At 71.1% G+C, this 55,788-nt stretch carries 57 protein-coding genes and 1 tRNA gene (1 of these 58 only partly in view); 22 read left to right on the top strand and 36 right to left on the bottom strand.

Annotated features, from left to right (window positions below; genetic code table 11):
* The 3 genes from pstA to EPD65_RS07790 form a co-directional block, all read right to left on the bottom strand.
* Positions 1-829, bottom strand: the 5' portion of a protein-coding gene (pstA, locus tag EPD65_RS07800) for a phosphate ABC transporter permease PstA (protein ID WP_131582878.1). Its footprint begins 398 nt before the window's first position; 829 of the gene's 1,227 nt are visible here — the first part of the coding sequence; the start codon lies at positions 827-829; the stop codon falls past the left edge of the window.
* Complete coding sequence (gene pstC / locus EPD65_RS07795) at positions 829-1,881, bottom strand: phosphate ABC transporter permease subunit PstC (protein WP_131582877.1); 1,053 nt, start codon at positions 1,879-1,881, stop codon at positions 829-831. The genes pstA and pstC overlap by 1 nt, the downstream gene beginning before the upstream one ends.
* Before the next feature lie 257 nt (positions 1,882-2,138).
* Positions 2,139-2,933, bottom strand: a complete 795-nt coding sequence (locus EPD65_RS07790) for a 3'(2'),5'-bisphosphate nucleotidase CysQ (RefSeq protein ID WP_131582875.1) — start codon at positions 2,931-2,933, stop codon at positions 2,139-2,141.
* Between the two features lie 82 nt (positions 2,934-3,015).
* Between EPD65_RS07790 and EPD65_RS07785 the strand changes: the two genes are divergently transcribed.
* On the top strand, positions 3,016-3,525 hold the full coding sequence (locus tag EPD65_RS07785) for an AMIN-like domain-containing (lipo)protein (protein WP_131582874.1): 510 nt from the start codon (positions 3,016-3,018) through the stop codon (positions 3,523-3,525).
* A 61-nt stretch (positions 3,526-3,586) separates the two neighbouring features.
* Here the strand turns inward: EPD65_RS07785 and pth are convergent, their stop codons facing one another.
* The 5 genes from pth to glmU form a co-directional block, all read right to left on the bottom strand.
* Positions 3,587-4,168 carry an aminoacyl-tRNA hydrolase gene (pth, locus tag EPD65_RS07780; protein ID WP_131582872.1) on the bottom strand — a complete coding sequence of 194 codons (582 nt, stop codon included), beginning with the start codon at positions 4,166-4,168 and terminating at the stop codon, positions 3,587-3,589.
* Between the two features lie 83 nt (positions 4,169-4,251).
* Positions 4,252-4,896, bottom strand: coding sequence for a 50S ribosomal protein L25/general stress protein Ctc (locus tag EPD65_RS07775; protein ID WP_131582871.1), 645 nt, complete (start codon positions 4,894-4,896; stop codon positions 4,252-4,254).
* A gap of 238 nt (positions 4,897-5,134) precedes the next feature.
* A complete protein-coding gene (locus EPD65_RS07770; RefSeq protein ID WP_131582869.1) occupies positions 5,135-5,569 on the bottom strand; it encodes a 50S ribosomal protein L25 in 435 nt (144 codons plus the stop codon).
* A 191-nt stretch (positions 5,570-5,760) separates the two neighbouring features.
* Positions 5,761-6,741 carry a ribose-phosphate diphosphokinase gene (locus EPD65_RS07765; RefSeq protein ID WP_131582868.1) on the bottom strand — a complete coding sequence of 327 codons (981 nt, stop codon included), beginning with the start codon at positions 6,739-6,741 and terminating at the stop codon, positions 5,761-5,763.
* A 161-nt stretch (positions 6,742-6,902) separates the two neighbouring features.
* The gene (gene glmU, locus EPD65_RS07760; protein ID WP_131582867.1) at positions 6,903-8,288 is read right to left on the bottom strand and encodes a bifunctional UDP-N-acetylglucosamine diphosphorylase/glucosamine-1-phosphate N-acetyltransferase GlmU; all 1,386 of its coding nucleotides are present in this window, start codon (positions 8,286-8,288) and stop codon (positions 6,903-6,905) included.
* Positions 8,289-8,376: 88 nt separating this feature from the next.
* On the opposite strand from glmU, the gene EPD65_RS07755 reads away from it, so the two are divergent.
* Positions 8,377-9,201: a COG4705 family protein gene (locus EPD65_RS07755; protein WP_131582865.1), complete on the top strand. Its 825-nt coding sequence runs from the start codon at positions 8,377-8,379 to the stop codon at positions 9,199-9,201.
* Here the strand turns inward: EPD65_RS07755 and EPD65_RS07750 are convergent.
* Both EPD65_RS07750 and EPD65_RS07745 read right to left on the bottom strand, forming a co-directional pair.
* Positions 9,139-9,846 (bottom strand): sensor histidine kinase, encoded by a 708-nt coding sequence (locus EPD65_RS07750; RefSeq protein WP_165872930.1) that lies wholly within the window; start codon positions 9,844-9,846, stop codon positions 9,139-9,141. The genes EPD65_RS07755 and EPD65_RS07750 overlap by 63 nt on opposite strands.
* Before the next feature lie 5 nt (positions 9,847-9,851).
* Entirely contained in the window at positions 9,852-10,517 is a 666-nt protein-coding gene (locus tag EPD65_RS07745; RefSeq protein ID WP_131582862.1) for a response regulator transcription factor, read from the bottom strand.
* Between the two features lie 152 nt (positions 10,518-10,669).
* Here EPD65_RS07745 and EPD65_RS07740 point away from each other — a divergent pair, with 152 nt between their 5' ends.
* From EPD65_RS07740 to EPD65_RS07720, 5 genes are read left to right on the top strand one after another with little or no spacing between them, the layout of a single operon-like run.
* Positions 10,670-10,993 carry a hypothetical protein gene (locus EPD65_RS07740; RefSeq protein ID WP_131582861.1) on the top strand — a complete coding sequence of 108 codons (324 nt, stop codon included), beginning with the start codon at positions 10,670-10,672 and terminating at the stop codon, positions 10,991-10,993.
* Between the two features lie 43 nt (positions 10,994-11,036).
* Positions 11,037-12,164: an alcohol dehydrogenase catalytic domain-containing protein gene (locus EPD65_RS07735; protein ID WP_131582860.1), complete on the top strand. Its 1,128-nt coding sequence runs from the start codon at positions 11,037-11,039 to the stop codon at positions 12,162-12,164.
* A complete protein-coding gene (locus tag EPD65_RS07730) occupies positions 12,161-12,613 on the top strand; it encodes an acyl-CoA thioesterase (RefSeq protein ID WP_131582858.1) in 453 nt (150 codons plus the stop codon). Before EPD65_RS07735 ends, EPD65_RS07730 begins: the two co-directional genes overlap by 4 nt.
* A complete protein-coding gene (locus EPD65_RS07725; RefSeq protein WP_165872929.1) occupies positions 12,610-13,539 on the top strand; it encodes an alpha/beta fold hydrolase in 930 nt (309 codons plus the stop codon). Before EPD65_RS07730 ends, EPD65_RS07725 begins: the two co-directional genes overlap by 4 nt.
* A 56-nt stretch (positions 13,540-13,595) precedes the next feature.
* Positions 13,596-14,648: an ABC transporter permease gene (locus EPD65_RS07720; protein WP_131582856.1), complete on the top strand. Its 1,053-nt coding sequence runs from the start codon at positions 13,596-13,598 to the stop codon at positions 14,646-14,648.
* An 83-nt stretch (positions 14,649-14,731) separates the two neighbouring features.
* Here the strand turns inward: EPD65_RS07720 and EPD65_RS07715 are convergent.
* The 5 genes from EPD65_RS07715 to EPD65_RS07695 all read right to left on the bottom strand — a co-directional run bounded on the left by EPD65_RS07715 (position 14,732) and on the right by EPD65_RS07695 (position 17,573).
* Positions 14,732-14,810 (bottom strand) — tRNA-Gln (locus tag EPD65_RS07715).
* A 42-nt stretch (positions 14,811-14,852) separates the two neighbouring features.
* Entirely contained in the window at positions 14,853-15,293 is a 441-nt protein-coding gene (locus EPD65_RS07710) for an SRPBCC family protein (protein ID WP_131582854.1), read from the bottom strand.
* Positions 15,294-15,317: 24 nt separating this feature from the next.
* Positions 15,318-15,578 carry a DUF6752 domain-containing protein gene (locus EPD65_RS07705; RefSeq protein WP_131582853.1) on the bottom strand — a complete coding sequence of 87 codons (261 nt, stop codon included), beginning with the start codon at positions 15,576-15,578 and terminating at the stop codon, positions 15,318-15,320.
* Positions 15,562-17,145 (bottom strand): methyltransferase domain-containing protein, encoded by a 1,584-nt coding sequence (locus tag EPD65_RS07700; protein WP_131582851.1) that lies wholly within the window; start codon positions 17,143-17,145, stop codon positions 15,562-15,564. Before EPD65_RS07700 ends, EPD65_RS07705 begins: the two co-directional genes overlap by 17 nt.
* Positions 17,142-17,573 carry an FAD synthase family protein gene (locus tag EPD65_RS07695; RefSeq protein ID WP_131582849.1) on the bottom strand — a complete coding sequence of 144 codons (432 nt, stop codon included), beginning with the start codon at positions 17,571-17,573 and terminating at the stop codon, positions 17,142-17,144. Before EPD65_RS07695 ends, EPD65_RS07700 begins: the two co-directional genes overlap by 4 nt.
* A gap of 105 nt (positions 17,574-17,678) precedes the next feature.
* Here EPD65_RS07695 and EPD65_RS07690 point away from each other — a divergent pair, with 105 nt between their 5' ends.
* Both EPD65_RS07690 and EPD65_RS07685 read left to right on the top strand, forming a co-directional pair.
* The gene (locus EPD65_RS07690; RefSeq protein WP_131582847.1) at positions 17,679-18,812 is read left to right on the top strand and encodes an ATP-dependent DNA ligase; all 1,134 of its coding nucleotides are present in this window, start codon (positions 17,679-17,681) and stop codon (positions 18,810-18,812) included.
* 62 nt (positions 18,813-18,874) lie between these two features.
* Positions 18,875-19,432 (top strand): hypothetical protein, encoded by a 558-nt coding sequence (locus tag EPD65_RS07685; protein WP_131582845.1) that lies wholly within the window; start codon positions 18,875-18,877, stop codon positions 19,430-19,432.
* An 18-nt stretch (positions 19,433-19,450) separates the two neighbouring features.
* On the opposite strand, the gene EPD65_RS07680 is transcribed toward EPD65_RS07685, so the two are convergent.
* Positions 19,451-20,770, bottom strand: coding sequence for a lipase family protein (locus tag EPD65_RS07680; RefSeq protein WP_131582843.1), 1,320 nt, complete (start codon positions 20,768-20,770; stop codon positions 19,451-19,453).
* A gap of 99 nt (positions 20,771-20,869) precedes the next feature.
* Between EPD65_RS07680 and EPD65_RS16215 the strand changes: the two genes are divergently transcribed.
* Positions 20,870-21,496 carry a TetR/AcrR family transcriptional regulator gene (locus EPD65_RS16215; protein WP_165872928.1) on the top strand — a complete coding sequence of 209 codons (627 nt, stop codon included), beginning with the start codon at positions 20,870-20,872 and terminating at the stop codon, positions 21,494-21,496.
* On the opposite strand, the gene EPD65_RS07670 is transcribed toward EPD65_RS16215, so the two are convergent.
* A complete protein-coding gene (locus EPD65_RS07670; RefSeq protein ID WP_131582841.1) occupies positions 21,485-22,570 on the bottom strand; it encodes a DNA polymerase domain-containing protein in 1,086 nt (361 codons plus the stop codon). The two genes, EPD65_RS16215 and EPD65_RS07670, sit on opposite strands and share 12 nt — an antisense overlap.
* Positions 22,571-22,648: 78 nt before the next feature.
* Between EPD65_RS07670 and EPD65_RS07665 the strand changes: the two genes are divergently transcribed.
* The 3 genes from EPD65_RS07665 (at position 22,649) to EPD65_RS07655 (ending at position 24,407) form a co-directional block, all read left to right on the top strand.
* Positions 22,649-23,683, top strand: a complete 1,035-nt coding sequence (locus EPD65_RS07665; protein ID WP_131582839.1) for a winged helix DNA-binding domain-containing protein — start codon at positions 22,649-22,651, stop codon at positions 23,681-23,683.
* Positions 23,684-23,721: 38 nt separating this feature from the next.
* Positions 23,722-24,123 (top strand): peptide-methionine (R)-S-oxide reductase MsrB, encoded by a 402-nt coding sequence (msrB, locus tag EPD65_RS07660; protein WP_131582837.1) that lies wholly within the window; start codon positions 23,722-23,724, stop codon positions 24,121-24,123.
* A 71-nt stretch (positions 24,124-24,194) separates the two neighbouring features.
* On the top strand, positions 24,195-24,407 hold the full coding sequence (locus tag EPD65_RS07655) for an Rv1893 family protein (protein WP_131582835.1): 213 nt from the start codon (positions 24,195-24,197) through the stop codon (positions 24,405-24,407).
* 50 nt (positions 24,408-24,457) lie between these two features.
* On the opposite strand, the gene EPD65_RS07650 is transcribed toward EPD65_RS07655, so the two are convergent.
* From EPD65_RS07650 to EPD65_RS07595, 12 genes are all read right to left on the bottom strand, one after another.
* Positions 24,458-24,973 carry a cysteine dioxygenase gene (locus tag EPD65_RS07650; protein ID WP_131582833.1) on the bottom strand — a complete coding sequence of 172 codons (516 nt, stop codon included), beginning with the start codon at positions 24,971-24,973 and terminating at the stop codon, positions 24,458-24,460.
* A 251-nt stretch (positions 24,974-25,224) separates the two neighbouring features.
* Entirely contained in the window at positions 25,225-25,980 is a 756-nt protein-coding gene (gene hemQ, locus EPD65_RS07645; protein WP_131582830.1) for a hydrogen peroxide-dependent heme synthase, read from the bottom strand.
* A gap of 5 nt (positions 25,981-25,985) precedes the next feature.
* A complete protein-coding gene (locus EPD65_RS07640) occupies positions 25,986-27,347 on the bottom strand; it encodes a protoporphyrinogen/coproporphyrinogen oxidase (protein WP_243640499.1) in 1,362 nt (453 codons plus the stop codon).
* 25 nt (positions 27,348-27,372) lie between these two features.
* Entirely contained in the window at positions 27,373-27,942 is a 570-nt protein-coding gene (locus EPD65_RS07635) for a flavin reductase family protein (protein WP_131582824.1), read from the bottom strand.
* Positions 27,943-27,991: 49 nt separating this feature from the next.
* Entirely contained in the window at positions 27,992-29,200 is a 1,209-nt protein-coding gene (locus EPD65_RS07630; RefSeq protein ID WP_131582822.1) for an LLM class flavin-dependent oxidoreductase, read from the bottom strand.
* Positions 29,201-29,224: 24 nt separating this feature from the next.
* Complete coding sequence (locus tag EPD65_RS07625; protein ID WP_131582819.1) at positions 29,225-30,439, bottom strand: SfnB family sulfur acquisition oxidoreductase; 1,215 nt, start codon at positions 30,437-30,439, stop codon at positions 29,225-29,227.
* The gene (sfnG, locus tag EPD65_RS07620; protein WP_131582816.1) at positions 30,436-31,575 is read right to left on the bottom strand and encodes a dimethylsulfone monooxygenase SfnG; all 1,140 of its coding nucleotides are present in this window, start codon (positions 31,573-31,575) and stop codon (positions 30,436-30,438) included. The genes EPD65_RS07625 and sfnG overlap by 4 nt, the downstream gene beginning before the upstream one ends.
* Positions 31,576-31,705: 130 nt before the next feature.
* Positions 31,706-32,956 (bottom strand): acyl-CoA dehydrogenase family protein, encoded by a 1,251-nt coding sequence (locus tag EPD65_RS07615; RefSeq protein ID WP_131582813.1) that lies wholly within the window; start codon positions 32,954-32,956, stop codon positions 31,706-31,708.
* 40 nt (positions 32,957-32,996) lie between these two features.
* Entirely contained in the window at positions 32,997-34,217 is a 1,221-nt protein-coding gene (locus EPD65_RS07610; RefSeq protein WP_131582810.1) for an acyl-CoA dehydrogenase family protein, read from the bottom strand.
* Positions 34,218-34,230: 13 nt separating this feature from the next.
* Positions 34,231-35,157, bottom strand: a complete 927-nt coding sequence (locus EPD65_RS07605; protein ID WP_131582807.1) for a MetQ/NlpA family ABC transporter substrate-binding protein — start codon at positions 35,155-35,157, stop codon at positions 34,231-34,233.
* A gap of 57 nt (positions 35,158-35,214) precedes the next feature.
* Positions 35,215-35,886, bottom strand: coding sequence for a methionine ABC transporter permease (locus EPD65_RS07600; RefSeq protein ID WP_131582805.1), 672 nt, complete (start codon positions 35,884-35,886; stop codon positions 35,215-35,217).
* Positions 35,883-36,911 (bottom strand): methionine ABC transporter ATP-binding protein, encoded by a 1,029-nt coding sequence (locus EPD65_RS07595; protein WP_131582803.1) that lies wholly within the window; start codon positions 36,909-36,911, stop codon positions 35,883-35,885. The genes EPD65_RS07600 and EPD65_RS07595 overlap by 4 nt, the downstream gene beginning before the upstream one ends.
* A 316-nt stretch (positions 36,912-37,227) precedes the next feature.
* Here EPD65_RS07595 and EPD65_RS07590 point away from each other — a divergent pair, with 316 nt between their 5' ends.
* Positions 37,228-38,133, top strand: coding sequence for a LysR family transcriptional regulator (locus EPD65_RS07590; RefSeq protein WP_131582801.1), 906 nt, complete (start codon positions 37,228-37,230; stop codon positions 38,131-38,133).
* Positions 38,134-38,150: 17 nt separating this feature from the next.
* On the opposite strand, the gene hemE is transcribed toward EPD65_RS07590, so the two are convergent.
* Positions 38,151-39,212: a uroporphyrinogen decarboxylase gene (gene hemE / locus EPD65_RS07585; RefSeq protein WP_207891458.1), complete on the bottom strand. Its 1,062-nt coding sequence runs from the start codon at positions 39,210-39,212 to the stop codon at positions 38,151-38,153.
* A gap of 71 nt (positions 39,213-39,283) precedes the next feature.
* Here hemE and EPD65_RS07580 point away from each other — a divergent pair, with 71 nt between their 5' ends.
* Entirely contained in the window at positions 39,284-39,883 is a 600-nt protein-coding gene (locus tag EPD65_RS07580; protein WP_131582797.1) for a DUF3000 domain-containing protein, read from the top strand.
* Between the two features lie 2 nt (positions 39,884-39,885).
* Positions 39,886-41,163 carry an HRDC domain-containing protein gene (locus tag EPD65_RS07575; protein WP_131582796.1) on the top strand — a complete coding sequence of 426 codons (1,278 nt, stop codon included), beginning with the start codon at positions 39,886-39,888 and terminating at the stop codon, positions 41,161-41,163.
* 110 nt (positions 41,164-41,273) lie between these two features.
* Here EPD65_RS07575 and EPD65_RS07570 read toward each other — a convergent pair whose 3' ends face one another.
* The 5 genes from EPD65_RS07570 to hrpA all read right to left on the bottom strand — a co-directional run bounded on the left by EPD65_RS07570 (position 41,274) and on the right by hrpA (position 48,428).
* Positions 41,274-42,629 (bottom strand): ABC transporter substrate-binding protein, encoded by a 1,356-nt coding sequence (locus EPD65_RS07570; protein WP_131582794.1) that lies wholly within the window; start codon positions 42,627-42,629, stop codon positions 41,274-41,276.
* Between the two features lie 63 nt (positions 42,630-42,692).
* A complete protein-coding gene (locus tag EPD65_RS07565; RefSeq protein ID WP_131582792.1) occupies positions 42,693-43,085 on the bottom strand; it encodes a type II toxin-antitoxin system PemK/MazF family toxin in 393 nt (130 codons plus the stop codon).
* 191 nt (positions 43,086-43,276) lie between these two features.
* Entirely contained in the window at positions 43,277-43,861 is a 585-nt protein-coding gene (locus EPD65_RS07560; RefSeq protein ID WP_243640498.1) for a hypothetical protein, read from the bottom strand.
* The gene (locus EPD65_RS07555) at positions 43,858-44,556 is read right to left on the bottom strand and encodes a hypothetical protein (RefSeq protein ID WP_131582790.1); all 699 of its coding nucleotides are present in this window, start codon (positions 44,554-44,556) and stop codon (positions 43,858-43,860) included. Before EPD65_RS07555 ends, EPD65_RS07560 begins: the two co-directional genes overlap by 4 nt.
* Positions 44,557-44,585: 29 nt before the next feature.
* Positions 44,586-48,428 (bottom strand): ATP-dependent RNA helicase HrpA, encoded by a 3,843-nt coding sequence (gene hrpA, locus EPD65_RS07550; RefSeq protein WP_131582788.1) that lies wholly within the window; start codon positions 48,426-48,428, stop codon positions 44,586-44,588.
* A 240-nt stretch (positions 48,429-48,668) separates the two neighbouring features.
* On the opposite strand from hrpA, the gene EPD65_RS07545 reads away from it, so the two are divergent.
* Genes EPD65_RS07545 through EPD65_RS07535 form a run of 3 tightly spaced genes read left to right on the top strand, consistent with a single transcriptional unit; the run spans position 48,669 to position 52,274 of the window.
* Positions 48,669-49,025 carry a hypothetical protein gene (locus tag EPD65_RS07545; RefSeq protein ID WP_131582786.1) on the top strand — a complete coding sequence of 119 codons (357 nt, stop codon included), beginning with the start codon at positions 48,669-48,671 and terminating at the stop codon, positions 49,023-49,025.
* Position 49,026: 1 nt separating this feature from the next.
* Positions 49,027-51,087, top strand: a complete 2,061-nt coding sequence (locus EPD65_RS07540; RefSeq protein WP_131582784.1) for a glycosyltransferase family 39 protein — start codon at positions 49,027-49,029, stop codon at positions 51,085-51,087.
* Entirely contained in the window at positions 51,084-52,274 is a 1,191-nt protein-coding gene (locus EPD65_RS07535) for a bifunctional glycosyltransferase family 2/GtrA family protein (RefSeq protein WP_131582782.1), read from the top strand. The genes EPD65_RS07540 and EPD65_RS07535 overlap by 4 nt, the downstream gene beginning before the upstream one ends.
* Before the next feature lie 45 nt (positions 52,275-52,319).
* Here the strand turns inward: EPD65_RS07535 and EPD65_RS07530 are convergent, their stop codons facing one another.
* A complete protein-coding gene (locus tag EPD65_RS07530) occupies positions 52,320-52,925 on the bottom strand; it encodes a TetR/AcrR family transcriptional regulator (protein ID WP_165872927.1) in 606 nt (201 codons plus the stop codon).
* 72 nt (positions 52,926-52,997) lie between these two features.
* On the opposite strand from EPD65_RS07530, the gene EPD65_RS07525 reads away from it, so the two are divergent.
* The 3 genes from EPD65_RS07525 to EPD65_RS07515 form a co-directional block, all read left to right on the top strand.
* Positions 52,998-54,488 carry a flavin-containing monooxygenase gene (locus EPD65_RS07525; protein ID WP_131582778.1) on the top strand — a complete coding sequence of 497 codons (1,491 nt, stop codon included), beginning with the start codon at positions 52,998-53,000 and terminating at the stop codon, positions 54,486-54,488.
* 14 nt (positions 54,489-54,502) lie between these two features.
* Positions 54,503-55,333, top strand: coding sequence for an SDR family NAD(P)-dependent oxidoreductase (locus EPD65_RS07520; RefSeq protein WP_131582766.1), 831 nt, complete (start codon positions 54,503-54,505; stop codon positions 55,331-55,333).
* Between the two features lie 49 nt (positions 55,334-55,382).
* On the top strand, positions 55,383-55,788 hold a 406-nt coding region (locus EPD65_RS07515), incomplete at its 3' end, for an SDR family NAD(P)-dependent oxidoreductase (RefSeq protein ID WP_131582764.1).

Genomic DNA, 55,788 nt, shown 5'->3' with positions numbered 1-55,788 from the left:
CGACGTGCCAGACGGTCTTCCAGCGGCTCGAGCCGAGGGCGAGGGAGGCCTCGCGCAGGTTGCCCGGGACGACGCGGAGCACGACGTCGGAGGCACGGGCGATGATCGGCAGCATCATGACCGCGATCGCCAGCGAGGCCGCGAAGCCGGAACGCTGCTGCCCCAGGGCGAGCAGCCAGACCGTGTAGATGAAGAGGCCGGCCACGATCGACGGCAGGGCGGTCATCGCCTCGACCACCGTGCGGACGACGGCGGCGAAGCGGCCACCGATCTCGTTCATGAACACCGCGGTGCCGATGCCGAGCGGCACGGTGATCGCGAGGCCGATGCCGAGCTCGATGAGCGAGCCGACGATGGCGTGCAGGACGCCACCCTTGTCCATGCCGTCCTTCGGGCCGACTCCGGCCATGTCGTCGGTCCAGAAGTTCAGGTGGACCAACGGGTGCCAGCCGCGCAGGAAGACGAAGCCGATGACGCTGGCGAGCGCTCCGACGATCAGCAGGAACGCCCACAGGATGACCCGACGGGCGACCATGTCGACCATGTCCGGCACCCCGCCGCGCATGAGGGCGACGAGCGCGCCGAGGACGACGCTGAAGAGGAACCAGACAACGAGGAACCAGGCGACGCCCGGCAGCGGGAGCAGGCGCTCGCAGAGCAGCCAGGCGAGCGCGGCCGCGCCCGCGAGCGAGCCCCAGTTACGGAAGGAGTCCTCGGCGGTCGGCTTGCCGAGCGTGGCGAGCGGACGCGGCGCGGGCGCGTGCGGGTCGCGCACGGGACGGTGCGTGGTGCCGGAGACGAGCTCGGCAGCCTCAGCGACGGCGGTCATCAGGCGTCAGCCCCCGCTCCGGAGCGGCTGCGCGCCACGATCAGGGCGGCCAGCGTGTTGACGACGAACGTGAGCAGGAAGAGCACCAGGCCGGCGGCGAGCAGCGCCGAGAGCTGGGCGGCCGTCGCCTCGCCGAAGCGGGCGGCAATGAGCGACGACACCGTCGCCGTACCGATCTCGAGGATGCGGGGCTTGATGTCGAACGCCGGAGAGACGATGAGGACGACGGCGATGGTCTCGCCGAGCGCGCGGCCCAGGCCGAGCATCGTGCCACCGATGATGCCGCCGCGGCCGAACGGCAGGACGACCGCGCGGATCATGCCCCAGTGGGTGGAGCCGAGCGCGAGCGCGGCCTCCTTCTCCCCCGGGGGCGTCTGCGAGAAGACCTGGCGCATGACCGCGCAGGCCATCGGCATGACCATCATCGAGACCGCGATGCCGGCGCAGAAGGCGCTCGAGACGTAGCGGGTCGCGTCGACCACTGCGGCGTGCGGGTCGGCCGTCACGACCGCGCCCGAGGCGTCGATCGTGGTGACCCGGAAGATCGGGATCCAGCCGAGCAGCTTCTGGATGCCGACCGCGACCTGACCCGCGTGCGGCATGACCAGGAAGAAGCCCCACAGGCCGTAGACGATCGAGGGCACGGCGGCCATCAGGTCGATCATCGAGACCAGCGTCGGCTTCAGCTTCGCCGGCGCGTACTCGGAGATGTAGAGCGCACTCGCCAGGGCGAGCGGGAAGGCGAAGAACATCGCGACCAGGGCGACCGAGACCGTGCCGACGAGGACGCCCGCGATGCCGATCTGGTTGGTGTCCGGCGACCACTGCTCCTCGGTGAAGAAGCTCGTGCCGTAGTCGCGGAGGGTCGGGATCGCCTGGAGCGCCAGGAAGAGGCCGACGCCGCCCGTGATGACGAGGACGGTGGCGCCGACGGCACGGGAGGAGTGCGCGAAGACGGCGTCGACGCCGGACGGCTTCCTCGAGATCTTGCGCGGTCGCTGGTCCACGTCGGGACGCGACGAGGGCAGCACCTCGGTACGAAGGATGGTCACGCAGCTCTTCCTGACGATTCGGGCGTGCGTGTCCGAGCGCAGCCAATAACGAGAGGCACCGTGACAACCGTTTCGTAACGGACACTCCGCACAAGGTGGACAGCCGGAAAACAGCGGCGTCCCACACGGCGAAGTCGCACGTGGCTTCGATCTCAGGTCCGCAGATACAACTGGTGCGCGCAGGCCGAAATGCAGCAGATCCCCTTGTTTCCAAGGGGATCTGCTGTGAAGCGGTGGGCGGGCTGGGCCGCGCGCTGTCAGTCGGTGCCGTGCGCCTTCACGAAGGCGACGATGCGCTCGGCGAGCTCGGGGCGGCACACGATCAGGTCCGGGAGGTAGACGTCCTCCTGGTTGTACTTCAGCTCCGAGCCGTCGACGCGGGAGGTGAAGAGTCCGGCCGCACGGGCGACGGCGACCGGCGCCGCGGAGTCCCACTCGTACTGGCCACCGGCGTGGACGTAGGCATCCGAGATGTCACGGGCGACGCTCAGCACCTTGACGCCCGCCGAACCCATCGGGACCAGCTCGGCATCGAGCTCCTTCGCCAGCGCCTCGACGAACGCCGGCGGACGGCTGCGGCTGACCGCGATCCGGATCCGCTCCGACGTCGACGGCGGGACGACGAGCGGCGTCCCGGTGTTGAAGGTCTCCCCCAGAGCAGGCTGCGCGACGGCACCGGCGACGAGGTCGCCGTCCTGCCAGAGCGCGACGTGCACGGCCCAGTCCTCGCGCGGGACCTCGGAGAACTCACGGGTGCCGTCGAGGGGGTCGATGATCCAGACGCGGCTGGCACGCAGGCGGGCGGTCTTGTCCTCGGCGGTCTCCAGCGCCTCCTCGGAGAGGACGGCGTCGTCGGGACGGTGCTCCGCGACGAGCTCCATGAGCAGCTCGTGGGCGGCCTGGTCTCCGGCGTCCTTGAGCTCCTTGCCCTCCAGCCCCGAGGTCGAGCGGACCTCGAGCAGACGCTCGCCCGCGACCGTGGCGAGCCAGGTGGCGAGGACGTGGTCGTCGGTAGCAGCGTCGGCCGGGAGCGGTGCCGTGAAGTCAGACATGCGGGCAACCCTAGCCCGGTCAACCTGCCGCACCCGACAGGCGTCGAACAGGCAGACCACTTCCCCGTAAAGGAGTTCCGCCATGATCCGCCGCCTCCTCGTCACGCTGGCCTCGGGCCTCCTCGCCGTCACCCTCAGCGCTCCCCCGGCGACTGCCCTGCCGTCTTGGCAGACCACCAACTCGAGCTGGAGCAACCCCGACGCCCGGCACCCGCTGGTCACCGGCCTGCGCTACGCCCAGCACAGCAACTTCGACCGCGTGGTCATCACGATCACCGGCAAGATCCCCGGCTGGAAGGTCCGCTACGCGCACACCCACACGTACGACGGATCCGGCGCAACGGTGCCGATCCGGGCCGGCGCCGACCTGGTGCTCTTCCCGGCGTACGCGCACCGCTCCGACGGCTCGTCCTGCTACACCGGACCGCAACTGGCCCGGCCGCACCTGCCGGCGCTCAAGGCGGTGGCCTTCACCGGTGACTTCGAGGGCTACGTGTCGTTCGCGTTCGGCCTCGACGGCCGCAACCCGTACCGGATCTTCGCCCTCCACGACCCGCAGCGGATCGTGCTCGACTTCCGGCACGCGTCCTGAGCGGCTTGAGTGCGCTGGTTGATGTATTGCGCGGAGACCCGCGCACTCAAGGCACGAGGCGTCAGGAGTTGAAGCGCTGCTGCGACCTCTCGAGGCCGTCGGCGACGATGCCCTCGACCGCGTCAGCCGCGTTGTCGATCTGGAACGGGAGCTCCTTGCGCTCCGTGCCCGAGTAGTTGGAGAGCACGAAGTCCGCCACGTCCTGACGACCCGGGGGACGGCCGATGCCGGCGCGGACCCGGTAGAAGTCGCCCGTGCCGAGGCTGGAGCGCATCGAGCGGAGCCCGTTGTGCCCGTTGTCGCCACCTCCGAGCTTGAGCCGGAGCGTGCCGAAGTCGATGTCGAGCTCGTCGTGGATCGCGATGACGTGGTCGGGCTCGATCTTGTAGAAGCTGCAGAGCGCCTTGACCGGGCCGCCCGACTCGTTCATGTACGTGTGCGGCCGGGCCAGCACGATGCGTGCACCACCCGGCCGGAAACGACCCTCGACGACGTCGGCGCGACCGGACTTGTGGCGCTTGAAGCCGCCGGCCATGCGCGAGGCCAGCTCGTCGGTGACCATGTAGCCGATGTTGTGCCGGTGCCCGGCGTACTTCTCGCCCGGGTTGCCCAGGCCGACCACCAGCCACACGTCGTCACTCATGGCGCCAGTATCCCGGGAACGACATGCGCCCCGCACCACCAGGGGTGCGAGGCGCATGACGATGCATGTCGGGCGACCATGCGTCACTCCTCGGCAGCGGCCTCCTCGGCCTCCGCCTGCGGGGCGTCGTGCTCGATGCCCGCCTCGGCCTCCGCCTCGGCCAGCTCGGCCTCGGCCTGGGCAGCCGTCTGCGCCGCCGTCACGTGAACGACGAGCAACTCGGGGTCGGAGAGCAGCGAGACACCCTTCGGCAGGGTGAGCGCGCCGGCGAGGATCTGGGTGCCAGCCTCGGCACCCTCGATGTCGACCTCGATGCCCTCGGGGATGTGCGTGGCCTCGGCCTCGACCTGCACGGTCGCGTTCTCGAGGACGACGAGGGTCTCCTTGGCGGCATCGCCGGTGGTGTGGACCGGGACGTCGACGTGGACCTTCTCGCCCTTGCGGACGGCGACGAAGTCGATGTGCTCGATGAGCCGCTTGAGCGGGTCGACCTGGATCGCCTTGGTCAGCGCGAGCTGGCTCTTGCCGTCGATGGCGAGCTCGAGCACCGCATTGGTGCCCATGTGGCGCAGCGCCATCGTGGTCTGGTGGCCCGGGAGGGTCACGTGGATCGGGTCCTCGCCGTGGCCGTAGATGACCGCCGGGATCTTGCCATCGCGGCGGATCCGACGGGATGCGCCCTTGCCGAACTCGTTACGGAGCTCCGCGGTGATGTTTGCCTCGGACATTTCTTTCTTCCTCACGGTTGGATGTCGTGGCTGCCCACCATGCCACCCGTGTGGTGACCGCGGCCAGAGTCCGGGGACACGTTCGTCCAGCACCTCCCCCAACGTCCCGAATGCCACCCCGGAAATGCGACGCGCCCCACGTCGTACGACGTGGGGCGCGTGCTGTGGTGCGTGAGCGGCGCAATGGTTGCGCCACTCGCGCACCAAACACCTGGGGCAAAGAGCCCCTCAGGCTGAATCAGGCGTCGGCGTTCTCGGCCTCGGCGACGACAGCCTCGGCCTCGGCGACAACCTCGCCGGCGGCGTCGGCCAGGGCGGCCTCCTCGGCGGCGACGACCGCGGCCTCGGCGACCGCGATGGCCTCCTTGCCGGCGGCGGCGTCGACGACGATGAAGTCGATGTGCTCGATGACGCGGCGGATCGGGTCAACCTGGACGGCCTTGGTCTGCGCGTAGACCTCCTTGCCGTCGATGTCGAGGATCGCGACGGCCTGGGTGCCCTTCTTGCGGAGGAGCATCGTGGTGGCGTGGCCCGGGAGGTTGATGTGGACCGGCTCGCCGACGCCGTAGACGACGGCGGGGATGAGGCCAGCACGACGGGCGCGGCGGGCAGCGCCCTTGCCGAACTCGTTGCGGATCTCGGCGGTGATGTTGTTGCTGATCTCGACGGCCATGGTGGCTCCTCGTTCTCGGGGGCCGTTGTGGCCCGGGCTGGATGTGCCCGAAACGAAGAAGAGCGCCGCGCACGACAGCGCGACGCTCTCGACAGAGTCAGTCGGCCCCGTCGATCACGGAGCAGCTGCTCCCTCGCCTAGGCAATAACCGAATCGTACGGTCCGCCCAGGTCCGGCAACAAATCAGCGGGTCAGGCGTGGCCGTCGAACATCGAGGTGACCGAGCCGTCCTCGAAGACCGCGCGGATCGCACGGCCCAGGAGCGGCGCGATCGACAGCACGGTGAGCTTGTCGAACCGCTTCTCCTCCGGGATCGGGAGCGTGTCGGTGACGACGACCTCGATGGCCGAGGAGTTCTTCAGGCGGTCGACGGCGGGGTCGGAGAGGATCGCGTGCGTGCCGACGATGATCACGCCGGCGGCGCCGTCGGCCATCAGCGCCTCGGACGCCTTCACGATCGTGCCGCCGGTGTCGATCATGTCGTCGGTCAGGACGCAGATCTTGCCCTTGACGTCACCGACGACGCGGTTCGCGACGACCTCGTTGGCGACGTCCGTGCGGCGGGTCTTGTGGATGAACGCCAGCGGTACGCCGCCCAGGCGCGCGGCCCACTTCTCGGCGACCTTGATCCGGCCGGCGTCCGGGGAGACCACGGCGAGGTCGGCGTCGCCGTACTTCTCCTTGATGTAGTCGGCCAGCAGCGGCAGCGCGTGGAGGTGGTCGACGGGGCCGTCGAAGTAGCCCTGGAGCTGGTCGGCGTGGAGGTCGACGGTGATGATGCGGTCGGCGCCGGCGGTCTTGAAGAGGTCGGCGACCAGGCGGGCCGAGATCGGCTCACGACCACGGTGCTTCTTGTCCTGGCGCGAGTAGCCCCAGAACGGCATGACCACGGTGATCCGCTTGGCGGAGGCGCGCTTGAGCGCGTCGACCATGATCAGGTGCTCCATGATCCAGGAGTTGATCGGCACCGTGTGGCTCTGGATGACGAACGCGTCGCAGCCGCGGACCGACTCCTCGAAGCGGACGTAGGTCTCGCCGTTGGCGAAGTCGTACGCCGAGGTCGGGACCAGCGAGACATCGAGCTGCGCCGCAACCGCCTCCCCGAGCTCGGGGTGTGCTCGGCCGCTGAAGACCATCAGGTTCTTCTCGGTGGTCTTGGTGTAGGACGTCACGCGTCGCTCCCTCGTTGCTTCCGTCGTCGCCGGGACGATTCTGCCCTTCCCGGCCACCCGGTGTTAACCCGGGAGAGCCTCAGGTGAGACACCTCACCCGAAACCCGGGTCTCGAGACGTCAAAACCCGGGTCTCGGCGCGCCAAAACCCGGGTCTCGCGGTCAGGACTGCTTGCGGGCCTTCCAGTTCTCCAGGTTGCGCTGGGGCCCTGCCGAGACGGCGAGCGCACCGGACGGAACGTCCTTGCGGACGGTCGTGCCGCCACCGGTCATCGCGTCGTCGCCGATGGTCACCGGGGCCACGAACGTGTTGTTCGACCCGGTCCTGGCCCGGCTCCCCACGACCGTGCGGTGCTTGTTGACGCCGTCGTAGTTGGCGAAGATCGTGCCGGCTCCGATGTTGGTGTCCTCGCCGATCTCCGCGTCACCGACGTAGGAGAGGTGCGGGACCTTGGAGCGGTTGCCGATCTGGGCGTTCTTGGTCTCGACGAAGGCGCCGATCTTGCCGGCCGCCCCGAGCACGGTGCCCGGGCGCAGGTAGGAGAACGGGCCGACGTTCGCCTCCATGCCGATGACGGCGAGCTGCCCGTGCGTGCGTACGACGCGGGCGCCGGCGCCGATCTCGCAGTCCTCGAGCGTGGTGTCCGGACCGATCACGGCGTCCTCGCGGACCAGGGTCGCGCCGAGGAGCTGCGTGCCGGGGAGGATCGTCACGTCGCGCTCGAGGACCACGTCCGCCTCGATCCAGGTCGTGGCGGGGTCCATCACCGTGACGCCCTCCTTCATCCAGCCCGTGACGATGCGCTGGTTGAGGATCCGGCCGAGCTCGGCGAGCTGGGCGCGGTCGTTGGCGCCCTCGGTCTCGCGGACGTCGTCGACCTGGTGCGCCGCGACCTCGAGGCCGTCTCCACGAGCGATCTTGACCGTGTCCGTCAGGTAGTACTCGCCGTTGGCGTTGTCGTTGGTCAGCCGGCCGAGCGCTCCGACCAGGAAGGCCGCGTCGAACGCCAGGATCCCGCTGTTGATCTCCGCGATCTCGCGCTGCGCCTCGGTGCAGTCCTTCTCCTCGACGATCGCGTCCACTCCGCCGGAGGCGTTGCGGACGATCCGGCCATAGCCGAACGGCTTCGCGACCGTGCCGGTCAGGATCGAGACCGCGGCGCCGGACGACGCGTGGGAGGCGGCGAACGCCTGCAGCGACTCACCGCGCAGCAGCGGGGTGTCGCCGGTGACCACCACGACGGTGCCGGTCGGCACCGCGTCCAGCGACTCGATCGCCACGCGGACGGCGTGACCGGTGCCGTCCTGAGTCTCCTGGACCGCCAGCACCGCGTCCGGAGCATGCGAGAGGACGTGCGGGCCGACCTGCTCGCGCTGCGTGCCGATGACCGCAACGATCCGCGTCGGCGACGTCGCCTGCACGGCGGTGAGCACGTGGCCGATCATGCTGCGGCCGCCGATGCGGTGCAGGACCTTCATGGTCTTGGACTTCATCCGGGTGCCGCCACCGGCGGCCAGGACGATGACGGTCAGATCGCTGGAAGTCACGCGCAGCAGCCTAGGCGGTCGTACCGACCAAGGATGTGACGCACGACAGTCAGGATGAATTCAGGCGCCGGACGCGAACCTCGGTGCCATGACGACACGACGTTTCCCGCACCCCAAGGTCCCGGAGGTCTTCGCGCTCTTCTGGGTGGTCAAGCTCCTCACCACCGGCATCGGCGAGACCGCCGCCGACTACATGGGCACCAAGAGCCTGGTGATCGCCGGCCTGGTCGGCGTCCTCGGCTTCTTCGCCGCGATCACCGTGCAGCTCCGCGCGAACACCTACCACCCCGTCCGCTACTGGATGACGGTCCTGATGGTCGCCGTGTTCGGCACGATGATCGCCGACGGTCCGCACGTGGCGCTGGGTACGCCGTACTGGTTCGACTCGATCATGTACGCCGTCGCGCTGGTCGCCCTGCTCGCGTGGTGGCGCCGGAGCGAGGGCACCTTCTCCGTGCACTCGATCATCACGCCGCGCCGCGAGCGCTTCTACTGGGGCACGGTCCTGCTGACCTTCGGCCTCGGCACTGCGCTCGGTGACACCACCGCCGCGAACCTCCACATGGGCTTCGCGTGGTCGGTCGTCCTCTTCGGCGCGCTGATCCTGGTCCCGCTCGTCGCGTGGAAGCGCGGCGCCGACGCAGTCATCTGCTTCTGGATCTCCTACGCCCTGACCCGCCCGCTCGGCGCCTCGATCGCCGACGGCATGGCAGTCCGCCCGCAGCACGGCGGCCTGGGCTGGGGCACCGGCCCGGTCACTGCGGTGGGCCTGGTCCTCTTCGCGCTGCTGGTCAGCTACATCGCGATCACCAGGTCGGACAGCCCGCTGGACCACCCGGAGGACGAGATCTCAGCGGGGCACCCGGAGCACGAAGCGGCTGCGCCCCGCGAGCTCGACCTCGCCACCGACTGACCGCGCGAGTCGGCGGGCGATGGGCAGTCCCAGCCCGTGCCCGTCGGCTCGTGCCGTCTCCCCCGCGGCGAAGACGTCCACCCCCGCGTCGACGCCCGGCCCGTCATCCTCGACCGTCACCGTGACGGTCGAGGATGCGTGCTGCAGGGCGTTGTCGAGCAGCGGCGCGATCGCCTGCAGGATCGTCTCCGCACGGTCCGCACCGTGCCGGGCGCGGTCGGCGCCGTCGAGCAACGTCGCCATCACCGACCCGAGGCGCCGCGAGGCCGCTGCGATCTCCTGCACGTCCTCCGCGAGCTCCTCGTCGGCGATGCCACGGAGCAGGGCCAGGTCGGCCGAACCCTGCAGCGCCGTCAGCGGCGTACGCAGCTCGTGCGCGAGCTCGGCGGTGAGCCGCTGCTCGGCGACCAGGGCCTCGTGCACCTCGTGCTCGGCGTTCGTCGCGACGCGCCACGTGACCAGGCCGACCAGCACGATGGCGCCGACGCTCAGCACGGCGGTCACCGCGAGCACGTCGAACGACGTACGCCGCTGGGGGTCGGCCTCGGTGAGCTCCATGACGACCTGCGTGACCAGGATCAGGCCGATCATCATCGCTGTGACCAGGCAGAGGGTCGCGAGCACGACCCGGCGGCGGAAACCCACGGTCCTCATCGGAGGGTGAACCCCACGCCACGGATCGCCTCGAGCTGCACCGGCGCCCCGACCTTCTTCAGCTTGCGCCGGATCCGGGCGGCGTACGCGTCGACGGTGTTGTCGGCGACGATCGCGCCGTCCGGCCAACCGGCCGCGATCACCTCGCGCCGTCGTGCGACCTCACCGGGGCGGGCGGCGATGGCGCCGAGCATGCGGTACTCGGTCGGCGTCAGGCCGACCTCGGCGCCGTCGAAGACGAGCGCGTGCCGGGCCGGGTCGAGGCGCAGCCCGGAGCCGGTCGGAGGCGCCGCCGGCCGCGTCGCGCGCCGACCCAGCGCCTCCACGCGAACGACGAGCTCCTTCACGTCGAAGGGCTTCGGCAGGTAGTCGTCGCCACCCGCCGCGAAGCCGGCGATCTTCTCGTGCACCTGGCCGAGCGCAGTCAGGAAGAGCACCGGCGCATGGACCCCCGCCGCGCGCAGCGCCTGGCAGATGTCGCGGCCGTCGGCGTCCGGCAGCCCGATGTCGAGGATCACGACGTCGGGGTGCGGCTCGGCCGCGAAGACCGCGAGCGCTTCGCGACCGTCGTGGGCGACCTCGCAGTCGTGGTCGGCGAGCCGCAGGGCAGAGGTCACGACCCGGCGGATGGCCGGGTCGTCCTCGCAGAGTCCGATGCGCATGGGGCGAGTCTGCCCCCAGAGCGCGTACGCCGGGGTGCCCTCGGGCTTGACCACCCCGGCGCGTCATGGTGCCGGGACGCCCCCGCTGCCTAGCGTCGGACCACCCGACGCCGACACCCGGCCGGCGCCCGTTGACCGGGAGGGACTTCCCCATGCACTCCATCACGCGCCCGCTCGCCGCTGGCTTCGTCACCGCCATCGCCCTCGTCACCCTCGGCGCGACCGCCGCCCAGGCCGGCGAGATCACCGGCAATGGCAAGAGCCTCAAGCAGCCGGACGGCACCCTCCACGGCGCCTCGATCTGCGCGTTCTCCGGACGCAACGATGCCTACAGCGGCGACCCGGACGTCCCCGACGCCGACGGCTTCACCCGCACGCAGAACTGGGGCCAGGTCTCCCCCGAGGGCAAGGCGTTCCTGACCTCCATCGGACTCAACCCGGGCAACGCGTGCAAGCCCGGCTTCGAGGAGCCGTGAGCGACCGCCGAGGGCATCAGCACGCCGTGCCATAGTCGGCTGCGTGAAGATCACCGGCGCCGTCCTCTCACAGCGCGACCTCCCCCGCCCGTACGCCGAGTCGGCACCGCTCGAGGTCAGTTCGCTCGACCTTGCTGACCCCGGCCCGGAGGAGCTGCTGGTTCGGATCGAGGTGGCAGGTCTCTGCCACTCCGACCTGTCGGTGGTCAACGGCGACCGGCCGCGACCGGTGCCGATGCTCCTGGGCCACGAGGCAGCGGGCGTGGTCGTGGCGACAGGCGCGCTCTCGGCCGACCAGGACCTCTTCCCCGTCGGTCAGCGGGTCGTGCTGACCTTCCTCCCGCGGTGCGGCGAGTGCGAGGCGTGCGCGACCGACGGCATCCGTCCCTGCACGCGCGGCTCGGCGACCAACGGCACGGGCGAGCTGCTCTCGGGCGGGACCCGGCTCCTGCGCGGGGAGGAGCCGGTCCTGCACCACCTGGGCGCGAGCGCCTTCGCGACGTACGCGGTGGTCGACCGGCGTTCCGTCGTGCCGGTGCCTGCTGACGTCCCGGCCGAGGTGGCGGCGCTGCTCGGCTGCGCCGTCCTGACCGGGGGCGGAGCGGTGCTCAACACCGGCGGCGTGCGGCCCGGTGGCCGCGTGACCGTCGTCGGGCTCGGCGGTGTCGGCATGGCCGCCGTCCTCACCGCGCTGGCGCTCGACGACGTCGAGGTCTGCGCCGTCGACATGCAGGCCGACAAGATCGCCACCGCGCTGCGGCTCGGCGCCGCACGGGCAGCCACCCCCGCGGAGGCTGCCGAGGACCCGGCCGGCTTCAAGGGCGACCTGGTCATCGAGGCCGCGGGCTCGGTCCGCGCGTTCGAGACCGCGATCGCCCTCACCGCTCCGGGCGGACGCACCGTCACGGTCGGCCTTCCCCACCCCGACGCCCGCGCTGCGGTCTCCCCGCTCGCGCTGGTCGCCGAGGGCCGGACGATCGTCGGCAGCTATCTCGGCAACGCGGTGCCGCGCCGCGACATCCCCCGGTTCGTGGAACTCTGGCGTGCCGGCCAGCTCCCGGTCGAGGAGCTCGTCTCCGACCGGATCACGCTGGCCGATCTCAACACGGCGCTGGACCGGCTCGATGCCGGTGCCGCCCTGCGCCAGCTCATCGTGATGGAGGACTCGTGACCCAGGAGACCCAGGAGATCGCCCCGCGCGACCTCCGGATCGACCTCTTCCCGCACCAGCGGGACTACCCGATCCGGTGGGCCGACATCGACCGCTACGGCCACCTCAACAACGCCGTGCAGTACCTGATGATGGACACCCTCATCAACGACTTCGTGGCCGACGCTGCCGGGATGCCGCCGCACCACCTGCCCGCCGTCGGGCTCGTCGTCGAGACCGGGTGCCTCTACCTGCAGGAGATCCTGCCGACCCACCAGCTGCGGCTCGGCCTGCGCTGCCTGCACACCGGCAGCTCGAGCATCCGCTACCAGGTCGGCTTCTTCGTCTCCGGCAGCGATTCGCCCGCCGCGGTTTCCCGCTTCTCCGTCGTGTACGCCGACCCCGAGACGCGACGCCCCACCGCCATCCCTGCGGTGATCAAGGCGGCCGCGGAGGGCATCCGGTCGTGACCTCGCGCCCGCTGCGGCTGGTCCCCGTCGTGGGCACCGACCACTTCGAGTTCCGGACGGCCGACGGCACCCGGCTGGACGTGGAGGCGGACGGGCCCGTCGACGCGGCCGTCTCGGTGATCTTCGTCCACGGCTACACGCTGAACCTGACCAGCTTCCGCCACCAGCGCGCCACCCTCGACGCAGCGGGCGGCAACGTCCGGCGCATCTACTTCGACCAGCGCGGGTTCGGGCGCAGCGCGCGCGGCCCGCGCGGCCCGCGCGGCCCTCGCGGCACGGCGTCGCTGGACCAGCTCGCCCTGGACCTCGCGGAGCTCGTCGAGGCGGCTCCGGGTGCCGTCGTACTCGTCGGGCACAGCATGGGCGGCATGGTCGTCCAGGCGCTCGCCGGACTGCGTCCTGACCTGATCGGCGGCCGGGTGCGCGGCACGGTCCTGATCGCGAGTGCGCGGTCGGGGCGCGAGATCGACCTGCACGGACTCGAGCGCGTCGCCCGGCTCGCCGGCCCCTGCCTGCTCCGCTCCCTGCAGCGCGTGCGCCCCGTCGTACGCCTGGCCGGGAGGCTGCCCTTCGACCTCGCCGCGTGGGTGATGCATGACCGCCGGGCGCTGGCGGTCCACCGTCGCGCGTTCGCGGAGATGGTCGAGGCCAACCCGCTCGACGTCCTCGCCGACTACCTCGCCGCCATGTTCGCGTACGACGCCCGCGCCGGCGTTGCGGAGCTGGGCCGGACCGAGACGGTCGTGCTGTCCGGCCGCAGCGACCTGGTCATCCCGGTGGCCGTCAGCCGCCGCCTGGCACGGTCCATCCCCGGCGCCCGTCTCGTGCTGGTCGAGCGGGCCGGCCACATGGTCACGTTCGAGGACGCCGCCGCGGTCGACGACGCCATCGCGGGCGTGGTGGCGAAGGTCCTCGCCGCACGCTGAGCGGGGGCGCTACCTTGCTGGCGGGCGTCGGGCGACGCTCGCCCGGAAGGAGCCTCATGAACCACCAACGCCGCACGCTGTCGAAGCTCGGCCTCGCGGTCGCGCTCGCCGGAGCCGCGATCCAGCTGCTGCTCGGCTGCTACTACCTGGCGATGGCCCACGCTCCGAAGCCGCACCACCTTCCGGTCGGCATCTCCGCCCCCGCCGAGGAGCGCGCCGCAATCATCCCGCCGCTGGAGAAGGACGGCTCCTTCAGCGTGGAGCAGTACTCCTCCGCTGAATCCCTGACCGCGGCGATCAAGGAGCGCAAGGCGTACGGCGGCTACGTGCACGACGCGAAGGGCCCGACGCTGTACGTCGCCTCGGCCGCGTCGCCGGCCGTCGCCAACCTGCTCAAGGCGATGTACACCCAGGAGTTCGAACGCCGGATCGGCGCGTCCGCCAGCCAGGTCACCGCCGCAGGACGGCCGGTTCCCGCAGCGACCGCCGCGCAGCTGGCGCAGACGCCGACCATCGTCGACCTCGTCCCGCTGCCGAAGGAGGACAGCTCCGGCAGCTCCCTCGGCTTCCTGATCCAGGCGCTCAGCCTGGGCGCCTCGATCGCCTCCATGGCGCTGGGCCAGCTCGGCAAGCGCGTGGGCAGGTCGGCCATGCGGGGCATCGGGCACGCTGCCCTGCTGGTCGTCTACGCCCTGCTGTCGGGCGGTGTTGCCCTGCTCGCGATGTCGTTCTACGGCGTCGGCAAGGGAGCCGACCACGGCGGCCTCTTCGTCGCGTTCTCGCTGGTCTCGCTGGCGATCACCGCCTCCACCGCGGCTGCTGTGGCGCTCTTCGGCCGCGCCGGTGCGCTCATCGGTGCCCTCTACTTCACCCTCGGCCTGATCATCTCGGGCTCCTCCATCGCGCCCGAGATGCTGCCGCACGCGGGACGGACGATCGGCCGCCTCCTTCCTCCCGGCGCCGGAGCGTCGTTCGTCCGGGACCGGCTCTACTTCCCCGACGCCTCCGACGGCCTGCCGCTGCTGGTGCTCGCGGCGTTCGCCTCGGTGGGCCTGCTGATCGTCCTGGCCCGCAACGCCCTCGCCGGTCGCGCGACGTCGGGCGCCTGACCCAGCGGCCGCCTGACGCAGCGCGCGACCACATCACGCCAGACGGGCCCGGAGCACATGCTCCGGGCCCGTCGGCGTTTCGGCTCCCCAGGCAGGAGTCGAACCTGCGTCGCTTGTCCTGATTCAAAGTCAGGCGGGCCCTACCGGCAGACCAACTGGGGAAAGCGGGTCCAACCCTAGGACCCCGGTCGCCGCAGTGCGCACTCAGAGGCCTTCGATCGCGTGGACCAGGGCCTCGCTCGTGTGCCGGATCGCGATCCCGATGACGGGCTTCACGGCTGCGGCGATCGCCTTGCCGGCCGGTCCGCCCGGCAGCGTGTAGCTGATCCATGCCTCCAGCCGGGTCCGTCCGTCGCCGAGGTCGGTGAACGTCCACCGCTGGGTGTTGCGGATGCCGCTCACGGACTCGATCTCGAGCAGCTCGTCCTGCACCCAGGCGGAGCACCGGATCCGCGAGGTGAGCGTGACGCCGAGCTTCATCACGCCGTCGTACGTCGCCCCGACGCCGTGCGTCTCCTCGGTGACCGGCCGGATCTCGTGGAGCCCGTACATCCAGTCCTTGGTGCGCTCGTGGTCGTCGACGTAGGCGAAGACGACGGAGACGGGTGCATCGATCTCGACGCTGTGCTGGACGACGCTGGCCACGGCCTCACCGTAGCCAACACGTCATCAGAGGCGGGCGCGGTAGCGCTCCAATACCTCCTCCACCCGCGCGTCGTCGCGCAGGTGGATCGGGATCAGCAGCTCGGTCACCACATCGGTCAGCTCCGCCACGCGGCGCTGCAGCTGACGTGCCTCCTGCGCCTCGTCCTCGAGGGCGCGCAGGCGCACCTCGACGACGCGGCTCGACTGGACCGCCTGGTAGCGGTCACGGGCGCGACGGGCGGCCGAGCGGGCCTTGCCGCGGGCACGATCAGTGAACTCGGACATGGGACTCCTCCTCGAGGACGGACAGGTCGGACAGATCTCGTACGCCGCGGGGCCACCGCACCTGCAGCCGCGCGACCCGCGGGTCCTCACCGGTGGCGAGGAGCTGGTGGTCGTCGATGACGCCGCCCGAGGCGGCGATCTCCCGGGCGACGAGGTCGGGGTCGAGGCGGCGGACCAGTCGGCCCGGGCCGGGAGCGGGCAGCCGGTCCGGCCCGGTGGCGGCGTACTCCAGGTGGAAGGCGCCGCCACCGGCGGTCGCCATCCGGGCGAGCCGCCAGAGATGGGCGCGGGCGTGCGGGGTGAGGCAGCCGACGAGCTGGCGCGAGTAGAGCTCGGGGCGGAGCCGGGCGAGCTGGGCGCCGATCGACGCGACGAAGCGGAGCTCGTCGAGGATCAGCCGTTCGGGCGTGACCGGCAGACCCGCGCGTCGGGCACGGCGGCGTACGGCCTGGACTGCCGGGCGGGAGAAGTCGTAGGCACGCACCTCGTGCCCCCGTCGCGCGAAGTGCAGTGCATCCCTCCCCCGCCCGGCCCCGAGGTCCACGACCAGGGCGTCGGCCGGCAGCCGGCCGGCGACGACCTGACCGAACTCGGACGGCGTCTCCCGCTGTCCGAGGTGCGCCAGGTGGTGCTCCGACCACGCCGGCATCTCGGTGCGGAAGCCGCGCAGCCAGCCGTCCAGCCGGCGGATCCCGTCGCGCGGATCGGCATAGCGGAACGACGGGTCGGGGACCCGCCAGCCCGGCCCGTAGATGAAGGCGAGCATCGCCTCCGGGTCCGCGGGAGCCGGGAACTCATGGCCCTGCAGCGTGATCGTCGAGACCGGAAGGATGCTCTCCCGCAGGAGCTGCCCACTCCTGTTGCCGAGCTGGAAGAAGCGCCCGACCGCATGGAAGGCGACGAAGACGTCGATGTGGCAGACCCGGCCGTCGCTGAGCGGCAGCAGCAGCTTGATGTCGCCGCCGGACATCCGGAGCACGTCCCAGCCGCGGTCGCGCATCACGCGCTCCACCCGGTAGGACTCGCGGATGATGTCGACGGGCTCATGGAACGCCGAGAGGTAGCAGACGTCGGTGTCGCTGTCGTGGCCGAGCATGCGGCCGTCGCGCACGGCACCAAGCAGCGCCCCGTAGTTGAGGTAGGCCTCGACACCGGCCAGGTCACGCAGGTCCGCCAGCGCCTTCTGCGTGCCGACGAGGATCTCCTCGCGAACGCCGTCAGAGGTCTCGGCGAACGCCCGCGTCAGGTGGCCGACCTTGTCGATCGACAGCGGGTGACCGGAGGCGTCGACGACGCTGATCCGGCCCTCCCCGGAGCCCAGCACCAGCTCGGCGTCGTACACGACGGAGCCGTCGGTGCGGGCCACCTCGACCTGCGTCCGACCATCCAGGTACGCCGTCAGGGCCGGCGGCCACGGCACCACGATGCCCCCACCGACCCGTCGTACGCCGTCGCGTGCGGGCGTCGTCGACCAGACCCACGCGCCGTCGAACGAGACCAGTAGCGGGATCGCCAGCAGGTCCGGGTCGAGGACCGCGAGGCCGTCGGCGTCGACGCTGACCGTCATGACGCACGCCCGTCGCGCAGCTTGAGCGCGCGGCGCAAGGCGGTCGACGAGGTCTGCAGCGAGTAGGGGAAGTAGACGACCTCGACACCGAGCAGCCCCATCTGCCGCTCGAGCCGGTCGCCCTTGTCGGTGCCGCGCCAGTCGTCGCCCTTGAAGATCCGGTGGAAGCCGACGACCGCGTGGGCGTCGGCCTTCGAGGGCGTGTCCTCCGCGTAGACCGCGTCGACGATGCCGATCGCGTCGACGATCGCCAGACGCTCGGCGAGCGGGACCGTCGGCGTCACGCCCTTGGCCAGCTCGCACATCTCGTCGGTGACGACGCCGGCCACGAGCACATCGCACTGCTCGCGCGCCTGGCGCAGCAGGTTGAGGTGACCCACGTGGAAGAGGTCGTAGACCCCCGGGACGTAACCGATGAGCGGACCCACGGCGAACTCCTTTGCATTGTTTCCAAACCAAGTTACTCGACTTTTAATGAAAGGTCGAAACGCCACGCTCCCCCGCTGTCGGCGCCGGGCCCTAGGCTCGACGCCATGGACCTGCCCGTGATGCCGCCGGTGCTCCCGATGCTCGCCAAGCCCGCGAAGGCCTCTGTCGCCTTCACGCCGGCCGCCGCGGAGAAGCTCGGCGGCCTCGCCTTCGAGCCGAAGTGGGACGGCTTCCGCTGCCTCGTCTTCAAGGACGGCGACGAGATCGAGCTGGCTTCGCGCAACACCAAGCCGCTGACCCGCTACTTCCCCGAGGTCGTCGAGGCGATGCGGGCACAGCTCCCGGAGCGGTGCGTGCTCGACGGCGAGATCTTCGTCGCCGTCGGAGACAGGCTGCAGTTCGAGGTGCTCCAGGAGCGGATCCACCCCGCCGTCTCGCGCGTCACGAAGCTGTCACAGGAGACCCCGGCGGAGTACGTCGCGTTCGACCTCCTCGCGCTCGGCGACGAGTCGCTCCTCGACCTGCCGTATGCGACGCGACGAGCCCGGCTGGAGCAGGCACTCGCGGACCTGGCGCCCGTGGCCGAGCCGAGCGAGATCACCGGCCGCAGCACCCGCGTGCACCTGACCCGGATCACGACCGATCCGACGGAGGCGGCGAGCTGGTTCGAGCGCTTCGAGGGCGCGGGCCTCGACGGCGTCATCGCCAAGCCGCTCACCGCGGCGTACGAGCCCAACAAGCGGACGATGCTCAAGGTCAAGCACGAGCGCACCGCCGACGTGGTCGTCGCCGGCTACCGGCTGCACAAGACGTCCACCGAGGAGCAGCCCCTGCTCGGGTCGCTGCTCCTGGGCCTGTGGACCGACGAGGGGCTGCAGCACATCGGCGTCTCGGCCAGCTTCACCGCAGCGCGTCGGGCCGAGCTGGTCGAAGAGCTCGCGCCGCTCGTCTGCGACATCGCCGACCACCCCTGGGGGCGCTGGCAGGAGTTCCTCACGGCCAACCCGGACCGCGTCCCCGGCACCCAGAGCCGGTGGAGCCAGGGCAAGGACCTCTCCTTCGTGCCGCTGCGCCCGGAGCGCGTGGTCGAGGTCGGCTACGACCACATGGAGGGGCGCCGCTTCCGGCACACCGCGCAGTTCAAGCGGTGGCGCACCGACCGCGACCCGGAGACCTGCGGCTACGACCAGCTCGACGAGCCGGTCTCCTACGACCTGTCCGAGGTCCTCTCGGGCTGAGCCGTCCGACCCCTGTCCGCGGGACCGGCCCCGCCCTAGAGTGGAAGCAGGAGGCGATCGACATGGCTGCAACCGGACCGACGTACGACGTGGTGCTGCTCGCCGAGCAGGCCCTCTCCGAGGTGGACGCGCAGGAGGTGATCGCGCTCCACGAGGAGCTGGAGACCGACCAGCGGGTGAAGTATCACGTGCTCATCCCCGTCGAGGACGCCGCAGCCCGCGTCGAGGCGACCCTCGGTGCGCTTGGCGCCGGAGAGAACGTCGCGATCCCGTCGTACGCCTACTCCGACCTCGACATCGCCGAGGTCCGCGAGGAGTGCCTGCAGCGCTCGAAGGACGCGCTCGCGACCAGCCTGGAGCTCTTGCGCGCCGGCGGCGTCGAGGCCGAGGGCACGACGGTCGAGGAGCCGCCGATCAGCGCGCTCGTCTCCGCGATCACCACGACCGACGGTCGCGAGGCGATCATCCTGACCCGACCCCACCTGGTCGCGGAGTTCTTCCACCTCGACTGGACGTCGAAGGCCCGCCGCAAGCTCGACGTGCCCGTCCTGCACCTGCTCGAGCACGAGTCGATCGTCGAGCAGTCCGCCGGGGGAGGCGAGGGCATCAGCGGCGTCTGACGCCCTCGACCAGCCCGGTCAGGCCGCCTTGAGCGGCGTCAGCGGGTTGCCGGCCTTGATGGTCGAGCAGTTCGTCGGCGCCTGGGTCGCGCCGAAGCGGGCAGTCAGCCACGAGGTCGCCTGCGGCAGCCAGACCGGCACCGAGGTGAAGTGGCTGAGCGGGTACTCGTGGTGCACGACCCGCACACCGGCCGCGCAGTACTTCCGCGCGAGCGAGCGGACGTCACCGGCGAGCATCACGCCGTCGCCCGAGCCGAGGCCGGCCTTGCTGGCCAGGGTGCCCTCGGCCTCGCCCAGCGTGCCCTGACCGATGAACATCGGGATCGTCGGGTTCGGTCGCGTGCCGAGGTTCAGCTTGTCGACGGTGGAGACGAAGATCGGGATCGACGCCGGGTCGACGTACGCAGGCTTCACCAGCTTCTTCCAGGTCAGGCCCGGGTACTGGCCGAGAACCTGGGTGATCGGGGCCTTGTCGAGCTTCGCCACGACCTGCTTGCCGTAATCGCTGAGGTACGGCGTGAGGTCGATGCCGAAGCCACGCGAGACGCCGATGACCGCCATCGGCATGACGCCCGCCCACACCAGGCTGCCGTCGACGTACTTCAGGTTGGCCGACGGGCGCACCAGGACGCCGCCCTCGGCGGCGCCGACGAGGCGCTTGTTGATGTCCGGCGCGTACGACGGAGCGATCACGGAGGCCCAGTTGGTGGCGATCGCACCGCCCGAGTAGCCGATCAGGCCGGCCTTGGCGCCGGGCGCGATACCGGTGCCGGTCGCCTTCAGCGCGGCGCGCATCGAGTCGAGCGTGACCATGCCGTACTCGGGGCCGGCGGCGAAGTCGGCCGTCGGCCCCTGGGTGTCAGCGATGACGATCGCATAGCCCTGGAGCAGGAACTGCGTCATCATCGCGGTCTCGAAGTGGGCCGCGAGGCCGCCGGGGTTGGTGCCGCCGGCGATCGCGCGCGACGGGCCGTCCTCGGGGTTGAGCGAGTCGTAGAACGACTGGTAGCCGATGACCTTCGAGGTCTGGCCGGTGATCGGCTCGAGCACGGACGTCACGCCGGCGGCCGCGCGGCCACGCTGGTTCGTCGTGCGGAAGACGATCTGCTTCACCTGGACCGGGAGCGGGATCCCCGCGAGCGAGTAGGGGATCGTGCGCGTCTTGAGGATCGCGCCGGGGGCGTAGTCCGCGAGCGGCTTGGTGCCGGTGTAGCTGAAGAACGGGTCCGGCACCGCGGCCGCCGTGGCCGGCGCCGGAAGCAGCAGCGGCGCCAGCATCATGAGGATCGCCGTCAGCACCGATCCGATGCCCGTACGCCGCGTCGCCCGTCCCTGCATGTCGCCTCCACACGTTGTGTCGTGCGCGTCACGACATCCGGGGCACTCTTGTTGACGAGAGTGTCAACTGTCAATGGGCCAGGCCTAGAATCCGACCCCGTGGCCGAGCGAATCCTTTCCCCCACCGGAAGCCGTCGACGGCTCTCCGCGGAGGACCGGCGCAGCCAGATCGTCGAGACTGCGGCCGAGGTCTTCATCGAGAACGGCTACCAGGGCACCTCGCTCGAGGACATCGCTGCCCACGCCGGCATCACCCGGCCGCTGATCTACCACTACTTCCGGGACAAGGACGCCCTCTACCTCGAGGTCCTGACCCGCGCCCGGGCCGCCCTCGACGCGGCGATCATCGACCGCGTCCCGGCTGACGCCTCGCCGGAGGAGCAGCTCCGCGGCGGCATCGAGGGCTACTTCCACTTCGTCCGCGACCACATGCACCTGTGGGAGCTCCTCTTCGGTGGCGGCACGGCCGTAGCCGGCGCGGTCGCCGAGGAGGCGACCCGGCAGCGGTTCGAGACGTCGGAGAAGATCGCCCTGCTCGTCTCGGCCGCCGCGCCCGAGGAGCCGGCCCTGCGGGCGAACGCCTACGCCCACGCCATCTCCGGCGCCGGCGAGGCGCTGACCCGCTGGTGGCAGCACCACCCCGAGGTCAGCCTCGAGGAGATCGTCGAGCTCCACATGGACACCGTCTGGCGCGGGCTCGGCCCGATCCTCGACTCACTCGGCTGAGGACTGCTCGATCCGGTTGCCCTGCTCGTCCCAGTGCTCCGCGACCTTCTTCGAGGGCTGCACGCGCGGCGGCTCCCCCGGCATCTTCGGGTAGTCCGGCGGCCAGTTGGCCTCGCGGCCGTCCGCCTCCCAGAGATCAAGCAACGGGCGCAGGTCGCCCGGCCCTCCGGCGTACGACGGGTGGGCGCCGCGCGCGACGCGCTCGCGGACGGTGACGAGGTTGAACTGCTTCGGGTCGGTGACCTCCGCGAGCTCGTCCCACGTGACGGGGGTGCTCACGGGCGCACCCGCCAGCGGGCGCAGCGAGTAGGCGCTGGCGATGGTGCGGTCGCGGTTGTTCTGGTTGAAGTCGACGAAGATCCGCTCGCCGCGCTCCTCCTTCCACCAGGCGGTGGTGACGCCACCGTCGCGCTTCTCCAGCTCGCGGCCGAACGCCAGCGCGGCGTGCCGGACCTCCTCGAAGGTCCACTGCGGCCGGATCGGCACGAAGATGTGGACGCCACGGTTGCCGCTGGTCTTCGGCAGGCCGGTCAGGCCCAGCTCCTCGAGCAGGTCGCGCGCCAGACCGGCCACCCGGACCGCGTCGGTGAACGTCGTGCCCGGCTGCGGGTCGAGGTCGATCCGCAGCTCGTCGGGGTGATCGAGGTCGGCGCTCGTGACCGCCCACGGGTGGAACGTCAGCGTGCCCATGTGGGCCGCCCACACGATCGGATCGGCGCCCGTCAGGCAGAGCTCGTCGATGGGTCGACCGTTGGGGCTGTGCACCCGCGTGGTGACCAGCCAGTCGGGAGCACCCTTGGGAAGACGCTTCGAGTAGAAGCCGTCTCCCTGCTGCTGGCCCATCGGCCCGACCGAGAGCGTCATGCCCTCACGCCAGCCACCCGGCCAGCGCTCGAGCGCGACCGGGCGATCGCGCACCCAGTCGAGCATCGCGTCACCGACGGCAGCGAAGTACTGCGCGACGTCGAGCTTCGTGATCGGCGGCGTGTGCTCGGTCGCCTCGTAGATCACCCGGTCCGGGCTCGAGATCCTGACCTCGCGGCCACCCGCCTCGACGTACGCCTCCTTGGCCATGGGGCCAACCTACTGGCCGGTGCCGACGGACGCGGGGTGTCACCCGCGGCTGTCAGTGGTCGGTGGCACGATCGCCGCATGAGGGCATCGCTCGCTTCCTGCCGACTCGGGCCGCAGCACCTCGTCGGTGCGCCACTTGGCGGCCCCGGCGAGGTGGTCGGGCATCTCGGCGCCGTCCAGTCCCAGCTGCACGACATGTCGCTGTGGGCTATCGGCCGGCGTTGCGATGCGACCCTGGCCGAGGTCGAGGAGGCGTTCGCGGGCGGGGCGTTCGTGCGCACGCACGTGCTGCGGCCGACCTGGCACCACGTCCTCCACGCCGACCTGCGCGACCTCCTCGAGGTGACCGCTCCCCGCGTGCGCCAGGTCATGGCGAGCGGCAACCGCAGCCTCGGGCTGACTCCGGAGGCGAGCGAGCACTGGGCCGGGCTGGCCATCGAGGCCATCCGGGCGGAGGGGCCGCTGACGCGACCCGAGGTCGAGGCACGGCTCACCGAGGCGGGTTTTGTGCGCGTCGGCAACTCGATGGCCCACGTCATGATCGAGGCCGAGCTGACCGGCGAGATCCACAGCGGACCGCTGCGCGGCAAGCACCACACCTACGTCGCGGCCTCGCTCCCCGCGTCCCGACGGACCCCGGACGAGCGCCTGGCCTGGCTGGCACGCACCTACACGCGGGGTCACGGCCCCGTGACCCCGCAGGATCTGGCGTGGTGGTCGACGCTCACGGTGACCCAGGCGCGCCGCGCGTTCGAGCTCGGGGAGCTGGAGCCGATCGACGGCGAGCTCTTCGCCACGGAGCCCGTCGCGGAGGTCGACGTGCCGGCCGCAATGCTGCTCGCCAACTTCGACGAGGCCATCTCCTACACCCGCTCCCCGGAGGACTACGCCGGCATCGACGGCGACGTCGGCGCCTTCCTCCGGGCCACCGGCCTGCTCTTCACCGACGGGGCGCTCGCCGGATCATGGACCCGCAAGGTCGGCGCCCGGTCTGCGGCCGTGACGGTGACGGCCGGGCGACCACTCGACCGCCGGGCACTGGCGGCGCTCGACGTCGAGGCAGAGCGCTACGGGCGGTTCCTCGGCGTACCCGTCGAGCTGGTGGTTGCCTGACCTCCCCAGCGGCTGGGGCTGCGGCGTACTCTCGGGGCGTGGGTTACGAGGTTTCCAAGAGCGACGACGAGTGGCGCGAGCAGCTCTCCCCGGCGGAGTACCAGGTGCTCCGCAAGGCGGGCACGGAGCGGGCGTTCACCGGTGAGTACACCGACACCGAGACGACCGGTGTCTACCGCTGCAAGGCCTGCCAGGCCGAGCTCTTCCGCAGCGACACGAAGTTCCACTCCGGCTGCGGCTGGCCGTCGTTCTACCAGCCGGAGTCGGAGGCGATCGAGTACATCGAGGACACCAGCCACGGCATGAAGCGCACCGAGGTGCGGTGCGCCAACTGCGGGTCCCACCTCGGGCACGTCTTCCCCGACGGCTACGGCACCCCCACAGGTGACCGCTACTGCATCAACTCGATCGCCCTGACGCTCGAGCCGCGCTCCAGCTGAGGTCAGCCATTCCCTTCGGGGCGTTCGCGACCTACGCTCGGCGCGAGATCCCGATCAGGAGGAATCCGACAATGGGCATGGACCCCCGCGAGACGCTCGACGCCGCACTGGACGCTGCGCGCGACATCGCCGCCAACGCGACCGACAACGCCGCCGAGATGATCTACCACGCTGGCGAGGCCCTGAAGGGCGACGTCTCCGGCGGCGCCAGCGGCATCGCCGCATCGGCCGCAGACATCGCCGCCACCGCCCTGGCCAAGGGCAAGGAAGCCATCGGCCGCTGAGGCGTCGCCCGAGGACTGAAGAGCGACACCTCAGCGACTGAGGACCTGACTCAGCGACCCGTCTCCGCCGAGATCAGGCGGATCCGGTCGCCGAGGAACTCGTAGTGGTTCATGGCGTCCAGCCGCGCGCCGTACGCGTGGAGGGAGATGACCGGGCCGCCGCTGCGGTTCTGCACGTCGTGCACGTGACCGGCGCCGTGCACGCGGATCGAGTTACTGGTCACCTGGGCGAGCTTGAGGCCGCCGCCCCAGTTCTGCTCGACGAGACGACCCTCGAGCACCGTGAACGCCCCGGACGCCGAGCCGTGGTCGTGCCACCCCGTGCTGGCGCCCGCTGGCCAGGTGATCAACCAGAGCTGGTGCTCGTCGGTCTCCTCGAGCAGGAGGAACTCCCGCTCGGTCGCATCCGGCGCGAGCACCGGGGCGAGCTCGCGCAGGTCCGCGCGATCTGCGTTGTCCTCGATGACGCGGACGAGGTGGTCGAGGCGGGCACGGGTCGGGCGACCCTGCGAGGTGCGCGCCTGCGCAGCGCGGAACTGGTCGGACGTCGGGAGGGAGAGGTTCATCGGAACTCCTGGAGGGGTGAGTGGGGCCCGCGCCGTGGCGGGCGCGGGCCCCGGGTTGCCGGGTGACAGGGGGTGGATTCCGCGCGCGGCGTACGGCGCGGAGAGGTCCGTCAACGACAGCCAGACCGGCGCGGTGTCATCCTCGGCAACATGTATTCAATGTAGATGATTTTACTCGACTTTGCAATGCGCTCGCCGAAATGCAACGACCGCCGCCCCCTCCCGGGGAACGGCGGTCGCGGCAGCTGCGATCAGGGCAGGGCGGTGATCAGGTCCGCAACCTCGACGCGGCGCCCGGTGTAGAAGGGCACCTCCTCGCGCACATGGCGGCGGGTCTCGGAGCCACGCAGGTGGCGCATCAGGTCGACGATGCGCGAGAGGTCGTCGGCCTCGAAGGCGAGCATCCACTCGTAGTCGCCGAGCGCGAACGCCGGCACCGTGTTGGCGCGGACGTCGGGGTAGTCGCGGGCCATGCCACCGTGCTCGGCGAGCAGGCGACGGCGCTCCTTGTCGTCGAGGAGGTACCACTCGTAGGAGCGCACGAACGGGTAGACCGCCGCGTAGCCGTGGGCCCGCTCATCGGCAAGGAACGCCGGCAGGTGCGAGCGGTTGAACTCCGCCGGGCGGTGCAGCGCCATCTGCGACCAGACCGGCGCGAGGCGGCGACCGAACGCCGTCCGACGGATCCGGTGGTACGCCGACTGCAGCGCCTCGGCCGTGGCCGCGTGGATCCAGAACATGACGTCGGCGTCGGCACGCAGACCGGCGACGTCGTAGACACCGCGGGTCGTGACGTCGGCAGCAGCAAGGTCCTCGAGGAGGCGCTGGAGCTCGACCGCCTCGGCCTCGCGCACGCCTTCGTCGGTGTCGCCGTAGACCGACTCGAGCTTGAAGACGCTCCACATCGTGTAGCGGATCGTCGCGTTGAGCTCGTTGATCTTCGCGGCGTTGGACTGGATGTGCGCCTGCGGATCTGCGTCAGTCGGCTGCACGGGAGCGTCGGTCATGGCCCCTATTCTGCCGACCGCACCTGCGCGGCCGCACGGCGGGCCGATCCGATGACCGCCGGGATGCCGACCCCGTCGTACGCCGCACCGCAGACCGCCAGCCCCGGCACCGCCTCGACCTCGGCGCGGATGCCGGCGACGACGTCCAGGTGGCCGACGGCGTACTGCGGGAGACCGGCCTGCCAGCGCTGCACGTGCGTGGCGACCGGCTCGAGCCGGACGCCGGTCGCGGCGTGCAGGTCGGCGAGCGAGCCGACCTCGAGGTGGTGGTCCGTCAGCTGCAGCACGCGCTCGCGGTGCCGGCCGAGAGAGGTGCGGAGGTAGAGCAGGTCCTCGCCGTAGGCGCCCGCTCCGCGGCCGGCCGCGCGGACCCAGTCCCACTTGGCGAAGGACCAGGTCGACGCCTTGATCGCGCGCCGCTCCCCCGGCGGCACGAGGAAGCCGGAGGCACCCAGCTCCAGGAGAGGCCGGGCCTCGACCTCGCGGACCGCGAACGTCACCACGACGACGTCCGCCGACTCAATGCGCGCGAGGGCGGCCGCTGCATCGGGCACCAGGTCCATCAGCAGCACAGCGGACGGCGCCGCCTGGGTGGCGACGACCACCGCATCCGCTTCGAGGAGCTCACCGTCGACGTGCACACGGAATCCGGAGCCGGCGCGCGAGATGCGTTCGACGGACGCACCTGTGCGGACCGCGAAGCGGGCCGAGGACGCCAGCGCCTCGGGCAGGCGTCCCATGCCTCCGGGGATGCCGGCGAAGACAGGCACATCGGACACGGGCAGGGCGGCAGCCGCGGCGGTCAGCGATCCGCGGGCCGCCATCGCGACGAGCTGCGGGACCGCAGCCCGGGCCGAGATCTCGCGGGCGCGGCCGGCGTAGACCCCTCCGAGCAGCGGCTCGACGAGCCGGTCGACGACCTCGTCGCCGAAGCGCTCCCCCACCAGCGCCCCAACCGAGACGTCGGCGGTCAGGTCGGACGGTGCGATGTCCGGCTCGGCCAGGACGCGCTCCATCCCGGCAGGTGACAGGACCCCCGACGCAGCCAGCTCGGACACATCGAGCGGCACGCCCATCAGCGAACGCGGCAGCGGCTTGAGCTCATCACCCACCCAGAGCCGCGAGGACGCAATCGCCGGGTGCTCGATCGCGAGCCCGACCTCGCGGGCCAGCGCGACGCCCTCGGGCCGCCGGTTGAGCATGGCCTCGGCGCCGACGTCGACCCGGGCACCGGCGACCTTCTCGAGGCGGAGCTTGCCGCCGACACGGTCACTCGCCTCGAGGACGGTGACGTCGTGGTCGACGGAGAGGTCCCACGCCGCGGTGAGCCCGGCGATACCGCCGCCGATGACGAGGACCTTCTTCACGCCGCCAGCGTATCGACGGCCCCCGTCAGTCGACCGGCTGGCCGTTGATCCGGCCATTCAGCCGGGCCGGGTCGAGGCCACCACGATCCAGCTGCGCGAACGCCGACCGGTGGAAGACCAGCGGGTGCTCCCCCTCGCCGGCGTCGACGGACACCACCCGGAGCAGCGCGATCACGTGGTCACCCGCCTCGATCTCGTCGTGGAGCACGGTCGTGAACGTCGACACCGACTCGCGCAGCAGCACCGCCCCTCCACCGGAGACCGAGAAGCGAAGACCCGCGAACCGCTGGTCGGCCGGTCCGGCGAGCTGACGGCAGACCACGTCGTGGTGGTCGGCCAGCACGGAGACACCGATCTCACCGGCCTCCCGCAACGCCGGCCAGGTGTTGCTCGTGCGCGAGACCGCGACCGAGACGAGCGGCGGGTCGAGCGAGACCGAGGTGAACGACGACGCCGCGATGCCGACGAGCTGCCCGTCGACGTGCGCGCCGACAGCGACGACGCCCGACGGGTAGTGGCCGAAGGCGTGGCGGAGCGTCGCAGCGTCGAGCGCGGGCAGCGCCTCGGTGATGTCCGGGACGGGAGCGAGTGTCATGCGGGGTCCCCGATCGAGCGCGAGCGCAGCGAGTGGTCGAGTGGGGTGATCATGCGGGGACCTCCTGGCGGTCCTGGGAGACGAGGGACACCGGCACGGCTGATGCCGCGGACGGCGCCCCGAACGGGACGGCGGCACCCCGCAACCCGAGCGGCGACGGAGCCGGGTGCGACCAGCGTCCGCGCCGGGCCAGCTCGGGAAGGACGCCCTCGCCGAAGCGGTAGGCCTCTTCGAGGTGCGGGTAGCCGGAGAGGATGAACTCGGAGATGCCGACGGCGGCGTACTCCTCGATGAGGTCGGCGACCTCCTGGTGCGACCCGACCAGCGCCGTGCCTGCACCGCCGCGCACCAGGCCGATGCCGGCCCACAGGCCGGGGTGGACCTCGAGGCCGTCGCGCGAGCCACGGTTGAGGTCGAGCATCCGGCGCTGGCCCTCGGACTCGCTGCGGCGCAGCCCCGCCTGCACCCGGGCGATCTGCTCGTCGGAGATGCCGTTGAGCAGGCGGTCGGCCTCGGCCCACGCCTCCTCGTGCGTGTCGCGGGCGATGGCGTGCAGGCGGATGCCGAAGCGCAGCTCACGGCCACGCTCGGCGGCACGGCGGCGCATGTCCTCGACCTTGCGCGCCACCGCCGCGGGCGGCTCACCCCACGTCAGATAGACGTCGGCGTGCTCCGCGGCGACGTCGTGCGCAGCCGGCGACGAGCCGCCGAAGTAGATCTCCGGCAGCGGGTCGGGCCGCTGCGCCAGGGTCGCGTCGGCCAGCGCGAGGTGCTCACCCTGGAAGGTGACGCTCTCCCCCGCCCACAGCCGGCGGACGACGTCGAGGAACTCGCCGCACCGGGCGTACCGCTCGTCCTTGTCGAGGAAGTCGCCGTACGCACGCTGCTCGTGACTCTCCCCGCCGACGACGACGTTGAGCAGCAGCCGCCCGCCGGTGAGGTTCTGGAACGTGCCGGCCATCTGGGCGGCGAGCAACGGCGAGACCAGACCGGGGCGGAACGCGACCAGGAACTTCAACCGCTCCGAGAGCGGGGCCAGCATCGCGGTCGTGAGCCAGGCGTCCTCGCACCAGGCGCCAGTCGGCGTCAGCGCCGCCTCGAAGCCGAGTTGTTCGGCCGAGCGGGCCACCTGGCCGAGGTAGGGGACGGAGGCGGGCCGCACCGAAGGCTCGGCCGGCAGGCCGTGGCCGCCGCCGACGACCTGGGGGCTGTCACCGCCGTTCGTCGGCAGGAACCAGTGGAACGTGAGGTCAGACATGGGTATCGCCTTCCGAGATGTCCATCAGAGCTGTCCGTGGTTGGGCGGGAAAACCCCGTCGACGACCCAGCGACCGAGGTGCTGGACCTTCCACGCGGCGGGGTCGTGGAGCGTGTGGGTGCGGGCATTGCGCCAGTGCCGGTCGAGGTTGAGCGCACCGAGCGCCGAGCGGGTGCCCGCGACCTCGAAGAGCCGCGTTGCGGCGGCGAGGGCGGCCTCGGTCGTGGCCGCACGCGCGGCCGCGACGGCCAGGCTCGCGGCCCCCGTCGCCGACGGCGTGAGATCCCGGTTCGCCTCGTCGACGGCAGCAGCGGCCTCGCGGACCAACGCCTCGCCGGCGCGCACCTGCACCTCGACCTGACCGAGCGCCTGGACCACGAGCGGGTCGTCCGCCGCACGCTCGACGAGCGCGTCCGGATAGGGACGCGACTTCGTGCGGACGAACGCCGCCGCCTCGGTCAACGCCTCCCGGGCGATGCCGGCGTCGATCGCGGCGTGCAGCAGCTGCGCGAAGGCGCCGTACGTCTGGGGCCGCTCGAACGTCAGGTGGTACGGCGTGACCCGGTCCGCGGCTACTGCCACGTCCTCGAGCCGCACCGAACCGCTGGCGGTGGTGCGCTGGCCCATGCCGTCCCAGTCGTCGACGACGGTCACGCCGGGCGCGTGCCGCTCGACCCAGGCGACGTGCAGCGGCCCGTCGACGTCGAGACGGGCGAGCACGGGGATCCAGTGCGCGAGCAGCGCACCGGTGGCGTAGCCCTTGAGTCCGTTCAGCCTCCACGCCCCGGGGAGACCCGGGTCGGGCGTCAGCGTGGTCCGGATGTCGCGCACGTGCTTCGTGCCGATCTCCGACTGCGCGTTGCCGAACCGACGACCGGCCAGCACCTCGCCGAAGAGGAACGCCTGCTGCTCCGGCGCTCCCTGCTCGCGCAGCGCGTTGACGTAGGCGAAGTGGCTGTGCGGGATCTGCGCGACGTTGGGGTCACCGGCCGCGAGCAGACGGATCACCTCCGCCACGACCCGGACCGGCAGGTCCGCACCGCCGTACGCCGCCGGCACGGTGATCGCCAGCAGGCCCGACGCGGTGACCGCCTCGAGCTCGGCCAGCGGCAGGGCCCGGTCCCGGTCCCGGACGGACGCCGAGGCAGCGAGGTCGCGCGAGAGCTCGCGCGCCACCCGAAGCGCCTCGTCGGCGGTCAGGACCGGGACCCGGGTCGCCGGCCAGGCGGCGAGGGTCATCGGGCCGCCACCGGGTCGCCGGTCTTCTCGAGGTCGGCCTCGAGCTCGCGCACGATCGGCAGGACCTTCGCGCCGAAGTACTCCACGTCCTCGAGGTAGTGCAGGAAGCCGAGGAGGAAGAGGTCGACGCCGCGCTTCTTGTACTCGACGATGCGCGTGGCGACCTGCTCCGGCGTACCGACGAGGCCGGTGCGGAAGCCGTCGTTGTACTGGACCAGGTCGCGGAAGGTGGAGTCCGCCCACATGCCCTTGCCATCGCCCGTGCTCGGGCCGGCCTGCTGGACCGCGGAGCGGAAGCCCTCGACTGCCTCGGGGTTCGCCTTGGCGATGATCTCCTCGAGGACGTCACGCGCCTCCTTCTCGGTGTCGCGGGCGACGAGGAAGCCGTTGAGGCCGAACTTCACCGCACCCTCACGACCGGCGAGCGCAGCGTTCTGGTTCACCTCGAGGTACTGCTCGGTGAAGCCGTCGAAGTCCTTGCCGTTGGAGAAGTACCAGTCGGCGACGTTGCCGGCCTGGGCGCGGGCGGCGGTCGAGTTGCCGCCCTGGAAGATCTCCGGGTGCGGGCGACCCTCGGACGTCACCGGACCCGGCTTGAGCTGGAAGTCGTGCACCTGGAAGAAGTCGCCCTGGTGGGTGAAGGGACCCTTCTCCGCCGAGTCGAAGAGACCCCGGAGCACCCGGATGAACTCCTCAGACTGGCGGTAGCGCTCGCCGTGCTCGAGCCACCGGACGCCGAGGTCCACGGCCTCGTTCTTGAACCAACCGGACACGACGTTGACCGCCGCGCGGCCACCCGAGATGTGGTCGGCGGTGATCAGCCACTTGGCAAGCACGGCGGGGTGCCAGAAGTAGGGGTGCACCGCGGCGATGACCTTCAGGCGCTCGGTCTGGGTCAGCAGGCCGAGGCTGAACGACGTGGATTCGTGCTGCTGGTCGGCGCCGTACGACGCGGTGTAACGGACCTGGGAGAGCGCGTAGTCGAAGCCGTTGTTCTCGGCGAGCTTGGCGAGCTTGACGTTGTAGTCGTAGCCCCAGTCGGTGCGCTGCTCGATGTTGCTGACGACGAGGCCCCCACTGACGTTGGGGACCCAGTACGCGAACTTCAACGGCTCGGTGGCGGGTGTGGTGGTCATGGGGAACCTCTTCGTTTAACTAGATTGATTAACTCGACTTTAATGCGGGCGGGGCCCTCTCCAACCACGGGCCCCACCCGAAGAACCGATCCGGTGACAGGCAGGACCTATCACTGTTGCCGGCAGCGGCTCACGTGTACCAGGTGGGCTCGGGCAGCTTGTTCAGCAGCGCGAACTCTCCGACCTCGCGGCGCTTGTACGCCACCGGGTCGTGCAGCGAGTGCGTGCGGATGTTGCGCCAAAAGATGTCCAGGCCGACCTTGTTGCTGGTTGCGCGGGCACCCGTCAGCTCGAAGACCTTCGTGCCGGCCTCCAGGGCGATGTCGATCGCCTTGAGCTTGCCGGCGGCGACCCGGACGGCCGCGTGGCCACGCTGCTCGGGGGTGACCGACTCACGCTCGGCGTGGAGGAGGCCCGAGAGCTCCTCCCCTGCCGCGTCGGCCAGCGCCTCGGCGGCCCAGAGGTCGGCCTGCAGGCGGCCGTAGCCCTCGAGGATGTACCACTCCTCGCCCGCCGTCTCCTTGTTGTCGCCGCCGTACGGCCACGCCCGGGTGACCTCCTGCGTGTAGGCGGTGCCGGCCTTGAGGGCTCCCTGGGCGATGCCGAGGTAGAACTCCGTGAAGACCTGCTGGATGGCGGGCAGGTTGAGGGTCGCGTAGTTCAGCGGCTCGAACGGCGCGAACTCCTTGTCGACGTAGCCGGCAGCAGCCGCCCACGGGACGCGTACGCCGGAGATCTCGACGCCGCCCGACTCGGTGAGGCGCTGCCCCAGGTTGTCCCAGTCGTCCTTGTAGACGATGCCGTCCTGCTTGCTGGGCACGATCGCGAAGATGTGCTTCTCGGTGCCCTCCAGGACGCCCTCCAGCACCGTGAGGTCGCTGATCTTCGAGCCGGTCGAGAAGGTCTTCCGGCCGTTGAACTCGATCTCGTCGCCCAGGTCGGTGATGAGCAGGTCGTTGTCACGCGGGTTGACTGCACCACCGAAGAAGAAGTTGTTCGTCGTGTAGAGCTCCTCGACTGCCGCGACCTGGTCGGCGGTGCCGACGAGGCGGACAGCCCAGGCCCACAGGTAGTGGTAGGCCAGCAGCTGGCCGATCGACCCGTCTCCCGAGGCGACCTCGCGGATCACCTTGTAGGCGGTCGTCCACGGCTGCTCGGCGCCACCGTGTGCGGCCGGGCCGAGCAGCGTGACCAGGCCGGCGGCCTTGAGCAGGTCGACCTCGGCCTGCGGCACGGCCTGGGCGCGGTCACGCTCGACCGCGTCGGCGGCGAGGATGCCGGCGACCTCGGCCGCGCGGGCGATCCAGCCCTCGGCGGTGGTCGGGACCGGCTGGCCGGTCCAGGGAGAGGCCTTGAGCGCCTCGTTCACGGAGATGGTCATGGCGGTGCTCGCTTTCGTCGTTGAAGGTGAGGCGGAGGGGTCAGAAGTAGGCGTTGGCCGGGAACCCGGTGCCGTTGACCAGGTGGTCGCCGACCGCCGACGCCTTGAGGAACGTCGGGTTGTGGGTGGAGATCGTGCGGACGTTGCGCCAGTGGCGGTCGAGGTTGTGGACCGCCTGCGTCGCCGAGGTACCGCCGACGTCGAAGAGGCGCGCTGCCGCGGCGTACGAGAAGCGGTCGATCGCGACCTTGGCCTGCGCCGCGGCGAGCTGGGCGGCATCCGCCGCCTCCGCCGTCGGGACGCCGTCGACCACCGAGTCGGCAGCCACCTGGAGCGCCTCGGCGGCCTTCAGCACGATCGCCTCGGCGGCGAACGCGTCGGCCGAGATCTCGCCGACCACCTGCAGCACCTGCCGGTCTGCAGCCGGCCCCTGGGGCGAGCCCGCGTGGCTGTAGTTGCGGGCGCGGCGCTTCAGCAGCGCGACCGCGTCGTTGCGGACGCTGCGCAGGATGCCGGCCGTGACCGCCTGCAGGAAGAGCTGCAGGAAGGCTCCCTGGTAGCCGGGCACCGGCTCGGCCGGGTCGGGCTCGCCGAGGTCGAAGAACTCCTCGGCCTCGACCCGCACGTTGTCGAGCTGGGTAGTGCCGGTGCCGGTGAGGCGCTGGCCGAAGCCGTCCCAGTCATCGAGGATCGAGACGCCGTCGCGGTCAATCGGGATGACCGCTCCGGCGATCCGCCCGTCGGGCGCGGCTGCCCAGATCTGCGTGTAGTCGGAGTAGATGCTGCCGGTCGAGTAGAACTTCGTGCCGTTGAGGCGGAAGCCGTCACCGTCCACGGTGAAGGCGGTGTCGAAGTAGAGACCGACCGGCTTGCGGCTCTGCTCGCTGAACCCGTTGCCGACCAGCTTGTCCTCCGCCGCGAGCTGCAGCCGGGCCTTGAACGCCGGATCGGCGATCGCCTGCAGGTGCTGCTCGGTGAACCAGAAGTGGGTCCGCAGGATGTGCGGCGCATTCGAGTCCGCCTCAGCCAGGTCGATCAGGGCCGCGAAGAGCTCCGGGATGCTGAGCCCCGCTCCCCCGAGCTCGACCGGTAGCCGGAGCCGGCCGACGCCGGCGTCCTTCAGCCAGCCGATCACCTCGTGCGGCGCCGTACGGTCGCGCTCGCGCTCGGCGGCGCCCTCGGCGATCCGGACCAGGAGGGCGGTCCACTCGGGAGTGCCGGGGCGGACGACCGGCTTCGTGGCGTTCGTGGTCACGGTCATGTCAGGACCCCGTTCAGCTCGCCGACACAGGGGCCAGCTGGCCCTTGAGCGCCGGGTTGTCGTTGGTCTTCAGGTACTCCTGGACCGCCGGGTCGAAGAAGATCTCCTTGAGGACCTTCACCTGCGGGTCGTCGAGGTACTTCCCGCCGATGACCAGCTGGCCGGCGAAGTCCTTCGGGGCGTCGGGAGCGAGGATGCGCTCGGAGTCCGGGGTGCCGGCGTCGACGAAGCTCATGTTGTAGTCGATGACCGCGTCGACGGACGGCAGCGAGCGCGGGCCGGCGCCGTACTCGATGTACTGGAACTTCAGACCCTTCGGGTTGGTCGCGATGTCCTGCTCGGTCGCCTCGGCGGGGTTGACGCCGTCCTTGAAGGTGATGGCGCCGGCGCGCTCGAGGATCCACAGCGCCTGGGCGGTGTTGGCCGGGTCGTTGAGCAGCGCGATCGTGGCGCCCTTCGGCAGCTTGTCGAAGCTGTCGTACTTCTCGGAGTAGATCGAGTAGGACCACTGGAAGACCGGGCCGAGGGCCTTGAGATCCCAGCCGGTGGAGTCGGTGACCTGCTTCAGCCAGTGCTTGTGCTGGTAGATGTTCGCGATGTACTTGCCGTCGGCGGTCGCCTGGTCGAGCTGGTTGCCGTCCTCGATGCCGACGGGGGTGATCGTGACGCCGTGCTTCGGCGCGATCTCCTTGCCGAGGTAGTCGAGGAACGCCTTCTCGGAGGCCGAGCTGGCCTGGTAGGCGATCTGGAAGTCGTTGCCGAAGTGGCTTCCGCCGGCCGTCGTGGTGTCGTCGTCGCCAGCGGCAACGCGCCATGCGACGAGGGCGGCCGCGATGATCGCGACCAGCGCGACGACGGCGATCACCAGCTTGCCGCGGTTGCGGCCGCCGAGGTCGATCTCGTCGAACGCATCGGGGAGGTTCTTGTCAGTCAGGGACATGGGTTTCTTCCTTCGGGGAGAGGTACGTCGAAGCGGTGACGTGAAGCGCCGAGCGCACTAGCGGGTGAGGGCGCGGACGGCGCGGTCACCGCTGAACTGGAGGGCCTGGACGATCGCGACGAGGACGACGATGCAGGCGAGCATGATGTTCTGGTCGAAACGCCGGTAGCCGTAGTTGACGGCCAGGTAGCCGACCCCGCCGGAGCCGATCGCACCGGCGATCGCGGAGTACTCGATCATCGCGATCAGGTTGATCGTGAAGCCCGCGACGAGGCCCGGCACGGCCTCCTTCAGCTGGATGCCGGTGACGATCTGCCAGCGGGTGGAGCCACCGGCCAGACCGACGTCGAGCAGCTCGCGCGGCACCTCGCGGACGGCGTTCTCGGTGATCCGGGAGAAGAAGGCGACGCCGGCGATCGCCATCGGCAGCAGCGCTGCCTGGAAGCCGACGGTGGTGCCGAAGAGCACCTTGGTGGCCGGGATGACCGCCGCCATGAGGACGAGGAAGGGCAGCGATCGACCCAGGTTCGAGATCCAGCTGACCGACACGTGCAGCAGGCGGTGCGGCGCCAGGCCGAGCGGCGAGGTGTTGAAGATCAGCAGGCCGAGCGGCAGGCCGAGGGCCACGACGACCGTCATCACGATGGCGACGAGGCGGACCGTCTCGCCGAGCGCCGGACCGAGCAGCGAGGGGACGTCCGGCCACGGCGTCGAGATCAGCGCGATCATGCAACCGCCTCCGCGCCCGGAGTGCCCGGAGTGCGAGGAGTGACGGCGCGCAGCGTCGCGCGCTGCTCGACGACGAGCCCGTGCGTGATCAGGGCCTGCTCGAGCCGGCGCTCGTCGACCCCGGGCGCGACGCCGATCGTCACCCGCCCGACGCTCGCTCGGCCGGTCTCCTCGACGAGGGCGGAGAGCACAGCAAGGTCGGTGCCAACCTCACGGCCGACCTGCGCGACCCAGAACGGCGAGACCGCCGCGGCGTCGTACCGGAGGCTCCAGGTGCGGTGCCCCGCCGGCGCGGGAACGGCGGGCGGCAGCGGCAGGAGCGCACGCGACAGGTCCGAGTCCGACCCGCGTACGACGTCGGCCACCGCGCCGCGCTCGACGATCCGGCCATGGTCCAGCCGGGCGACCTGGTCGGCGATGCCCCGGACGACGTCCATCTCGTGGGTGATGACGAGGATCGTGACGCCGAGGTCGTCGCGGAGCTCCCGCAGCAGCGTGAGGATCGACAGCGTGGTGTCGGGGTCGAGGCCGGAGGTCGCCTCGTCACTCAGGAGCACCGACGGCTTCAGCGCCAGGCCGCGCGCGATCCCGATCCGCTGGCGCTGGCCGCCCGAGAGCTGCGACGGGTAGTGGTTGGCGCGGTGCAGCATCCCGACCCGCTCGAGCAGCTCGTGGACCCGGCGGCGCACCTGGTTGTCAGGGACACCGTGGTGGCGGAGCGGGAGGGCGACGTTCTCCGCGGCGGTGAGCCGGCGGAGCAGGTTGGCGGACTGGAAGACCGTGCCGATCTCGCGGCGGGCCGCGCGCAGCTCGCTGCCGGAGAGCGCGGTCAGGTCCCGTCCGTTGACCGCGATGGTGCCGCTCGTCGGGCGCTCGAGGAGGTTGATGGTGCGGGCGAGCGTGCTCTTGCCGGCACCGCTCGGTCCGACCACCGCGCCGATCTGCGCGTCGGCGACGGTCAGGTCGATGCCGTCGAGCACGGTGGTCGATCCGTAGGACTTGGTGAGTCCGGAGATCTCGATCATGGGGGCTTCCTGGATGGGGGCAGGCCGGAGCAGGGTCCGGCGGCGTCCGGCGTAACGAGGTGTCGCCCGAGCGACGGGGCCGACCGGGTCGGCTTCAAGGGCTGCGTCAGGGGTGGGAGGTCGCGTCAGCGACAGCAACAGAGGTCGACGGCCGGTACGGCGGAGACGTGGCGGGAGCCGTGCTGCAGAGCGATGCGGGTCATGGTGTCGACCTCCTTCCGAAACTTAATAGTAGTATTCAGATATACATTGTCCAGCCCGGCGTGGACGGGATCCCTGATCACCCCCTCGCCGCGCCCGATCACCGGGAGCGCGGATGCGCATCGAACAGCTGCAGTACGTCCTCGCCGTGACGGAGCACGGATCCGTACGCCGTGCCGCAGAGCGGCTGCACGTGTCGCAGCCCGCGATGAGCGATGCGCTCGCCCGCCTCGAGCGCGAGCTGGGTGTCGAACTGCTCGAGCGGCAGCGCTCCGGCGCGCGGCTGAGCACAGCCGGCCGCGAGCTGCTCCCCCGGATGACAGATGTCCTCGAGGCGGTCGACCGGCTGCGCTCGGCCGCCGCCGGCGAGGCCGCGGCCAGCCACACCCTGCGGATCGGATCGGTACACGCCGCGACGAGCGTGCTCCTGCTACCCGCGGTGCAGCGTCTGCGCGAGGCCCGACCGCAGACGTCGATCGAGCTGCGGACCCTGCAGCAGCACGAGATCGTGCTCGGCCTGCTCGAGGGCGCGCTCGACTTCGGACTCGTCAACCTCCTGGACGGCGACGACGTGCCGGCCGGCCTGGCGGCGTACGAGCTGAAGCGGGGGCGTCCCGTCGCGGTCCTGCCCGCCGACCACCCGCTGGCAGACGGGGACGACGTCGGCGCCGACGACCTGCGCAACGAGCCCTTTGTCGGGATGCGCGCGGGCTACCTCATGCACCGCTACGCCCACCGGCTCTTCGGCGGCAATCTGCCGCGCACGTGGCACACGACGGACGGCGCCGAGATGGGCAAGCTGATGGTCGCCGAGGGCATCGGCCTGACCGTGCTTCCCGACTACAGCGTCGACGGCGACCCGCTCGCCCGGACCGGACTGATCACGACCCGGCCGATCCGCGACAGCCCCGTCGGCGTACGCCTGCTGCTCCTGCATCGCCAGCGCGAGGGCGCGGCCGATGCGTCACGTGGCCTGATCGAGGCCCTGATCCACCAGGCGCGCTCGTTGCGCGCCGCGTGAGGCTGAGCCCGTGAGGGTCAGCCGCGCGGGTACTCGTGGACGAAGTCGGTCAGCTTCCTGAGCTGGTCGGGGTTCGTCGACGGGATGACGCCGTGGCCGAGGTTGAAGATGTGGCCCTTCGCAGCCTTGCCGGCCTCGATGACCTCGGCCGCACGCTGGAACATGACCTCGTCGGGCGCGAAGACGAGCGTGTTGTCGAGGTTGCCCTGCACGGCGCGGTCGGGACCGATCCGCTTGATGCCGTCCTCGAAGGCCACTCGCCAGTCGACACCCACGACATCCGCGCCAGCCGACCCCATCAGGTCGAGCAGCTCGCCGGAGTTGACGCCGAAGTGGATCTTCGGGACGCCGGTGGTGCCGATCTGCGCGAGCACCTGCGCCGAGTACGGCTGGACGAACGCCGTGTAGTCGGCACGGTTGACCGCACCGGCCCACGAGTCGAAGAGCTGGATGGCCGAGGCGCCGGCGGAGACCTGGACCTCGAGGAAGCCGGCCGAGATCTGCGCGATCTTGCGCATCAGCGCGTCCCACACGTCGGGGGCGCCGAACATCATCGCCTTGGTCTTCGCGTACTCCCGCGACGGACCGCCCTCGACGAGGTAGCTGGCGACGGTGAACGGCGCGCCGGCAAAGCCGATCAGCGGCGTGGCGCCGAGCTCGGCGACGAGGTTCTGCACGGCCTGCGTGATGAACGGCAGGTCCTCCGGGGTCAGGTCCGGGATCGCCTCGACGTCGGCGAGCGTGCGCACCGGCGACGCGACGACGGGACCGACGCCGGGCTTGATGTCGAGGTCGACGCCGACGGCCTTGAGCGGCAGCACGATGTCGGAGAAGAAGATCGCCGCGTCGACGCCGTAGCGGCGTACGGGCTGGAGGGTGATCTCGGTGATCAGGTCCGCGTCCATGCAGGACTCGAGCATGCCGACGCCCTCGCGCACCTTGAGGTACTCCGGCAGCGAGCGGCCGGCCTGCCGCATGAACCAGACCGGCGTGTGCGGGACGGACTCACCGCGGGCGGCACGAAGGAAAGCAGAGTCGTACGCCGGGTTGGCGGACGTGGCGGAAGTCGTCGGAGTCACAGGGCAATCCTCGCAGGTCACGCGGCGTGGCAGGGCATCGCCGAGGTGTGACCAGTCCTACGCTGGCAGACATGGTCGTCCGTCAGGAGACGCCCCCGACTCAGGGCGCGCCGCTTCAGCCCGAGGAGTTCCGCCTCGCCGTGGCGAGCATGCGGTCCGCGAAGCTGCGCAGCGAGGTCTTCTGCGAGGACATGCCGGCACCCCAGCGGATCGCACCGTACGCCGCTGCCCTGAGCGCCGACGTGACGGTCGATGACGAGGACCTGGGCACCGGCCGGATCATCCTGCTCCACGACCCGGCCGGCAACGACGCCTGGGACGGCACCTACCGCTGCGTCGCCTACGCACGCGCCGAGATCGACCCGTCGATGATCACCGACCCGCTGCTGGCGGAGGTCGGGTGGGCCTGGCTGACCGAGGCGCTCGACGCGCACGGTGCGTCGTTCCACGCGGCGTCGGGCACCGTCACCCGGGTCGCGACCGAGAACTTCGGCGGCATGGCCGAGGACGAGGGCTCCGCGCAGCTCGAGATCCGCGCCTCCTGGACGCCGGACTCGCTCGACATCGCGTCCCACGTCGAGGCGTGGGCCGAGCTGCTCTGCACCGCGGCCGGCCTGGAGCCGGTCCCCGAGGGCGTCACCGCGATGCCGAGCCGACGAGGACAGCGCTGAGCGTGACTGAATCTCCCGCTTCATCCCAGGCGCCCGACGACGAGACCGTCGCCGCACCCGCTCCCCTGTTGACCCTCCGCGACGGCCTCACCCCGGTCATCGACACGGACGAGGCGCTCGCGGCGTACGCCGCCCAGCTCGCGGTCGGCACCGGACCGGTCGCGATCGACGCGGAGCGCGCGTCGGGCTACCGCTACTCCGCCCGCGCCTACCTCGTGCAGCTGCGCCGCGAGGGCGCCGGCACCGCGCTGGTCGACCCGATCGGCCTCGACATGGCGCCGCTCGTCGCCGCGCTCGAGGGCACCGAGTGGATCCTCCACGCAGCCACGCAGGACCTCGCCTGCCTCGCCGAGCTCGGCCTGCACCCGGCATCGCTGTTCGACACCGAACTGGCCGGCCGACTCCTCGGCTACCCGCGCGTCGGCCTGGCGACCCTCGTCGAGGAGCTCCTCGGCCAGCGGATGCGCAAGGAGCACTCGGCCGCCGACTGGTCGCGGCGTCCGCTCCCCGAGTCCTGGCTCGAGTACGCCGCACTCGACGTCGAGGTCCTCGTCGAGCTGCGTGCACTGATGGCCACCGCCCTCGACGATGCCGGCAAGAGCGACTGGGCGCACCAGGAGTTCGAGCACCTCCTCGGCTTCAAGCCCACGGTCCGCGTCGACCCCTGGCGGCGTACGTCGCAGATGCACCGGGTGCGCAGCCGGCACGGGCTGGCCGCGGTCAAGCTGCTGTGGGAAGCCCGCAACGAGATCGCCGCCGAGCGCGACGTGACCCCGGGCAAGATCATCCCCGACTCCGCGATCGTCGAGGCGGCCATCGCGATGCCGCAGGACCGCGCAGCCCTGCTGGCGCTCAAGGGCTTCCACGGACGTGGCGCGGAGCGCTACTCCACCCGGTGGATCGCCGCAATCCGCGAGGCTGCCGCGCTCCCCGAGGCCGAGCTCCCGCCGCGCACGTTGCGTGGCGACGGCCCGCCGGTCCCCCGTGCCTGGGCCGAGAAGGACCCGGTCGCTGCCCGCCGCCTGACGATCGCGCGCGACGCGATCGCGGGTCTCGGCGAGCAGGTGCACATGCCGGTCGAGCAGCTGCTCACCCCCGACTTCCTGCGCCGCGTGCTGTGGACGCCGCCGCGCACGCGTCAGCCCGAGGAGCTGCTGGCTGCCGTCGGCGAGCAGCTGTCGGCGTACGGCGCCCGGCCGTGGCAGATCGAGCTGACCGGCCCAGTCCTGCGCGACGCGATCATCGCCGGCGACGTCGCGCCGCCCGAGCCGACTGCCTGACCCGGTCAGCGCCGGGTTGGCCGGTCCGCGCGTGCTGTGTTGATGAGGTCACTGGTGACCTCATCAACACAGCAGACCACCGACGCCCTGCCGGAGCATGGCTCGTCGGGTCAGCTGGTCGGAGAGGCCGTCGGCGTGGGCGTCGCGGACGGGGAGGGTGGCGACAGGATCGCCTTTGACTCCTCGTCGATCTTCTTCGTCAGCGCCTCGATGTCGATCACGCGGTTGTAGAAGAGCTGGTAGATGTCGCTGTGGACTGCCTTCTCCAGGGCCGGCCAGGCGTCGATCAGCGGCAGCGTCACGATGTCCTTGACGGAGCGGTTGAAGACGTAGGCGTGTGCCGGCATCCGGTCCTTCTGGAGGAAGGCGTCGGACTCGGAGACAGCGGTGTTGGTCGGCACCATGTAGCCCGCGGCAGCCACCTGGCTGACGGCGTCCTTGCCGATCGCGTGGACGACGAAGTCGGCGGCCGCGCTGGTGTTGACCGCCTTGGCGGAGATGCACAGGCCACTCGCGTCGCCGACCGTCCGGTCGTCGGGCAGGGCGGGCATCGGCATGACGTCGAAACTGAGCCCGGGGGCCTTGCGGAGCTCAGGAGTCAGCGTGCGGAAGCCGGCGATCATCGCGAGCTTGCCGTCCTTGAACATCTGCAGGGCGCTCGACGACCGCAGCTGGCGCGGGGTCGGGGTCACTGCACCCTGACGGAGCAGCTCCATCGACTTGGTGAGTGCATCGAGGCTGCTGCCCGACTCGAGGTCGAGACGCGACGGCTCCCGGTCGTCGTCGAAGAGCGAGCCGCCGCCGGAGTAGACGAACGGCGCCACGCCGAGCAGCGTCGGGTCGATGTAGACGCCCTTCGCGCCGTAGCGGCTGCCGAACGTCGCGGCAGCGGCGAACTGCTCCCAGGTCCACGTCGCGTGGCTCGAGGGCGTCGGCAGCTTCGCCTCGCGCATCTCGGAGAAGTCGAGGAGGTTCGTGTTGTAGTACATGACCATCGGCGAGATGCCGTACGGCATGCACTCGAGGTGCTCGTCGTGCGAGAAGGCACGGATGCTGTCGCGCTTGTAGTCGTCAGTGAAGTCGACGCCGCGCGAGTCGAGGAGCTCGTCGATGTGCTGGTTCAGCCCGGCGTCGACGACCTCGCTCAGGTCGCGGCGCGACATCAGGAAGACGTCGGGGACATGGCCCTCGCGCAGCTGGCGCACCGCCGCGTCGGCGCTGGCCACCTCGACGAGGCTGACCTTCACCTCCGGGTTGGCCACGTTGTAGCTGTGCACCATCGCGCGGTAGGCGGTGACCTCTTCAGGAGCGCCGTAGGCGAGGAACGAGATCTTCGTCGGGCCACCGGTCGGGGTGCCACTGGCCGTCGTCGGCGACGGCGTGGGGCCCGGCGAGGCATCGGAAGAACAGCCGGCAACGACAGTCGCGACGATCGCCGTCGCAGCCACCAGAACGGAACGCCTCACGGCCGCAGGCCTCCTCGTCGGTCTTCGAATCCAGCGCGCCCCACCCTAGCGGGCGATCGGTTGTCAGACAGGTGCGTCGGGTGTGAGGTACGGCGCGGCCGCCGCGACCACCGCGGCGAACACCTCCGGCGCGAGCGCAGCGCCCTCGCGGCGTACTGCCTCGGGCGGGATGCGTAGCAGCCGGTCGAGCCGGACCTCGCTCGGACGGCCGCGGTGGTCCCACGGGCCGGTGCCGACGTCCATCCAGTGACGACCGGCCGAGGCCTCCTGGGCGGCATCGCGGTCGTGGTCCTTCGACGTCATCGGCAGCGCGATCCACGTGTCGCCCTCGCGGGCCAGCAGGATGACCGGCCGGTCCTTGCCGCGCGTCGCGTCCTCCTCGTAGGGGACCCAGGCCCAGACCACCTCGCCGGGATCGGGCTGGCCGTCTGCTTCAGGGGCATAAGTGGGCTGCACGTCACGACCTTAGGACGGGCGCGGGTGCCCGATGCTGACCTACACTTCTGAGGTGCGCCGGGCCGTGGCAGCCCCGGGTCCCAAAATCAGCCGCTGCGAGCGGCCACGCGCCGTGAGGCGCTCCCGGTCCGGCGCACACATTCCTCGCCGGGACGAGGCGCGTGCGCAGCCGAGACGGGGCTCGCGCCCGCTCAGCCCAGTCCGTGGTCCAGCTCGGCGTGCGCCGCAGCCTCCAGCTGCTCGCTCAGCGTGAGGATCGCGGTGTCGTTGCCCCGCCCCAGCGCGGCGCGCCCCACCGCCACCACCCGGGCGAACGCCGCAGCGCGCAGCAGCACGTCGGCGAAGTCGGTGCGGACGATGCCCCGCAGGACGTCGTCGACCATCAGCCGCACCTCGTCGGGGCCCGGCGGCTCCTCGACACCGGCCACCACCCGGGCGACCTCGGCGACGCGATGCCCCGCGTCGTACTCCTCGGCGGCGGAGAGCGGTGCGGTGTGGACCCAGCCGCGGAGCAGGTAGAGCCGCCACAGACAGCCGGCCAGGGTGTGGGCCGGCGCGTGCGACCAGAGCTCCGCGAGCGTCTCCATGCCCTCGGTGTCGGCGAGGGTGAGCACGCGCTGGGCGGTGACCTCGTCCCCGGCAGCCCTGGCTCCGCGCACGAGGACGGCGGCCGCGACCTCGGCTGCTTCCGTCACTGCCGCGGGATCCACTCCCCGTTCGATCGCCTCGAAGAACCGGTCGCCGGGAAACATCGGACGGTGGTGCTGGCGGCTCACACGCCCAGCCTAGGCACGATCGCCGTCCGGCCCTGCCACGAGCCGTGCTCGGAGAGCGGCCGGAAGCGGTACGTCGCGAACTCGTGGTGGAAGTCGCGCCGGGCGCGCTCGCGCATCGCGTCGACGTGGCGACGGTCGCCGGCGCGGCCGAGCACCATCGCCTCCATAACCCGCACGGTGCGCCAGATGCTGAAGGTCGCGATCGTCCGCGGCGGCCGGAACGCCGCCAGCGACAGCGTGGTCGCCGGGTCGTCGCGCACCTGGCGCTCGACCGGCTTGCCCCAGCTGAGGAACCGCGGGACCTCGCCCAGTCGCATCCGCGCCAGCGTGACCGCGACGACCGGTTCCTCGGCGTCCCACTCCCCCGCGCGGTCCGGCAGTCCGTCGTACGCCGCGACGTGGCCCCAGCGCCGCAGGAACTCCAGGCGCACGTGCCATCCCGTCGCGAGCGCGCGCCCGATCGGGTCGTCGGCGAGGAACGCCTCCAGTGCCGCTTCGTCCTCCCACTCCGCGAAGACCGCGACCCGGCGTACCTGCAGGCGGTCGAGCGACACGACAGGAGCACCGAGGCGCATGCCGGCGAGCCATTCGGCGTGCCGCAGCCCGGGCACCCGCTCAGGTGTCGGCGGCCGCAGCCACGCGCGCGCCGCGACGCCTGCGGGCAGCTCGGCGAGGTGGAACGAGTGGAACGGCATCGGCATCTCCCCCGGTCGGTAGCCGGAGGCTAGCCGAGCGCCTTGCGGATCCGGGCGTCGCTGACCGGGAACGCCGTGCCGTACTGCTGCGCCCACAGCGAGACCCGGTACTCCTCGAGCATCCAGCCGACGTGGCGGAGCTGCTCGCCGGCGGGCCGCCCCTCGGGCAGCGCGGCGAGGCGGTGCAGGAACGCCTCCTGCAGATCGCCGATCGTGTCCATCAGCTGCCGGTCGCGGTTGACCTGGGAGTCGAGCTTCTCGCGGCGCTGCTGGAGCGCCATCAGCTGCACCGGCATCCGCCGCAGCCACGCGGTGCCCTTCTCCGCGACGAAGCCCCTGTGCACAAGTCGCGCGAGCTGGGCCTTCATGTCGGTGAGCGCCGGCAGGGTGGCCATGTCAGCCCGACCCGAGAGGAGGCGGTCCACCGTGCGCGTTGCTTCCAGCACCCGCATCACGTCGTCGAGCACGGCGCGGATGCGGGCTTCCAGATCACCGCCCGCGGCGGCCTTGAGCGTGGCGTACTCCTCCGGCGTGCGGGCCGGAGGGCGGGCGTCGACGTGCTGCTGCAGCACCGCCGCCCGGCAGTCCTCGAGCAGCTCGGCCACGGTCGGATAAGGCGATCCGGCCAGCGCGAGCTTCTCGAGGTTGCCGAAGCCGTCGACGATCCTCTTCGTCGGGTCCGGGAGCTCGAGCTGCAGCAGTCGTCGTACGCCGAGGCGGTGACGGGCCAGCTGCTCGTCCTCGGAGCCGAAGACCTGCAGCCCGACGGTGCTGCCTTCGTCGACGAGCGCGGGGAAGCCACGCACCTCGTGGCCTGCCCGGGTCTGGGTGAAGGACTTCTCGATGATGTCGAAGGTCCAGCCGGTCTGGCCGGTGACGCTGATGCCGGACTGCTCGGCGACCTCCGCCATGGCGGCGGCGAACTTCGGGCGGAGCGGCGCCTTGAGCGCCTCGAGGTCCTTGCCGCGGCCGTGCTCGCCACCCTGCTCGTCGACGACCCGGTAGGTCGGCTTCAGGTGGTCCGGCACCTTGGACCAGTCCCATGCGTCGCGGGGCACCACGACGCCGACGGTGGCGCGGACGTGGCGCTCGAGGGCGTCGAGGAGTGACTCCTCACCGGGCGGCACCGCGTCGAGGAAGGCGCGGGTGTGGTTCGGTGCCGGCACGAGGCTGACCCGGAGCTGCTTGGGCAGGCTGCGGATCAGCGAGGTGACGAGCTCCTCGCGCAGGCCCGGCACGAGCCAGGAGAACTCGTCTGCCTCGACCCGGTTGAGCGTCGCCAGCGGCACGTCGATGGTGAGGCCGTCGTCCTTGGCGCCCGGCTCGAAGTGGTAGCCGATGCTGAACGTCAGCCCGCCCTCGCTCCCCTGCCACTCGCTCGGGAAGTCACTGGCGGCGACCTCGCCGGCCGTGTCGTGGGTGAGCATCGTCGGGTCGAAGGTGAGCAGCTTCGGCTCGCGCTGCCGCGCCTGCTTCCACCACGTGTCGAAGTGCGCGCCGCTGACGCACTCCTTGCCCACGCGGGCGTCGTAGAAGTCGAAGAGCGTGTGCTCGTCGACCACGATGTCGCGGCGGCGGGCGCGGTGCTCGAGCTCCTCCGCCTCCTCGAGCAGACGCTTGTTGTCCGCGAGGAAACGGTGCCGGCTGTGCCACTCGCCGTACACGAGCGCGTGGCGGATGAAGAGCTCGCGGCTCAGCTCGGGGTCGATCTTCCCGTAGTTGACCGGGCGGTCGGCGACCAGCGGGACGCCGTACAGCGTGACCTTCTCGTACGCCGTGACGGCCGCCCGCTTCCGTGACCAGTGCGGCTCGGAGTAGATGCGCTTGACCAGGTTGGCGCCGAGCCGCTCGGCCCACTCGGGCTTGATCGCGGCGTTCTGCCGGGCCCAGAGACGGCCGGTCTCGACGAGCTCGCCGGCCATCAGGAACTGCGGGCTCGAGCCCTTGAGCGAGGAGCCCGGGAAGATCGCGAAGCGGGTGCCGCGCGCCCCGAGGTACTCCCGCGGTCCGGGCCGCTTCCCCTTCGCGGCGGGCCCGGTATCGCGCTTGTCGCGCTCCTCCAGCGCACCGATGTGCGAGAGCAGGCCCGAGAGCAGCGCCTGGTGGATGCCGTCGGCGTCGGGCAGATCGGCGGGCTGCCCGAGCTCGACCTTCATCTCCTTGGCCACCTGGCGCAGCTGCGACTCGAAGTCCTGCCACTCGCGCACGCGGAGGTAGTTGAGGAACTCGTCGCGGCACATCCGCCGGAAGGCGCTCGAGCCCATCTCGCGCTGGGAGTCCTTGATGTGCTTCCACAGCTGGAGCCAGGCCAGGAAGTCCGACCCCTCGACCTTGAAGCGCGCGTGCAGCTGCACGGCGCGCGCCTGCTCGGCGGGCCGGTCGTCGCCGGGCCGCTCGCGCGGGTCCTGCAGGGACAGCGCCGCGGCGATGACCAGCACCTCGCGCACACAGCCGAGTCGCTCGGCCTCGAGGATCATCCGGCCGAGTCGCGGGTCGAGCGGGAGGCGCGCGAGGCGCTGGCCGAGCCGGGTCAGCCGCGGCCCCTGTGAGCGTCCGTCGGCCGAGACCGAGCCCGCCGCCGACAACGCGCCCAGCTCCTCGAGCAGCTGGACGCCGGCCTGGACGTTGCGGGAGTCGGGCTTCTCGACGAACGGGAACCGGGCGATGTCGCCGAGCCGCAGCGATGCCATCTGCAGGATGACGCTGGCGAGGTTGGTGCGCAGGATCTCCGGATCGGTGAACTCCGGCCGCCCGAGGAAGTCCTCCTCCGAGTAGAGCCGGATCGCGATGCCCTCGGAGACACGGCCACAGCGGCCGGACCGCTGATTCGCCGAAGCCTGCGAGATCGGCTCGATCGGCAGCCGCTGGACCTTGGTCCGCGCCGAGTAGCGGGAGATGCGCGCGACGCCGGCGTCGACGACGTACTTGATGCCGGGGACGGTCAGCGAGGTCTCGGCGACGTTGGTCGACAGGACGATGCGGCGGCCGGTGTGCGGAGCGAAGACCCTGTGCTGGTCGGCCGCAGACAGGCGCGAGAAGAGCGGGACGATCTCGACCAGACCGCGCTTGTCGTCCTTGCGGATGCCGAGTGCCGCAGAGAGCGCATCCGCGGTGTCGCGGATCTCCCGCTCGCCCGGCAGGAAGCAGAGGATGTCGCCCGGCCCCTCGGCCGACAGCTCCTTGACCGCGGCGACGATCGCCTCGGTCTGGTCCCGGACGACGGGCTCGCCCTCGGCATCGAGATCGTCCTGCATCAGCGGCCGGTAGCGCACCTCGACCGGGAACGTGCGGCCGGAGACCTCGATGACCGGCGCCGGCTTCCCGGTGCGCGGATCGGCGAAGTGCTGCGAGAAACGCTCCACGTCGATCGTGGCGGAGGTGACGATCACCTTGAGGTCGGGCCGCTGCGGGAGCAGCCGCTTGAGGTAGCCGAGCAGGAAGTCGATGTTGAGCGACCGCTCGTGTGCCTCGTCGATGATGATCGTGTCGTACTTCTCGAGCTTGCGGTCGCGCTGCATCTCCGCGAGCAGGATGCCGTCGGTCATCAGCTTCACGCGGCTCGTTGCCGACGTGCGGTCCGTGAAGCGGACCTGGTAGCCGACGACGTCGCCGAGCTCCGTGCCGAGCTCGTCGGCGATGCGCTCCGCGACCGACCGCGCGGCGATCCGGCGCGGCTGCGTGTGGCCGATCAGCTTGCCCTCGCGACCGCCGAGCCCGCGGCCCAGCTCGAGGCAGATCTTCGGCAGCTGGGTGGTCTTGCCCGAGCCCGTCTCGCCGGCGATGACGACGACCTGGTGGTCGCGGATCGCCGCCGCGATGTCGTCGCGGCGGGCACTGACCGGCAGGTCCGGATACGTGATGGAGAGAGTCACAGCGCGCCCATTCTCCCGTACGCCGCCAGCGGGTTTTCGCCGCCCGCGGCGTCACCCCACGGAAGGGCGTGCATCGGTGGCAGTGCTGCCGCCGATGCACCCGGTCCGCGCGGCACGAGGTGCATCCGTGGCAGTCCTGCCACGGATGCGCGGGCGGCGGGTCGGCGGCCGCGCACCACTCACAGGTGGCGCACAGTCCGGTCAGGGCTCCTGCCTGAGGTGACCCGCGACGGTCGTTGCATGAGCGACCCCCTGAACCCCCTCCCCGACAAGCTCGCCGTCGGCTGGCGTGACCGACTCTTCGGCTGGCGCGCGGTTGCGGCGACCACTCTCGCCTCCGTGATCCTCGGCAGCGCCGGCGGCGTGGCCCTCGCAGCAGCCGCCGATGACAGCAGCACCGGCCGTGGCGGCTTCGGCGGCCGCGGCCAGTTCCCCGGCACCGGACAGATGCCGGGCCAGATGGGCGGCCAGATGGGTGGCCAACTCCCCGGCCAGATGGGCCAGGTGCCCGCCGGAAACCCCGGCCAGATCGCGCCCGGCGCCGGCCTCGGCCAGCAGAGCGCCACCCTTCCGCGCACCGACGAGAAGGAGGCCTGAGATGACCGCCGTCCTCTCCGCACCGACGACCACCGCGACACACGCGGCCACCCCCGCCCGCCGGCGTACGACGGAGCGCGCGACGCTCCTCGGCCTCCTGGCTGCCACCGCCCTGCTCTACCTCTGGGGCCTGGGCGAGTCCGGCTGGGCCAACTCGTTCTACGCCGCAGCCGCGCAGGCCGGCTCGGAGTCGTGGAAGGCGTTCTTCTACGGCTCGTCCGACGCGGCGAACTCGATCACCGTCGACAAGACGCCGCTCTCGCTGTGGCCGATGGCGTTGAGCATCCGGGTCTTCGGCCTCAGCTCCTGGTCACTGCTCGTACCCCAGGCGATCGAGGGCGTCGCCGCCGTGGCCCTCCTCCATGCGACCGTGAAGCGGGCCACCGGCAGCCACGTGACCGGCCTGCTCGCCGGCGCCGTCCTCGCACTGACCCCGGTCGCGGTCCTGATGTTCCGCTTCGACAACCCCGACGCGCTCCTCGTGCTGCTGCTGATCGGCGCGGTCCACGCGACGCTGCGGGCGACCGAGTCGCCGCGCGCGGTCCGCTGGCTGGTGCTCGGCGGCGGTCTCGTCGGCCTGGCGTACCTGACCAAGATGCTGCAGGCGTTCCTCGTCCTGCCGACCCTGGCGCTGACCTACCTGCTCTTCGCGTCCGCGACGGTCACCGTCGGGAAGCGGATCCTCCACCTGCTCGCCGCGTTCGGCGCGATGATCGCCGCCGCCGGCTGGTGGATCGCGATCGTGGAGCTGGTCCCGGCGAGCATGCGGCCGTACATCGGCGGTTCGCAGGGCAACTCGATCCTCGAGCTCACGTTCGGCTACAACGGCCTCGGTCGGCTCAGCGGCAACGAGACCGGCTCCGTCGGCGGCGGTGGCATGGGCGGGGGCAGCTCCATGTGGGGCTCGACCGGCCTGTTCCGCCTCTTCGACAGCGAGAACGGCGCCCAGGGCTCCTGGCTTCTCCCCGCCGCGCTGCTCCTCGCAGCGGCCACCCTTGCCCTCGCGATCCCCCGCGTCGCACGCGCCCTGAAGATCGCTCCGCTCCCCCGGCGTACGTCGGCGGCGGCGACCGTCTGGGCTGGCTGGCTGGTCGTCACCTGGCTGACGTTCAGCTTCATGGCCGGCATCTTCCACGCCTACTACGCGGTGGCCCTCGCCCCGGCGATCGCCGCCAGCGTCGCCATCGGTGCGCACGTGCTGTGGGCCCGTCGCGACCACCTCGTCGCCAGCGCATTGCTCGCCGCCGCCACGGCGCTCTCCAGCGTGTGGGCGTTCGAGCTGCTCGGCCGCACCGACTGGCAGCCGTGGCTGCGCTGGGTCGTGCTGGTCGTCGGTCTCGGCGCAGCCACCGCCCTCGGCGCCGTGCGCCTCGCCGGTCGTTGGGCCCCGGCCATCGCGGCGATCGCGATCGCGGCCGTCCTCGCCGGCCCGGCGGCGTACTCCCTCTCGACGGCGGCCACCCCGCACACCGGCTCGATCCCGACTGCGGGTCCGAACGGCGCCGGCGGCATAGGCGGTCCCGGCGGCGGCATGCGCGGCCAGATGGGCACCCCTCCCGGCATGACCGCCGGCCAGCAGGGCCAACAGGCCCAGCCCGGCACCACCGGTACGACGCAGGGCACCGCACCGCAGGGCATGCAGTTTCCCGGCGCCGGCGAGAGCTCCCGGATGGGCGGCGGAGCAGGCGGGCTGCTCAACGGCTCGACCCCGAGCGCCGCGCTGACCAAGCTGCTGCTGCAGGACGCCGACCACTACACCTGGGTCGCTGCAGCCGTCGGGTCCAACTCCGCGAGCGGCTACCAGCTCGCGACGGAGAAGCCGGTCATGCCGATCGGCGGCTTCAACGGCTCCGACCCGAGCCCGACGCTCGCCGAGTTCAAGCAGCTGGTGGCCGACGGCAAGATCCACTGGTTCATCGGCGGCGGCATGGGTATGGGCGGCGGCAGCCAGAGCGGTGGCTCCAACGCCTCCAGCCAGATCGCCACCTGGGTGAGCAGCACCTTCACGGCCACCACGGTCGACGGCGTGACGCTCTACGACCTCACCCTGGCCACCTCATGAGCGCCCTCGAGTCGCCAGCCGCCGAGCCGGTCGTAGAGTGGGTGATCCCGGTCTACAACGAGGAGGTCGCCCTCCCCGGGGCCGTCGCACGGCTGACCACCGCACTGCGGGACTTCCCCTGGGCCTGGCGGATCACCATCGCCGACAACGCCAGCACGGACGCGACCCCACTCGTCGCTCGCCAGCTGGCCCGCCAGCACTCCGGTGTCTCCGTGCTCACGCTCCCCGAGAAGGGGCGGGGCCGTGCGCTCAAGCGGGCGTGGTCCGACTCCGATGCGGACGTCGTCGCCTACATGGACGTTGACCTGTCGACCGACCTCAACGCCCTGGTCCCGCTCGTGGCTCCCCTGCTCAGCGGCCACTCGGACCTCGCGATCGGCTCGCGTCTCCACCGGAGCTCGCGGGTCACCCGCGGCGCCAAGCGCGAGTTCGTGTCCCGCACCTACAACGTGCTGCTCCGCGGCGCGCTGCGGGCGCGGTTCAGCGATGCCCAGTGCGGTTTCAAGGCGGTACGCCGGGACGTCGCCGACGCCCTGCTGCCGCTGGTCGAGGACGACGCCTGGTTCTTCGACACCGAGCTGCTCGTGCTGGCCGAGCGGACCGGCCTGCGGATCCACGAGGTGCCCGTCGACTGGGTCGACGACCCCGACTCGCGTGTCGACATCGTCCAGACCGCAGTCGACGACCTCCGGGGCATGGGCCGCCTGGGCTGGAGCCTGCTCACCGGTCGGCTCCCGCTCACCGACGTCCGGCGGCAGCTCGACGTCCGCGGCCGGAGCGGACGGCTCGGCAACCAGCTCGGCCTCTTCGCCCTGGTCGGACTCGCTTCGACCCTCGCCTACGCGCTGCTCTTCCTGCTGCTCCGGCAGCTGGTGCCGGCCCAGGCCGCCAACGCGCTGGCACTCGCGCTCACGGCTGTCGCGAACACGGCAGCCAACCGGCACCTGACCTTCGGCGTACGCGGGAAGGAGTCACTGGCCGCGCACCACGGGCAGGGGTTGCTGGTCTTCGGCATCGGCCTGCTGCTGACCAGCGGATCGCTCGTGGTGCTGGACGCCGCCGCCCCGCGCGCGCCCCACGGCGTCGAGATCACCGTGCTGACCGTGGCGAACCTCGTCGCGACCGGCCTGCGGTTCGTGGCGATGCGGTGGTGGATCTTCCGGCCCCGCCGCGATACCGATCAGTAGCGCCCCTGACCGGCCTCCCGAGGGGCCGTACTGATCGGTATCGGCTCAGGAGGCGACGAGCCCGAGGATCCCGCCGAGCGACAGGGTGAACGCATCGATCATCTGGTCCTCGGTGAGGTCCCCGGGCTCGTCCAGCCACGCCGTCACCACGTCCTCCACCATCGTGGCCCAGCCGCGTGCGAAGAGGCGCGTGGCGGCGGAGTCGGCGATGCCGTAGACCGCGAGCTCCTCGGTCGTGGCCGACTCGAAGATGCGGTCGGTCAGGGCGTTGCGGCCACGCGCGTAGATCTCGGCGACCTCCGGGCTGCCGCCGCCACGAGCGACAGCCACGAACTCGTCGTACGCCGTGCGGTGGTTGCGCACCCAGGCCACGAAGTTCTCCAGCGAGACCCGCATGCGGTGGACCATGTCCGGGTGGTCGACCGGCGCGGTCGCCTCGAAGAGGTCGTCGGAGAGGCGCTGGAGGACGGCGTACTGGTACTCCTGCTTGCCGCCGAAGTAGTGATAGAGCAGGCCGCGCGAGACGCCGGTGTGCTCCGCGAGCAGGTCGAGCGAGAGCTCGCCGAAGGGCTTGTCCGCGATCCATGCGACGCCGAAGGCGAGCAACTGCTCGCGGCGTTGCTCGGGCGTGAGCCGGGTCCGGGTGGCCATGTGGCGCATCTTACTGAACCCGAGTCAACAACGCTATTGACGCTCGTTCAACAGACTCCCTACTCTCGACGCATGACATCCCAGATCACCGAGGTCGACCACCTCATCGTCGGCGCCGGCTTCGCCGGCCTCTGCGCTGCCATCAAGCTCGACGAGGCCGGCGAGACCGACTTCGTGGTCGTCGAGAAGGACAGCGACGTCGGCGGCACCTGGCACATCAACACCTACCCGGGTGCCGAGTGCGACGTCCCGAGCCAGCTCTACAGCTACTCGTTCGCGCTCAACCCCGAGTGGTCGAAGGTCTACTCCCCGCAGCAGGAGATCTGGGAGTACACGAAGAAGGTCGCGACGGACGCCGGCGTCCTCGACCGCGTCGTCCTCGAGACCGCTGTCCTCAACAGCGCCTGGGACGAGGACCGGCAGCGCTGGATCGTGACGACCGCGTCGGTCGATGGCAGCACGCAGCAGACGTACGCCGCGAAGACGCTGATCTCCGGCTCCGGCGGCCTCTCCGAGCCGTCGCTCCCCGACATCAAGGGCATCGACTCCTTCGCCGGCGACACCTTCCACTCCGCCCGCTGGAACCACGACGTCTCGCTCGAGGGCAAGCGGATCGCGGTCATCGGCACCGGCGCCTCGGCGATCCAGCTCGTCCCCGAGCTGCAAAAGGTCGCCGGCCGCGTCGACGTCTACCAGCGCACGCCGAACTGGATCATCCCCCGCAACGAGCGCCAGTTCTCGGGCCTGGAGAAGGCGCTCTTCCGCCACGTCCCGGGCGCCCAGCGCGCGGTCCGCGCCGGCGTCTACGCAACCCTCGAGGGTCGCGTGCCGGCGTTCGCGAAGTTCCCCGCGCTGCTCAAGCTCGTCGAGCTGCAGGGCAAGCAGAACATCGCCAAGGCGATCAAGGACCCGGAACTCCGGGCCGCCGTGACGCCCGACTACCGCGCCGGCTGCAAGCGGATCCTGGTCTCCAACAAGTGGTACCCGGCGATCGCGTCCGACAACGTCGACCTGGTCACCTCCGGCATCGCCGAGATCCGCCCGAACTCGATCGTCGACAAGGACGGTGTCGAGCGCGAGATCGACGTCCTGGTCATCGCCACCGGCTTCCACGTCACCGACCAGCCGATCGCCGGCCACATCACCGGCAAGGGCGGCCGCACGCTGGCCGAGGTCTGGAGCGAGAAGGGCATGCGCGCCTACAAGGGCACGACGATCCACGGCTTCCCGAACCTCTTCCAGATCGTCGGCCCCAACACCGCGCTCGGCCACAGCTCGATCATCTTCATCATCGAGTCGCAGGTCCGCTACATCGTCGACGCGGCCCGCACGCTGCGCCGCGAGGGCCTGGCCGCGGTCGAGCCGACCATCGAGGCGCAGGACGCCTGGAACGACGAGGTCCAGCGCAAGATGCAGCCCACCGTGTGGCTCACCGGCGGCTGCGCCAGCTGGTACGTCGACGAGTTCGGCAACAACACCACCCTCTGGCCTGGCCAGACCTTCAGCTTCCGCAACCACCTGTCCCGCTTCGACGTCGACCAGTACGTCGCCACCCCCGCCTGAAAGGCGTCACGCACATGAAGAACCTCAAGGACAAGGTCGTCGTCATCACCGGTGCCGGCTCCGGCATCGGGCGGGCGCTCGCCGTCCACGCGGCCGGCCAGGGTGCGCTCGTCGCCATCTCCGACGTCAACGAGGCCGGCCTCGCCGAGACGGTCGCGCTGGCCAAGGACGCCGGCGCCGTCGACGTACACAGCGCGAAGCTCGACGTCGCCGACCGCGCCGCCTTCCTGGCGTACGCCGACGAGGTCGCGCGCCACTTCGGCCGGGTCAACGTCATCGTCAACAACGCCGGCGTCACCATGACCGGAGACTTCGAGGACATGACCCTCGAGGAGTTCGACTGGATCATGGGCATCAACGTCAACGGCGTCATCACCGGCACCAAGGCGTTCCTGCCGCACCTGATCGCCTCGGGCGACGGCCACGTGGTCAACATCAGCTCGATCTTCGGCCTCTTCTCGGTGCCGGGCCAGTCGGCGTACAACGCCTCGAAGTACGCCGTCCGCGGCTTCACCGAGGCGCTGCGCGAGGAGATGCTGATCGCGAAGCACCCGGTCGGCGTGACCTGCGTGCACCCCGGCGGCATCAAGACCGGCATCGTCCGCAACGGCCGCACCACCGCGCACGAGAACGCCGACGCCCTCAACGCGGCGTTCGAGAAGCTGGGCCGCATGGACCCGGCGAAGGCAGCGAAGATCATCTGGGGCGCCGTCCGCAAGGACCAGGCCCGCCTGCTCGTCGGCCTCGACGCCCACGCGCTGCACAACCTGACCAAGTTCGCCGGCTCGCGCTACCAGGACGTCTTCGCACTGGGGAAGAAGTTCGTCCTTCCCGGCGGGCGCTGATCCCGGCATCATCACTCCCACCTCTCCCCCACGCTCAGGAGCAATCCGCATGAAGTCCCTCAAGGACAAGGTCGTCGTCATCACCGGTGCCGGCTCCGGCATCGGGCGGGCGCTCGCCGTCCACGCGGCCGGCCAGGGTGCGCTCGTCGCCATCTCCGACGTCAACGAGGCCGGCCTCGCCGAGACGGTCGCGCTGGCCAAGGACGCCGGCGCCGTCGACGTACACAGCGCGAAGCTCGACGTCGCCGACCGCGCCGCCTTCCTGGCGTACGCCGACGAGGTCGCGCGCCACTTCGGCCGGGTCAACGTCATCGTCAACAACGCCGGCGTCACCATGACCGGAGACTTCGAGGACATGACCCTCGAGGAGTTCGACTGGATCATGGGCATCAACGTCAACGGCGTCATCACCGGCACCAAGGCGTTCCTGCCGCACCTGATCGCCTCGGGCGACG

Origin of the sequence: Nocardioides jejuensis, assembly GCF_004337475.1 — a bacterium.
Classification (GTDB): Bacteria; Actinomycetota; Actinomycetes; order Propionibacteriales; family Nocardioidaceae; genus Nocardioides; species Nocardioides jejuensis.
The sequence above is the reverse complement of the archived record's forward strand: the minus strand, read 5'-3'. Positions and strand labels throughout refer to the sequence as shown.

Coding starts and splice junctions, on each gene's coding strand:
- EPD65_RS07790 (WP_131582875.1), bottom strand. CDS start 2,933: ATGTCTGACTTCACGGCACCGCTCCCGGCCGACGCTGCTACCGACGAC.
- EPD65_RS07785 (WP_131582874.1), top strand. CDS start 3,016: ATGATCCGCCGCCTCCTCGTCACGCTGGCCTCGGGCCTCCTCGCCGTC.
- pth (WP_131582872.1), bottom strand. CDS start 4,168: ATGAGTGACGACGTGTGGCTGGTGGTCGGCCTGGGCAACCCGGGCGAG.
- EPD65_RS07775 (WP_131582871.1), bottom strand. CDS start 4,896: ATGTCCGAGGCAAACATCACCGCGGAGCTCCGTAACGAGTTCGGCAAG.
- EPD65_RS07770 (WP_131582869.1), bottom strand. CDS start 5,569: ATGGCCGTCGAGATCAGCAACAACATCACCGCCGAGATCCGCAACGAG.
- EPD65_RS07755 (WP_131582865.1), top strand. CDS start 8,377: ATGACGACACGACGTTTCCCGCACCCCAAGGTCCCGGAGGTCTTCGCG.
- EPD65_RS07745 (WP_131582862.1), bottom strand. CDS start 10,517: ATGCGCATCGGACTCTGCGAGGACGACCCGGCCATCCGCCGGGTCGTG.
- EPD65_RS07740 (WP_131582861.1), top strand. CDS start 10,670: ATGCACTCCATCACGCGCCCGCTCGCCGCTGGCTTCGTCACCGCCATC.
- EPD65_RS07720 (WP_131582856.1), top strand. CDS start 13,596: ATGAACCACCAACGCCGCACGCTGTCGAAGCTCGGCCTCGCGGTCGCG.
- EPD65_RS07705 (WP_131582853.1), bottom strand. CDS start 15,578: ATGTCCGAGTTCACTGATCGTGCCCGCGGCAAGGCCCGCTCGGCCGCC.
- EPD65_RS07700 (WP_131582851.1), bottom strand. CDS start 17,145: ATGACGGTCAGCGTCGACGCCGACGGCCTCGCGGTCCTCGACCCGGAC.
- EPD65_RS07690 (WP_131582847.1), top strand. CDS start 17,679: ATGGACCTGCCCGTGATGCCGCCGGTGCTCCCGATGCTCGCCAAGCCC.
- EPD65_RS07685 (WP_131582845.1), top strand. CDS start 18,875: ATGGCTGCAACCGGACCGACGTACGACGTGGTGCTGCTCGCCGAGCAG.
- EPD65_RS07680 (WP_131582843.1), bottom strand. CDS start 20,770: ATGCAGGGACGGGCGACGCGGCGTACGGGCATCGGATCGGTGCTGACG.
- EPD65_RS07670 (WP_131582841.1), bottom strand. CDS start 22,570: ATGGCCAAGGAGGCGTACGTCGAGGCGGGTGGCCGCGAGGTCAGGATC.
- EPD65_RS07665 (WP_131582839.1), top strand. CDS start 22,649: ATGAGGGCATCGCTCGCTTCCTGCCGACTCGGGCCGCAGCACCTCGTC.
- EPD65_RS07655 (WP_131582835.1), top strand. CDS start 24,195: ATGGGCATGGACCCCCGCGAGACGCTCGACGCCGCACTGGACGCTGCG.
- EPD65_RS07650 (WP_131582833.1), bottom strand. CDS start 24,973: ATGAACCTCTCCCTCCCGACGTCCGACCAGTTCCGCGCTGCGCAGGCG.
- hemQ (WP_131582830.1), bottom strand. CDS start 25,980: ATGACCGACGCTCCCGTGCAGCCGACTGACGCAGATCCGCAGGCGCAC.
- EPD65_RS07635 (WP_131582824.1), bottom strand. CDS start 27,942: ATGACACTCGCTCCCGTCCCGGACATCACCGAGGCGCTGCCCGCGCTC.
- EPD65_RS07630 (WP_131582822.1), bottom strand. CDS start 29,200: ATGTCTGACCTCACGTTCCACTGGTTCCTGCCGACGAACGGCGGTGAC.
- EPD65_RS07625 (WP_131582819.1), bottom strand. CDS start 30,439: ATGACCCTCGCCGCCTGGCCGGCGACCCGGGTCCCGGTCCTGACCGCC.
- sfnG (WP_131582816.1), bottom strand. CDS start 31,575: ATGACCACCACACCCGCCACCGAGCCGTTGAAGTTCGCGTACTGGGTC.
- EPD65_RS07615 (WP_131582813.1), bottom strand. CDS start 32,956: ATGACCATCTCCGTGAACGAGGCGCTCAAGGCCTCTCCCTGGACCGGC.
- EPD65_RS07610 (WP_131582810.1), bottom strand. CDS start 34,217: ATGACCGTGACCACGAACGCCACGAAGCCGGTCGTCCGCCCCGGCACT.
- EPD65_RS07605 (WP_131582807.1), bottom strand. CDS start 35,157: ATGTCCCTGACTGACAAGAACCTCCCCGATGCGTTCGACGAGATCGAC.
- EPD65_RS07600 (WP_131582805.1), bottom strand. CDS start 35,886: ATGATCGCGCTGATCTCGACGCCGTGGCCGGACGTCCCCTCGCTGCTC.
- EPD65_RS07595 (WP_131582803.1), bottom strand. CDS start 36,911: ATGATCGAGATCTCCGGACTCACCAAGTCCTACGGATCGACCACCGTG.
- EPD65_RS07590 (WP_131582801.1), top strand. CDS start 37,228: ATGCGCATCGAACAGCTGCAGTACGTCCTCGCCGTGACGGAGCACGGA.
- EPD65_RS07580 (WP_131582797.1), top strand. CDS start 39,284: ATGGTCGTCCGTCAGGAGACGCCCCCGACTCAGGGCGCGCCGCTTCAG.
- EPD65_RS07555 (WP_131582790.1), bottom strand. CDS start 44,556: ATGCCGTTCCACTCGTTCCACCTCGCCGAGCTGCCCGCAGGCGTCGCG.
- EPD65_RS07545 (WP_131582786.1), top strand. CDS start 48,669: ATGAGCGACCCCCTGAACCCCCTCCCCGACAAGCTCGCCGTCGGCTGG.
- EPD65_RS07540 (WP_131582784.1), top strand. CDS start 49,027: ATGACCGCCGTCCTCTCCGCACCGACGACCACCGCGACACACGCGGCC.
- EPD65_RS07535 (WP_131582782.1), top strand. CDS start 51,084: ATGAGCGCCCTCGAGTCGCCAGCCGCCGAGCCGGTCGTAGAGTGGGTG.
- EPD65_RS07530 (WP_165872927.1), bottom strand. CDS start 52,925: ATGGCCACCCGGACCCGGCTCACGCCCGAGCAACGCCGCGAGCAGTTG.
- EPD65_RS07525 (WP_131582778.1), top strand. CDS start 52,998: ATGACATCCCAGATCACCGAGGTCGACCACCTCATCGTCGGCGCCGGC.
- EPD65_RS07520 (WP_131582766.1), top strand. CDS start 54,503: ATGAAGAACCTCAAGGACAAGGTCGTCGTCATCACCGGTGCCGGCTCC.